The organism is Streptomyces sp. GS7, from assembly GCF_009834125.1.
Classification (GTDB): domain Bacteria; phylum Actinomycetota; class Actinomycetes; order Streptomycetales; family Streptomycetaceae; genus Streptomyces.
This window is the reverse complement of the sequence record NZ_CP047146.1, coordinates 8,518,596-8,575,075: the sequence shown is the minus strand read 5'-3', so window position 1 is coordinate 8,575,075 and position 56,480 is coordinate 8,518,596. Positions and strand designations below refer to the sequence as shown.

Sequence of the window (56,480 nt, the reverse complement as noted above, 5' to 3'; positions counted from 1 at the left end):
GCGGCCGGTCAGCTGGCAGTGGGCGGACATGGAGCGGTCCTTTCGGTGGTCGGGCCCTCCAGGGGCTTATTGAAAATGGAAACCATTTGCGTATACTACCTGGCATGGCCCGCAACGAAACACGCCCGGTCGTCAAGCTCCGGTCCACCGCCGGCACCGGGTTCACCTACGTCACCCGCAAGAACCGCCGCAACGACCCCGACCGCCTGGAACTGCGCAAGTACGACCCGGTCGTCGGGCGGCACGTCACCTTCCGAGAGGAGCGCTGAGGTCCGATGAAGAACGGAATCCACCCCGCCTACGGGCCCGTCGTCTTCCGCGACCGGGCCGGGGACTTCGCCTTCCTGACCCGCTCGACGGCGACGAGCGACAAGACCATCGAGTGGGAGGACGGCCACACCTATCCCGTCATCGACGTCGAGATCTCCTCGGCGAGCCACCCCTTCTACACAGGCGCCGCCCGGGTGCTGGACACCGCCGGCCGGGTCGAGCGGTTCGAGCGCCGGTACGGCAAGCGCGGGGCCCGCTGATGGAGCGGCTGAGCGTCGCGCTGGTGGGCGGGCTGCACGCGGACGCCCGGCGGGCCGCCGTCGAGCGGCTGCTGCGCACCGTGCCCGGCAGCGTCGCCCTCCACCACGATCTGGCCTCGGCCGCCGACGGCACCGTGCGGCGCACCGTCCGCGACGCCGGCGGCACGCTGGACACCGGTGAGGCGCCGCTGGTCAACGACTGCGCCTGCTGTGCGCTGCGCGAGGACCTGGTGCCCGAGCTGGAGCGGCTGGCCGCCGGCCGGACCTGCCGGCTGGCGGTCGTGGAGCTGTGGGACTCGGTCGAGCCGAAGGCGATGGCCGAGGTGATCAACGCGTGCGGCAGCGAGAACCTGGCGCTGACCGGGGTGATCACCGCCGTCGATCCGGCGCTGCTGCTGCCGTATCTCGCCTGCGGCGACGATCTGTCGGAGGCGGGGCTGGCGGCCGCGGCCTCCGACCAGCGCACGGTCGCCGACACCTGGGCTCGGCAGCTGGAGTACGCGCCGGTGCTCGCGCTGGCCGCGGGGGAGGAGGCCGCGGACGAGGCCGATCTCGCACTGCTGGCGCAGCTGCACCCGACGGCGCGCCAAGTCGACGTGGCATCCGTCGAGTTGGCCGCCGCGGCGCTGGCCGGCTTCGACGTGGAGGCGGCTGCCGCCCGGCAGCATCCGGCGTGTGCGCTGCTGCCCCAGGAGGCCGACGCGGCCGGGGTCGGCACGCTCGTATGGCGGCGCACCCGGCCCTTCCACCCCGAGCGGCTCTACGCGGCCCTGGAGGACCTGACCTGTGCGGCGGCGCGCAGCCGGGGCCGGTTCTGGCTGGCCGACCGGCCGGACGCGCTGCTGTCCTGGGACGCGGCGGGCGGTGCGCTGTGCGTGGAGAGCGCCGGGCCGTGGCTGGCCTCGCTGCCGGACGCCGCCTGGGAGATGGTGCCGCCGATGCGCCGGGCCGCCGCCGCGCTGGACTGGCATCCGGAGCACGGCGACCGGGCCCAGCACCTGGTCTTCACCTCGCCCGGCCTGGACCGCGAGGGACTCCGGTCCCTGCTGGAGTCCTGTCTGCTCACCGACGCCGAGTACGCGGGCGGGCCGCCGGCCTGGAAGAGCCTTCCGCCCGCCTTCGACGCGCTCCTCGACCCGGTGTCGTGAGGCGCCGTTCCGTTCGGCGCCCATCTGTGAACTCCCGTTCCGCGAGGCGCCGTTCTGTGAGTCCCCGTCCCGCGAGTCCCCGTCCCGCGAGGCGGCGTTCTGTGGGCTCCCGTTCCGTGAGGCAGCTTTCTGTGGGCTCCCGTTCCGTGAGCCCACGGGCCGCCCCTCGCCGAACCGGCCGTTCTCCGCTGGGGAACCGGCCGCATCCGCACGCACGAGAAAGCCGTGACCATGCCCCGTAGGCCCGACCCGCGCCGTAAGCCCGCGCCCCGTCCCAACCCGCTGGACGCGGCCGGGATCACGTACATCGACTACAAGGACACCGACCTGCTGCGGAAGTTCCTCTCGGACCGCGGCAAGATACGCAGCCGCCGGGTCACCCGGGTCACCGCCCGGCAGCAGCGGCAGCTGGCCCGCGCGATCAAGAACGCCCGGGAGATGGCGTTGCTGCCGTACGCCTCGCGGTGATGCACAGGAGGATACGTAGGAGATTCCCTACGTTTGACGCGTAGGGAATCTCCTACATATTGTCGGGGGTGTGAACGCCACACCCGCACCGCTGCGCGCCGTCCTGTCCGAACCGGATCGGGACCGCGTCTTCGCGGCGCTCGCCAACGGCACCCGGCGCGAGGTGCTCCGCCTGCTGCGCGACGGCGGGCCGCAGCCCGTCCAGCGGCTGGCCGAGCACTTCGCGATGAGCCGGCCGAGCCTGTCCGAGCATCTGAAGGTGCTGCGCCAGGCCGGGCTGGTGAGCGAGCAGCGGGCCGGCCGGCGGCGGATCTACCGCCTGGAGGCCGAGCCGCTCGGCGAGGTGCAGGACTGGCTCGGCCCCTACGAGCGGTTCTGGCGCGCGAAGCTCGCGGGCCTCGGCGAGCTGCTCGACCGCATTCCCGACGATCCCGACGCTCCCGATGCTTCTGGTGATCCCGACGCTCCCGACGGCGAGGCGCAATGACCACACACCCTTTCGCGGTTCCCGACGACGATCCGACCACGATCCGTGTCGCGCACTTCCTGGCGCATCCTCCCGGCAAGGTCTGGCGGGCGCTGACCGAGCCGGAGCTGATCGCCCAGTGGCTGATGCCCGGTGACTTCCGGCTGGAGGTCGGCCACTGCTACGAGATGCGAACGCCGCCCCGGCCGAACAGCAACTTCTCCGGCACCGTCATCGCCGAGGTCGAGGCGTTCGAGCCGGAGAAGATGCTGCGGCTGCGCTGGCGGGACGCGGACGAGGGGCAGGGCAACCTCGCCGACTGGACGATCACCTGGACCCTGGAACCCGAAGGGCGCGGTACGCGTCTCTTCCTCGTCCACGAGGGCTTCGACCCGGACGACCCGTTCCAGGTGCAGGCGCACAGGGTCATGGGCGGCGGATGGCGGTCGATTGTGACGGAGGGTTTGGGGAAGGTGCTCCAGGGGCGGTGAGCGCGCCACGGACGGTGACTGCTCCACGGGCGGTGACGGTCTCGGCACCGGCTGTCGTGCACGTGCATCTGCGCATGCATCAGCATGTGAACGCAGCTATGATCCGGGGCAGTTGACACCGTTTATCACCGCGTTCACCACCGGGAGAGCCCTGTGCCCCACGCATACAACGGCATGGCCGCAACGGATCTCCGTGATGTGTCATGGCAGAAGAGCCGGCACAGCAACTCCCAGGGATCCTGCGTGGAGTTCGCCAAGCTGCCCGGCGGTGACATCGCGGTCCGCAACTCCCGCTTCCCGGACGGCCCGGCGCTGGTCTACACGCCGGCCGAGGTCGAGGCGATGCTGCTCGGCGTCAAGGACGGGGAGTTCGACCACCTGGTACGCGACTGACACGTCGTACGCGACCGGCACCGCGTACGCGACCGACCCGGCCCCGCGTGGCCGGGTGGCGCGGCGCGGACACGCGAACGGGCGCCCGTGGCATACGGGCGCCCGTTCGTCGTGTGCGCGGGCCGCGGGCGCTGTGGCGGCAGGCCCGCGGCGGCCGGCTCTCAGGGGAGCCGGAAGAGGGCCCACACGACCTTTCCGTGCTGGGCCCCGGACAGTCGGTGCCAGCCCCAGCTGTCGCTGAAGGAGTCGACCAGGTAGAGCCCGCGCCCCGACTCGGCGGCGGAGTCCGCCTCGCCGGCCTCGGGAGACGCGTCGCTGGGGTCCCGTACGGCGCAGACGAGCCGGGAGGACCAGCGCATCAGGTGGAGCCGGGCGGGCGGCACCGCGTCTGTGTACTCGGTGTATTCCGCGTATTCCGAGCCGAATTCGGGAGTCCGGTCGGGGGCGGCGAGCACCGCGTGGCGCAGGGCGTTGGTGACGAGCTCGGAGACCACCAGGGCGACCCCGTCGAAGAGGTCCTCCAGGCCCCAGCCGCAGAGCGTTTCGCGGGTGAACCTCCGTGCCCCGCCGACCGATTCGTAGCGCGGCGGGAGCGAGCAGGACGCGGATCCGGAGACGGCCAAGGGGTCGACGGGAGGAAAGCCCTGCCATAACGGCTCGAAATCGAGCATGGTCATAACCTTGGTCCCCATGCGAGGCACTCCTGGCGTTCGCGGACGTCATGACCCTGGCCGGTCAGCCGGATCTGGCGGATCTTTCACGAGCGTGCATGCGTGCGACGCCTATGGTTCCCAATGCGTAGGACAGATGCAAGGGCAGATGCACGTGCAGCTGACGTGATTGCGTAGGGCTGGCCGCATAAGCGCCGTATTCTTCCTGTGATTTCTTGTGGAGGGCTTGCGGGGGCCGCACATATCAGTAACCGGATGAGCACTCAACGAAGCCTGAACATGGCAGACTGCGGCCCACTGTTGGACGGGGTGGGGTCACAGGAGGGTCAGAGAGGTGTCCGCAAGTGAGTCGAGCGGGTCGGTGGTGCGGCGGATCCTGCTCGGGTCGCAGCTCCGTCGGCTGCGTGAATCGCGCGGGATAACCCGCGAAGCGGCCGGCTACTCGATCCGTGCGTCCGAGTCGAAGATCAGCCGCATGGAGTTGGGCAGAGTGAGCTTCAAAGCACGCGATGTCGCCGATCTCCTCACGCTGTACGGCGTGGGCGACGAGCAGGAGCGCGAGGCGCTGCTCGCACTGGCCCGCGAGGCCAACGTCGCGGGCTGGTGGCACAGTTACGGCGACGTGCTGCCCGGGTGGTTCCAGACGTACGTGGGGCTGGAAGGGGCGGCCTCGCTGATCCGCGTCTACGAAGTCCAGTTCGTCCACGGGCTGTTGCAGACCGAGGAGTATGCGCACGCGGTCGTCTCGCGGGGCATGCCGGGTGCGCCGGCGGCCGACATCCAGCGCCGGGTGGCGCTGCGCCAGGAGCGGCAGAAGCTGCTGATATCCGAGCGGGCGCCGCAGCTGCACTGCGTGCTGGACGAGGCGGCGCTGAGACGTCCGTACGGCGGACGGGCGGTGATGCGGGGCCAGTTGAAGCATCTGATCGACATCTCCGAGCGGCCCAACGTGCGGTTGCAGGTCATGCCGTTCAACTTCGGCGGGCACGCCGGCGAGAGCGGCGCGTTCACCATGCTGCGGTTCCCGGAGTCCGATCTGTCCGACGTGATCTATCTCGAACAGCTCACCAGCGCCCTCTACTTGGACAAGGCGGAGGAGGTCGCCCAGTACGAGCGGGCGATGGCGCGGCTCCAGGAGGACAGTCCGGATCCCTCCCAGACCAGGGATCTCCTGCGTGGTCTACTCCAACTCACTTGACGCGGCAGTAGGATGACGCCGGATCAGCCCCCCGCAGAGCAGAGCCGCACAGAGTAGGGATGCCATGTCCTTCTTCGCAGACCTGGCCTACCAGTTCATCGACGGTGAATGGCGGGCCGGCAGCGGCTCGTGGGACATCATCGATTTCAACCCCTACGACCAGGAGAAGCTGGCGTCGATCACGGTCGCCGGAGTGGACCAGGTCGACGAGGCGTACCGCGCCGCCGAACGGGCGCAGCGCGCCTGGGCCCGGTCGAATCCCTACGAGCGGCGAGAGGTCACCGAGCGGCTGCTGCGGCTGATCGAGGAGCGCGAAGAGGAGATCATCGAGGCACTCGTCCTCGAACTGGGCGGCACCCGCAGCAAGGCCGCCTACGAGGTCCGGCTCGCCAAGGAGTTCGTGCGCGAGGCGATACAACTCGCGCTGCGGCCCCAGGGACGGATACTGCCCTCGCCGGTGGACGGCAAGGAGAACCGCGTCTACGGCCTGCCGGTCGGGGTGATCGGCGTGATCAGCCCGTTCAACTTCCCGTTCCTGATCTCCATGAAGTCGGTGGCCCCGGCGCTGGCGCTCGGCAACGCCGTGGTGATCAAGCCCAACCAGAACACCCCGATCACCGGTGGCGGGCTGATCGCCAAGCTCTTCCAGGACGCCGGGCTGCCGGACGGGCTGCTCAACGTACTGATCACGGACATCGCGGAGATCGGTGACGCGCTGATCGAGCACCCGGTGCCCCGGGTGATCTCGTTCGCCGGGTCGGACAAGGTCGGCCGGCATGTGGCGGCGGTCAGCGCCGGGCACTTCAAGCGGGTGATCCTCGAACTCAGCGGCAACAGCGCGCTGATCGTCATGGACGACGCAGACATCGACTACGCCGTGGACGCCGCCGTCTTCAGCCGGTTCGTCTACCAGGGGCAGGTCTGCATGGCGGCCAACAGGGTGCTGGTGGACCGCGCCGTGGAGGCGGAGTTCACCAAGAAGTTCGTCGCCAGGGTGGCGTCACTGCGGACCGGCGATCCCCGCGATCCGCAGACCCAGATAGGCCCGCTGATCAACGGGTTCCAGGCGGAGGCGCTGACCTCGCTGGTGGACCGGGCGGTCGCCGAGGGCGCCACGGCGCTGCTGCGCGGCCGTACGGACGGCAACCTCGTCGAGCCGAGCGTGCTGGCCGGGCTGCCCGCGGACTCCGGGCTGCACGGCCAGGAGATCTTCGGGCCGGTCGTCCTGCTGGTGTCGTTCGACGGGGAGGACGAGGCGGTGCGGATCGCCAACGACTCGCCCTACGGGCTCAGCGGGGCGGTGCACACCGCCAACGTGGAGCGCGGGGTGCGGATCGCCCAGCGGATCGAGACCGGGATGGTCCACGTCAACGACGGGACGGTCAACGACGAGCCGCAGGTGGCGTTCGGCGGGGAGAAGTTCTCCGGGGTCGGGCGGCTGAACGGGGAGTCCACGATCGAGGCGTTCACGACGCAGAAGTGGGTGTCCATCCAGCACGGGCGGTCCCACTTTCCGATCTGAGGCCGCCGGACCGCGATCCGGTACGCGCGCGGCCAGTTGAGGTCACGGGCTGACCGCAAGGGGCCGTAGCGTGCGGGGTGTCGGAAGACGGCCGGCCGGCTCCCGCCGGCCGCCGGTACCTGTCGTGAAAGGCGGCTGTCATGCCCACTCTTGTCCCTGCCGAGGCCCACGGTGACGAGCGCGGTGCGCTGCTGGCCTTCCTGGAGGCGCAGCGCGGCGGGCTGCGGCGGGCGGTCCTCGGGCTGACCGACGAGCAGGCGCGGCGGCGGCCGAGCGCCAGCGAGCTGTCGCCGGCCGGGCTGGTCAAGCATGCCGCGGAGGTCGAGCAGCGCTGGCTGGAGACCGCGCAGCAGCGGGAGCACTCCATCGCGCGGGACCGGGACAACTGGCATCTGTCCTTCCAGCTGGAGGACGGCCAGACGGTGGCCGGGATGCTGGCGTTCTGGGACGACGTCGCGGAGAAGACCGAGAAGTTCATCCGCTCCGTGCCGAGCCTGGACGACACCTTCCCACTGCCGAAGGCGCCCTGGTTCCCGGACGGGGGCCGGCACTCGATGCGCTGGCTGGTGCTGCATCTGATCGAGGAGACCGCGCGGCACGCGGGCCATGCCGACATCATCCGGGAGTCCCTGGACGGCAGGACCGCGTTCGAGCTGGTGGCCGAGGAGCGGGCGGCCCGAGAGGGGTGACCGCCGGTCCCGGTGCGCGGCGGCCTAGGCTGACGGCAGGGACGCGCGCGAGGGATTGAGGAGACGATGTCGGCGATCCGGCTGCTGGTGCTGGGGGCCGTGCGGCAGCACGGCCGGGCGCACGGCTATCAGGTGCGCAACGACCTGGAGTACTGGGGCGCCCACGAGTGGTCCAACGCCAAGCCGGGGTCGATCTACCACGCGCTGAAGCAGATGGCGAAGCAGGGGATGCTGCACGCCCACGACATCGCGCCCAGCACCGCCGGCGGCCCGCCGCGTACCGAGTACGAGCTGACCGCGGCGGGTGAGGCGGAGTACTTCACGCTGCTGCGGGCGGCGCTGGCGCAGCGGGATCCGAAGACCGACGTGCTGAGCGCCGGTCTCGGCTTCATGGTGGACCTGCCGCGGGAGGAGGCGGTGGCGCTGCTCGGGGAGCGGGTGCGGGCGCTCACCGAATGGCGGTCCACGGTCACCTCGTACTACACGCCCGAGGGCGGGACCGGACAGCTCGGCCACATCGGCGAGATCATGAACATGTGGGTGCACTCGGCGGACGGCGGTGCGGAGTGGACCCGGGAGCTGATCGCGCGGATCGAGGGCGGCGCCTATGTCTTCGCGGGCGAGGGGGAGCCCTTCAGGGGGGTGCTCGCGGAGGGGCGGGAGAACCCGTACGCGAGCGGGGGTGACGAGGGCGACGGGGACGACGACGCCGCCGACGGTCCGGGGCCGGGCGCACCCTGACCCGCCGGACGGGACCTAGTGGTGGAACGCGGTGGCGACGTTCTCCGGGCGGCTCAACGGGCGTGGCTGGATGCGGAGTTCGGGCAGCAGGCTCTCCAGGTCCGTGAGGAAGAGGTCGGCGAGGTCCTGGGAGAAGCCGTTGCGGCAGACGATCCGGAGGACGGAGAGGTCCTCGCGGTGCGGCGGGAAGGTGTAGGCGGGGAGGAGCCAGCCGCGCTCCTTCATCCGGCGGGACACGTCGAAGACGTCGAAGGCGGTGACGCCGTCCGCGGTCGTGAAGGCGAAGACCGGCAGCTGGTCGCCCCGGGTGAGCAGCCGGAAGTCGCCCAGCGCGGCGATCCGTTCGGCCAGTGAGCGGGCCACGTCGCGGGTGGCCTGCTGTACCGCGCGGTAGCCCTCCCTGCCCAGCCGCAGGAAGGTGTAGTACTGGGCGACCACCTGGGCGCCGGGCCGGGAGAAGTTCAGGGCGAAGGTCGGCATGTCGCCGCCCAGGTAGTTGACGCGGAAGACCAGCTCCTCGGGGAGCGCCTCCTCGTCGCGCCACAGTGCCCAGCCGACACCCGGGTAGACCAGGCCGTACTTGTGGCCGGAGGTGTTGATGGAGGCGACCCGGGGGAGCCGGAAGTCCCAGACCAGGTCGGGGTCGAGGAACGGGGCGATCATGGCGCCGGACGCGCCGTCGACATGGACCGGGACGTCCAGGCCGGTGCGCTCCTGGAGGGCGTCGAGGGCCGCGCAGATCTCCGCCACCGGCTCGTACGACCCGTCGAAGGTCGAGCCGAGGACGGCCACCACGCCGATGGTGTTCTCGTCGCAGAGCGCGGCCGCGGAGGCCGCGTCGAGGTGGAAGCGGTCGCCCTCCATGGGGACCTGGCGGGCCTCGACCTCCCAGAAGGTGCAGAACTTCTCCCAGCAGACCTGGACGTTGGCGCCCATGACGAGGTTGGGGCGGGCGGTGGCGGGATAGCGGTCCGTGTTGCGCCGGGACCAGCGCCGTTTGAGGGCCATCCCGGCGAGCATGCAGGCTTCGCTGGAGCCGGTGGTCGAGCAGCCGATGGTGGCGGACGGGTCGGGCGCGTGCCAGAGGTCGGCGAGCATCGCCACGCAGCGCCGCTCCAGTTCGGCGGTGCGCGGGTACTCGTCCTTGTCGATCATGTTCTTGTCCTGGCACTCCGACATCAGGGCGCCGGCCTGCGGTTCCATCCACGTGGTGACGAAGGTGGCCAGGTTCAGCCGGGAGTTGCCGTCCAGCATCAGCTCGTCGTGCACGAACTGGTAGGCGGTGTGCGGGGAGACCGGGCCCTCGGGCAGGGTGTGCCGCGGGGGAGAGGTTTCCATGCCGGCGACCGGGTCGGCCTCGCCGTAGAAGGGGTTGACCGGTCGCGGCCGGCGCGAGCGGTCGCGGTCGGATGCGCCTTTGTGGAGAGTCATCTGAGGGGGATACCCGTCAACTCGCAGCGGAAAGACCGGCTTTGATGGCTTTGGTGAATTTCACGACACGTTCCGCCTGGATCCGGGCGGCGGTGCGGGCGTTCGCGTCGAGCGGGGTTTCGGGGCCGCCGACGTGCGAGGTGCCGTAGGGGTTGCCGTCGGCGAACTTCGCCGGGTCCGTGTAGCCGGGGGCGATGAGGATGCCGCCGAAGTGGTGGACGGAGTGGTAGAGCGCGAGGAGGGTGGACTCCTGGCCGCCGTGCGCGGTGGCGGAGCCGGTGAAGCCGCTGTAGACCTTGTCGGCCAGCCTGCCCTGCCGCCAGAGGCCGCCGAGGGTGTCGAGGAACTGCTTGAGCTGGGACGTGACGTTGCCGAAGCGGGTGGGGGTCCCGAAGATCACCGCGTCCGCCCAGATCATGTCCTCGTGGCTCGCCTCCAGGATGTCGGCGGTGGCGGTGACGTTCGCGGCCCAGGCCGGGTTGGCGTCGATGGCGGCCTGCGGGGCGAGTTCGGCGGCCCGGCGCAGGCGTACGTCGGCGCCGGCGTGCTCGGCGGCGTCCGCGATCAGGCGGGCCAGCTCGGCGATGGTGCCGGTCGAGGAGTAGTAGATGACCGCGACGTTCACGTCGTGCGTGGGCATGGGTGCACCTCCTGGAACCCGACAATAGGGGCATAGGGGGTGCATGGCCTCCAGGGTTCGGCCAGTGGAAGCGCCGGGGGCCGTACGGGGCCGCGCGGCCCCGTACGGCGGTGCTGCCGGGCGGTGGCTCAGCTCGCGCTGGCCAGCGACAGTTTCGCCGCGAAACCGAGGAAGGCGGCGCCGGCGCCCGCGGACAGCCCGGCCGTCAGCCGCTTGCGGCGCCGGAAGGTCGCCGCCAGGAACGTCCCGCTGAAGATCAGGACCGAGAGGTAGCTGAGGCTGAACAGCTGCGCCCAGGCGCCGAGGGCCAGGAACGACAGCACCGGGTGCGCATAGGACGGGTCCACGAACTGCACGAAGAAGGAGATGAAGAACAAGATCGCCTTCGGGTTGAGCAGGCTCACCACCAGCGCCCGGCGGAACGGCCGTTCGGCGGCCTGCTTGGGGGCCGGGGACGGGGCCGGGGCCGCCGGGGCGCCCCCTGGCACGGCCGCGCCGTCCCGGGCCGCCACGGCCGCGCCCTGGGCCGCCGCCTCCCCCGCGGCGCCGGCGTGCCGTACGGACCTGCGGTCCCGGCCGCCGCGCCACAGGGACCAGGCGCCGCGCAGCATCCCGACGGCCAGCCACGTGAGGTAGCCCGCGCCGGCGAACTTCACGATGCCGAAGAGCAGCGGGCTGGTCTTCAGCAGCGAGGCCACCCCGCCCGCCGACAGCGTCATCAGCACCGTGTCGCCGCACAGCACGCCCGCCGCGGCGCGGTACGCCACCCGCCGGCCGCGCCGGGCGGCCACGGAGACGACATAGAGCGAATTCGGGCCCGGCAGCAGAATGATCAGTGCCAGGCCCGCCAGATACGTGGACAGATCCGTTATTCCGAGCATGGCCGGAAGGATGCCACCGGGCGGCCGGTGCCTCACCGGCCGTTCAGAATCCGGACCACCGCGGCCGGCCGCCCGCCCGTATCCGCATGCGCAGGCGTATCGGTACGGCCGGGCTTGCACCTCACGCGGCGTGAGGACCCATCGTGAAGCGCGTACCGATGACCGACGAGGGAGCGGAAGTGAGCTATTCGGTAGGGCAGGTCGCCGGTTTCGCCGGGATCACGGTGCGCACCCTGCACCACTACGACGAGATCGGGCTGCTGGTGCCCAGCGAGCGCAGCCACGCAGGTCACCGCCGGTACGGCGACCACGACCTGGACCGGCTCCAGCAGATCCTGTTCTACCGCGAGCTCGGCTTTCCGCTCGACGAGGTGGCGGCCCTCCTGGACGACCCGGACGCGGACCCGCAGGAGCACCTGCGGCGCCAGCACGACCTGCTGACCGCGCGGATCGGGAAGCTCCGGGAGATGGCCGCCGCCGTCGAGAACGCGATGGAGGCACGCAGAATGAACGTACGGCTCACCCCGGAGGAGAAGTTCGAGGTCTTCGGGGACTTCGACCCCGACCGGTACGCCGCCGAGGCGGAGCGGCGCTGGGGCGGCACCGACGCCTACAAGGAGTCGGCGCGGCGGACGGCCGCGTACACCAAGGAGGACTGGAAGCGGCTGGGGGCGGAGTTCGACGCCATCCACCGCAGGATGGCCGACCTGCTGGCGCAGGGCGTGCCGGCGGACTCCGAGGCGGCGATGGACGTCGCGGAGGAGCACCGCCGGTTCATCGGGGGCTCCTCTTACGACTGCACCTACGAGATCCACACCGGGCTGGGGGAGATGTACGTCGCGGACGAGCGGTTCACCGCCACGTACGAGGCGATCCGGCCCGGTCTGGCGGTGTACATGCGGGACGCGATGCTGGCGAACGCGGTCCGGCACCTGTGAAACGCGGTCCGGCGCCTGTGAGGTGAGTGCCGGGCGTCGCTCCGCGGAAGCGTGCGGGCCGGAGCGCGCCGCTCTCCGGCCCGTACGGTCGCGGGCGGCTCCCGGTCAGCTCGCGGGGGACAGGACCACGGCCGTGCCGTAGGCGCACACCTCGGTGCCGACGTCGGCGGCCTCGGTGACGTCGAAGCGGAACATGAGCACCGCGTTCGCACCCCGGGAGCGGGCCTGTTCCACCAGCCGCTCCATGGCCTGGTTGCGGGTCTCGACGAGGGTCTTGGTCAGGCCGCGCAGCTCGCCGCCGATCATCGACTTCAGGCCGGCGCCGATCTGGCTGCCGAGATGCCGCGAGCGGACGGTCAGGCCGAAGACCTCGCCGATCACCCGCGTCACGTGGAATCCGGGGACGTCGTTCGTGGTGACCACCAGGACGTCCGATGCCTGCTGTCCCCCGCCGTACTCCTCGATGCCCATGATCCGCACCTCCTTGCGGCCAGCATCACCCGGTACGGCAGGGGCGGCCAGCGGCCGGGGCGCGGTCGGGTGGCAGGGTCGGATCCGGGGGGCCCGGGGCGCCGGAGGGCCGGGTTCCCAAGGCTCCCGGTCCTTCGGCTGGAACCACGAGGCGGCACAGTCCGTTGATAGCTTTGGGCCGCACACTGCGCCTGCACCCCCGCTTTGGCTCGTCGCATCGCGCGACCCGGCGCCCTCGACCCAGGAGCCCTCACCCCGTGAATACCCTCGCGCTCGGCCCCCAGTGGCTGGACCCGGACTATCTCCTCCAGACCTTCGGTCTGGTCGGCCTCCTGTTCATCGTCTTCGCCGAGTCCGGCCTGCTGATCGGTTTCTTCCTGCCGGGTGACTCGCTGCTGTTCACGACCGGGCTGCTGGTGACGACGAACAAGCTGAACACCCCGCTGTGGGCGGTGTGCCTGCTGGTGGTGCTGGCCGCCGTCCTGGGCGACCAGGCCGGCTACCTCTTCGGGCGCAAGGTCGGCCCGTCGCTCTTCAGGCGTCCCGACTCGCGGCTCTTCAAGCAGGAGAACGTCGAGAAGGCGCACCTCTTCTTCGAGAAGCACGGCCCGAAGTCGCTGATCCTGGCCCGCTTCGTGCCGATCGTGCGGACGTTCACGCCGATCATCGCCGGCGTGAGCCGGATGAACTACCGCTCCTTCATCACCTTCAACCTCATCGGCGGTTCGCTGTGGGGCGCCGGGGTGACGCTGCTGGGCGCAGCGCTGGGCAACGTCGCGTTCGTGCACACGCACATCGAGCTGATCCTCGTGGGGATCGTGCTGGTCTCCGTGGTCCCGATCGTCATCGAGTACCTCCGGGCGCGCGGCAAGGCGGCGAAGGAGCCGGCGGGTGCGGCCGTCCGCCCGGCGGGGAGCCCGGACCGGCCCCTGGGCGCACCGGGCGACGGCCGCCGCGGGCGGCACGCCAAGCGCTGACGCCCCGGCCCGGACACCGCGCCCCGCTCCCGCGCCGCCGCGTCCGACTCCACGCGGTCCGGAAAAGGTGGTACCCGGGCAAGCGCCACGCCCCGGCATACGGCATCGTGTGCATGACCGGTCGGCAGGAGGCGTAAGAGGAGCGGAGAGACGTGGTGTCGGACCCACCGCGCGGGCAGCGCGGCAGCAGCGGCAACAGCACCGGCGCGGGCAGGGGCGGCGGTACCGGTGACCCTGGGACCTCGGAGCCGGCCGGCCTTCCCGAGGAGCGCAAACCGCAGTCGGACGAGGCGCACAGCGCCTTCACGCCACCGCTGGGCGTGCCGCTGCCGCCGACGCCCGAAGAGGAGCACCCCACCTCCGAGTTCGCGCTGCCCGAGGGCCTGCGCCCGGAGGCGCCGGCCGAGCAGGAGGGGTCGGCGTTCGCGCCGCCCGGGAGCACCACCGGGCAGACCCCGCTGCCGGGCACCGTGGCCGGCGGTCTGGCGTTCACCCCGCCGCACGGCATCCCGGTCCTCAGCCTCACCAAGGAGGCGCCGTGGCAGGACCGGATGCGCACGATGCTCCGGATGCCGATCCACGAGCGGCCGGTGCCCGAGCGGGTGGAGCGCGCCGAAGACGAGACCGGCGGCCCCGCCGTTCCCCGCGTGCTCGACCTGACGCTGCGTATCGGCGAGATCCTGCTGGCGGGCGGCGAGGGCGCGGAGGACGTCGAGGCGGCCATGTTCGGCGTGGCGCACGCGTACGGCCTGGAGCGGGTCGAGCCGACCGTCACGTTCACGCTGCTGTCGATCTCGTACCAGCCGTCGCTGGTCGACGACCCGGTCACCGCCAGCCGGACGGTGCGGCGGCGCGGGGTCGACTACAACCGGCTGTCCGCGGTGTTCCGGCTGGTCGACGAGATCACCTCCGAGGGCATCACCCTGGAGGAGGCGTACCGCGGTCTGGCCGAGATCCGGCGGAACCGCCACCCGTACCCGAGCTGGGCGCTGACGCTGGCCTCCGGGCTGCTCTCCGGCGCGGCGAGCATGCTGGTCGGCGGCGGGGCGCTGGTGTTCGCGGCGGCGGCGGTGGGCTCGATGCTCGGCGACCGGCTGGCGTGGCTGGCGTCCGGGCGCGGGCTCCCGGAGTTCTACCAGTTCGTGTGTGCGGCGATGCCGCCGGCGGCGATAGGGCTCGCGTTCGGCCTGGCGCACTCCAACGTGCAGGCGTCCGCGGTGATCACCGGTGGGCTGTTCGCGCTGATCCCGGGGCGGGCGCTGGTCGCCGGTGTGCAGGACGGGCTGACGGGTTACTACATCACCGCCGCCGCCCGGCTGTTGGAGGTCGGCTACCTGATCGTCGGCATCGTCGTCGGCGTGCTGTCGGTGCTCTACATCGGGCTCCAGATCGACCCCGGCCTCAAGCGGCTCAACCCCGAGCAGGCGCTGGGGCTGTTCAACGATCCGCTGGTGCAGACCGTCGCGTCCATGCTGCTGGCGCTGGCGTTCTGTGTGCTGCTCCAACAGGAGCGGCACACCGTCGCGTTCGCGACGATAAACGGCGGGGTCGCCTGGGTCGTGTACGGGGCGCTGAACGTGACCGCCGGCTTCAACGCCGTACCGTCCACAGCCATCGCCGCCGGGCTCGTCGGCCTCTTCGGCCAGCTGCTCTCCCGGTACCGCTACGCCTCGGCGCTGCCGTACGTCACCGCGGCGATCGGCCCGCTGCTCCCCGGTAGCGCGACGTACTTCGGGCTGCTCAACTTCGCCCAGGGCAATCTGCTGGAGGGCATCTCGTCGCTGATCCGGGCCGCCTCGCTGGCGCTGGCGATCGCCGTCGGGGTCAACCTGGGAAGCGAGGTCGCGCGGCTGTTCCTGCGGGCGCCGGGCATCACGGAGGCGGGCGCGGGCCGCCGGGCGGCCAAGCGGACCCGCGGTTTCTAGGGCAACACCCGGCGGCCGTCGACGAATTCCCCATCCATTCCGGTAAAGCCACGGGGGATATGGTCCGTGGATATGGGCTGTGTTCCGCCTATGGCGGTCCGGGGAATGCGAGGGGCCGCCGGCAATTCCTATCCGGGTTTTCCGCACCGCGTCGGAACGGTCTTGTCAGCCGATGCGGTGGGCGCTACCTTCATGGCGTTCGGCGCCCGGCGGCGCCACGGCCGCCCTTCCCGGGCTCCCCCCCGGGACCTGCGCCAAGTAAAGAAGAGACGAGTTAACTGACGCGGCCCCAGCCGCCCGCCAGTGATCGGCGGGGCCGTCTTCCGGTGCCTCAACTAACCCATAACTTGACGCCGGACGGCGTGTTAGCTTCGAACATCTTGACGACGACAGTCCCTGATAAGACAGGGCTGTTCTCCTGGTCGCGCACGCGCCGTGACCGTCGTCAATACGGGGGGAGCACTCATGGCGAGTCATGCCGGCCACGCAAGCCTGAGTAGCAGGACCGGACACGGCGCCGGATCGGTCTCTAGCGTCGTCAGACAACACACCAGACTGCTCGTCACGGGTGTGCTGCTGGGCCTGCTGGGCGTGGGCGCCTCGCTCACCCAACCGTGGTCCATCGGAAAACTGATCGAGGCGGCGGGCAAGGGCGAATCGCTGGCCTTCCCGATCGTCCGGCTCGTCACCCTCTTCTGCGTGGGCGCGGTCTTCTCCTCGCTCCAGGCGTACGTCATCGGGCGGGCCGGGGAGAACATCGTCTACGACGTCCGCCAGCTGCTGACCGGACGGCTGCTCCGCGCCGACCTCACGGAATTCGGGAAGCGGCCCCAGGGCGACATCCTCACCCGCACGGTCACCGACACCTCACTGGTGAAGATCGCCCTCTCGCAGAGCCTCGCCCAGCTGATCATCAGCGGTGCCACCGTGATCGGCGGCGTGGTGCTGATGTTCCTCATCGACGTGCGGCTGATGCTCATCACCATCGGCTGCCTCGGCGCCGCCAGCCTCATCTCGCTCTCCATCGCGCGCAAGCTGCGCAGGGTGGCCCTCCAAAACCGGGACGACACCGGCCAGTTCGGCACCGCCGTACAGCGCGTGCTCGCCGCGCTGCCCACCGTCAAGGCGTCGCGCGCCGAGACGCGGGAGACCGCCCGCATCGGCAAGCTGGCCGAGCGGGCGCGGCGTTCGGGTATCCGGGTCAACGCCTACAACGCCCTGTTCACACCGTCCATGAACGTCGGTACGCAGGGCGCGCTGGCCGTCGTCGTCGGTGCCGGAATGGCCTGGGTGGCCCGCGGCGAGATGAAGATGGCCGACCTGACCACGTTCATCATGTACCTCTTCCAGCTGGTGTCGCCGCTGGTGACGTTCTTCATGGGGATAGGCCAGTTCATCCAGGGCCGGGCCGCCATCCAGCGGGTCGACGAGCTGGCCCGCATGCCCCAGGAGGGCAACGGGGCGGAGGAGGCGTCCGGCGGCGCGCCCGTCGGGCCGCTGGCCCTGCACGTGCCGGCGGTCGAGTTCCACGACGTGCGGTTCGGCTACCGGCGGGGCGAGGAGGGGGAGCGGACGCAGGTCCTCCACGGCATCTCGCTCACCGTGCCGGCGCGCGGGCTGACGGCGGTGGTCGGGCCCTCGGGCGCGGGCAAGACCAGCATGTTCCAGCTCATCGAGCGCTTCTACGCGCTCGACGGCGGCGTCATCCTGATCGGCGGGAAGAACATCGAGACGCTGCCGCTCGACACCGTCCGCGGGCTGGTCGGCTACGTCCAGCAGGACAGCGCGACCATGCGCGGCACGGTCCGGGAGAACCTGACCTACGCCCATCCGCACGCCGCCGAGGACGACATCTGGGAGGCGGTGGAGATGGCCGGCCTCACCTCGGTGGTCGCCGGTCTCCCGAAGGGACTCGACACCGAACTCGGCGACCAGGGCAGCGGACTGTCCGGCGGGCAGCGCCAACGCCTGTGCATCGCCCGTACGTTGCTCCAGAAGCCCGCGGTCATGCTGCTGGACGAGGCGACCTCCAACCTGGACTCCGACTCGGAGCGGGACTTCCGCGACGTGCTGCGCCGGGTGTCCCAGCAGTGCGCGGTCATCGCCATCGCCCACCGCATCTCCACGGTGGTCGACGCCGAGAAGATCGTGGTGCTGGAAGGCGGCCGGGTCCGCGCCACCGGCGTGCACCAGGACCTGATGGAGCACGACGAGCTGTACCGGCGGCTGGCGGGCTCCCAACTGCACGCCGGGTCCGCGCCCGTCGCCACGGCGACCGACTGGGTGCGCGGGGAGCCGGGGGCGGGTCCGCTGGCGTCCGCGCTCGGCTGGCCCCAATGGGGCGGCCTCAACGAGCAGACGGTGCGGCTTCGGCCCATCAGGATCGAGGAGCAGTGGTGAGCAGCACGGACGTGGCCATCGTCGGCACCGGCCCCAACGGCCTGGCGGCCGGTGTGGTCCTGGCCCGAGCCGGCCTGAAGGTCGAACTCCACGAGGCAGCCGAGACCATCGGCGGCGGGCTGCGCACCGCGCCGCTCTTCGACAGCGGCGTGGTCCACGACATCTGCTCCGCCGTCCATCCCATGGCCGCCGCCTCCCCGTTCTTCCGCGCGTTCGACCTGGCGGCCCGCGGGGTCGAGCTGCTGCACCCCGAGATCAGCTACGCCCACCCGCTGGACGGGGGCCGGGCCGCCCTGGCCTACCGCTCGCTGGCGGACACCTGCGCGCACCTGGGCCCCGACGGCCCGCGCTGGCGGCGGCTGATGCGCCCGCTTCTGGAGCACAGCGAAGCCGTCGTCGAGCTGATCCTCGGCGGGCAGCGCAGCCTGCCGCGGGATCCCGCCGCCGCCCTGCTCCTGGCCGGCAGGGTGGCCGTCCACGGCACCGGGCTCGGCGCGGCACGCTTCCAGGGCGAGGAGGCGGCGGCCCTGCTCACCGGCGTCGCCGCGCACGCGGTCGGCAGGCTGCCGAGTCTCGCGGCCGGCGCGGTGGCCATGCTGCTCGGCCACCTGGCGCACGGGACGGGGTGGCCGCTGCCGCGCGGCGGCAGCGCCCGTATCGCGGAGGCGATGGCCCAGGACATCACCGCGCACGGCGGCGTCTTCCACACCGGGCACGCGGTGACGGACCTGGCGCAACTGGGCGGCGCGCGGGCGGTGTTGCTGGACACCAGCCCCAAGGGCTTCCTGGCCCTCGCGGGCGAACGGCTGCCCCGCTCCTACGCGCGCGCCCTCGCGCGGTTCCGCTACGGTCCCGGCGCCGCCAAGGTCGACTTCCTGGTCTCCGAGCCGATCCCCTGGGCCGATCCCGCGGTGGGCCGCGCCGGGACGGTGCATCTGGGCGGCACGCATGCCGAGATGGTGCGCCAGGAGACGAGGAACGCACGCGGGGTACGGACCAGGGAGCCGTTCGTCCTGCTCGTGGACCCCGCGGTGACCGATCCGGGACGTGCGCTGCCCGGGAAGCGCCCCGTGTGGGCCTACGCCCATGTGCCGAACGGCGATCCCACCGACCCCTACGACCTGGTGCGCGCCCGCATCGAGCGCTACGCCCCGGGGTTCGGGGACACGGTCGTCGCCCACCGCTCCGTGCCCGCCGCCGCGTACGAGACCTACAACCCCAACTACGTGGGCGGGGACATCGGTTCGGGTGCGATGACGCTGTACCAGAGCATCGCGCGGCCCGTGCCCCACGTCGACCCCTACCGCACACCGCTGCCCGGAGTGTTCCTGTGCTCCTCGGCCACCCCGCCGGGGCCCAGCGTGCACGGCATGTCCGGCTATCTGGCCGCGATTTCCGCACTACGGCACCGTTTCGATATACGTAACGTACCCGTGCTGTCACCGAAGGCTGCCGTTATTTAAATGCGGGCTGCCGCGCCAAAGCGCCGGTTCCATTCTTTGTCGTCGTCGGTTCGAGCCGGTGCGGGTGGGGGCGGCTTCTCGGTCGGCGCGCCGGTAATCCGGCCGCTAAGAATAGGCAAAGGTCTAGGCAACGCCGGAGGGTTGGGTGCGGGTCGCGGTCCGGGTCAGGTAAAGGAAACGCGACCCGGAAAGCCGATGCGGCCCGCGAGCGCTGGGCACAAAGGGGCCGCAGTCAACCAATTTCGGACACCTGTCGGCCGTCCGGCCCCGGGCGGCGACAGCTGGGCGCCTTCGTGTCGCTGTGTACTATTCACTGGTATCCGTGCCGGCGTATATGATGGACTGACACGGCATAAACGTGAAGTTCCCCACACTCCGTTGAGGCGATACCACTGGATCGATAGGACCTGCTGGTCTGACCCACCAGGCAGGCGGCTGTGATTCTTCTGCGCAGCTGTATTGGCGTATGGCGTCGTTTCTGGTAACGGCGTCTTGCCTCGTTCCGGCTCTTCTGCTTCACGGCGTTCCCGTCGGGTTCGACAGTGGGGACAAAACGAGGGAGCACGTGTGGAAAACGGGGGAGAAGACATTGGCTGTGGGTGGAAGTTCGAAGGCCGGCGCGACCGCCAGTTTCCTGGCGGCAGACGTACCACGGAGACCGTGAAGGGTCTGCCGGCCGCCCATTCCGCGCCCGGGGCGAGAACCATTGCATTCGTCCTCGGGGGCATACGTAACCACACCTCGGAATCCCGCTGCGGGCTGACGTCCCGCGCCGGCGCGACCTCGTCGTTCCGGCATGTTCCCGAGGAACGACCAACAGGCCGACCGGTGAGTGGCCGGCTTCCCGCCCCCGGCGGCAGCCTGGTCACCGAGCTGCGCAACAAGCAGCCGATCCTGGAACGTTGACCACCGGCACCATCCGGGTGGGAACCGCATTCACCCGGCCGACCACCCCGGATGATGCCCACGATCATGCCCGCGCGGCCGGACTGGAGTGCGAGGCCCACGGGCCGGGACGGCACTCGCCACAGCGAAAAACGGTCGCCCTGTTCATCTGTTGCTACGTCACACCCTGAGTACGGCACACCGGAACGCGGATCGTAGAAGGGGGTTCCACGTGGGACGTCCACCGATTTTGCCCGCAGACAAGAAACTCGGTCTCCTGGTCAGAGTCATGAGTGGCCAACTGACCGCGGCAGAGGCCGCGCGTGAAGCTGGAGTCTCCGAACAGTCAGTATCAAACTGGCGCCGACAGTTTATTGAGGGGGCTCGCAACGGCCTGGCCGGCGAGAGTGGAAGGGACTCCGAGGAGGCATCCCGGATAGCTGAGTTGACCCAGGAAAACGCCATGTTGAAGGCCACGATAGGCGAGCTGTACATGGAACTCCGGAAGTTTGGGCGGGGTATCCCCAGTCGCGTGCCCATGCCGCGCGGAAAGATTCGTCCGGAGCGAAGAGTCAACTAACTCATTATTTTAACGGGGCGGCGGGTGTTAGTGTTCTGGACATCAGCCACTGGAAATCACGGGGGAGGGAATGTGGCGTCTCTGGAGCGCCAGTTCGCCGTGGGAATCGCTGGGATCGCCGGCGTAAGCCTTCTGGCCGGTGCGGTAACGCGATTCACAGGTAAACGCGAACGCGCGCGTCGCTATATGATGCACGAGAGGCCGGATGGCAGCCTCGTAGAGGTTGACGTCAATATTCCTCCGCACGCCCGGCGCATGGTCCTGCTGGAAAACGGACTGGGCATGCCCCATGAATACTGGGACTGGGTCTGCGACGCACTCCCCGAAGACATGGGGTATGTGCGGTACAACCGGCCCGGATACGGGCTCAGCACGCCGTCACCTCGCTACGGTCTGGAGCATCATTTCGCGCTGGTGCAGGAGCTGCGTGAAACGTATGTCGCCGACCTTCCGCTGGTGCTGGCCGGGCACTCCCTCGGCGGATACCTGATCGCCGCCTACGCGTCGCGCCACCCAGGGGCGACGGAGGGCGTGACCGCGGTGGTCATGATCGACGCCACCGAGGTGAACCACCTGCGCAGCAGCCGCCGCTCCGACATGGACCGCTGGTCCCACCAGTCGATGCTCATGGAGCAGGTGTGGGCGGTGACGGGCCTCTCGGTCTTCAGCCCCGCCCTGAACCAGCACAAGACCTACCGCCCCGAAATCAACCGTCTCTACACGTCGTTCCTGGCGCACCCCCGCACCTGGGCGCTGACGTTCCGGGACTACCGGGACGCGATGACCTATCCGGAACTGACCGAACTGGACGTTCCGCTGACCGTGGTCACCGCGGAGAACAACCAGGGCGACAACGCCGCGCACCACATCGTCCAGACCCGGCTGGCCGCCCTGTCGACGAGGTCCCGGCACCACTTCGTCGACGGTGCCGACCACGAGTCGCTGCTCTCCATCAAGCCGCACGCCGAGCAGGTGGCGGAGGTGATCGCCGGCGAACCGCCGACCGAACGGACCGGCTCGGAACAGCAGCAGTCCGCCAAGAACGGCCCGGTCGCCGGGAATGCCGAGGAACGTGAAAAGGAGCTGACGTGATCGTGCGCGTGAACACGGAGCGCGTGAAGACAGCCGCCGTCACGGTTTCACTCGCCGCCTGGCTCGTCGCGACGGCTGTGGCACAGGTGCCCGAGCAGCGCTTCGACAAGCTCCTCAAGAAGGGGAGGTTGGGAATACCGACCCCGAACTGGCGCTTCTTCGGGCCGAATCCGGGAGTCAAGGACAACCATCTGCTCTACCGGGACATCGTCGACGGCAAGCCCGGCGAGTGGCAGGACGTCCCGATCACCCGTGACCGGCCCTGGTACGCGCTGGCCTGGAACGCCCGCAACCGTTCCCCCAAGGCCCTGTTCGACGCGGTCTCGGAGGTCCGGATCCGCTCGGCGGCCTACGGGGCGGCGATGGACCCCGTGGTGCGGTCGCCCGGATACGGGTTGCTCTCCAGTTTCGTCCGGGACCACCTGCCGCACGCCGAAGGCGCCACGCACAGTCAGTTCCTGCTGATGTTCTCGTACCTCCTCGCCCCGGAGGAGCGACAGATCGAGCCCACCTTCGTCTCCAGGGAATTCCCGTTGGAGGACACGGGCGTGGCGAAGACGGAGTTTGCCCCCGCTGCCGCCTAGCGGGCTTGGTAATCCTCTCGGCCGGAAGCTGCGAACTCACTCGGCAATCCCCTCTGCCACGTGAGTTCGTGCCCTCCTGCCGAATGGCCGGAGAACTTGCTCTGAATACCAAAAGAAAGAGGACAGCACATGTCTATGCTGGCTGAGTTCGCCAACGCCGAGCTGGTCGACGTCAAGCCGGGCCGCATCGGCTCCGACGCCACCCCGACCATGACCACCCCGCTCGCCACCGTGGCGACCCCGGAGGCCACCCCGGTCGGTTTCGCGGCCACCGCGGCGACCGCTGACGCGCTCAACATGCTGACGCACAACATCGCTCACTGATGAATGAGGGCGGGGGCACGGTACGTGTATCGGACGCACCGTGCCCCCGCCTTCGCATACCCACCGAACATTATCAACGCACAGGGGGCACTCACCTTGTTTCTCAACGATGCGCCCGAGGTCACGGCACGCCGAGTGGCCTCGTTGGGGACGCTGGTCTCGTCACTGGAAATGCTGAGCCAGCACCGCAAGCTCGATGACGGCGAACTGCTGAGTGCCCAACTGGAGAGCACGCGCCCCAAGTTCGCCAAGCGCTTTCCCAAGCTGACCCGCGCCCTCAGCTCCAAGAAGGCCGCGGTCGCCCTGTACGGAGTGCAGGCGGGAGCCTCCGCCGCCACGATGATCTGGGGCCACAAGCGCGGAGTGCGCGCGGCGGGCAGCGCCGTACTGGCGGTGACGGGCGCCGCCTCACGCCTGCGCACCCCCTACGGCGGAGACGGCGCCGACCAGCTCCAGCAGGTGATCAACGTCGTCCTCGCCTCGACCGGCACCTTCAAGGACGGCGAGAAGGGCCGCGACGTGGCCATGCGCGCGCTCGCCCTGGAGACGACCATCTCCTACGTCGCGTCCGGTGTCGTCAAGCTGGTGTCCCCGGTGTGGCTGAGCGGAGAGGCGTTCAGCGGCGTCATCCGCACGCACAACTACGGGGACCCGAACATCTACAAGCTCGTGCACAAGTACCCGATGCTGGGCAAGCTCATCACCTGGACGACGGTCGCCGCGGAGGTCGGCTTCCCGCTGGTCTTCGTCCTGCCGAAGCCGGCGGCGAAGGCGTACCTCGGCTCGATGACGCTCTTCCACCTGGGAATCGGGCAGTTCATGGGGCTCAACCGCTTCGTGCTGGCCTTCGCCGCCACGCACCCGGCGCTCCTCTATGTCTTCGCGCAGAGCGACAAGAGCCCGGCGCTCGCCGGCAAGGCCCCGGCGGCGGCCCTCGCGCCCGCCGCTGCGTAACACCCGTAACACCGCGGCCCGCGCCCCGCGGCCGGGAGGCCCCGGCCCCCGACGTCCGCCCCGCGGACCCACGACACGAACGACGGGCGGCACCCCGACTGGGTGCCGCCCGTTCGCGTACGAAAATCAGAGCGCGCCCAAGGGCGCGGCGGGGCCGGAGAGCCCCGCCCCGCGCCGGGTCCGCTCGTCAGGTCAGTGCGCGCCGCCCTGCGCCTCAAGGCGCTTGTAGGACGCCTCGATCTCGGCCTCGGCCTCGGCGCGGCCGACCCAGTTGGCGCCCTCGACGGACTTGCCGGGCTCCAGGTCCTTGTAGACCTCGAAGAAGTGCTGGATCTCCAGGCGGTCGAACTCCGAGACGTGGTGGATGTCGCGGAGGTGCTCCACCCGCGGGTCGGACGCGGGCACGCACAGCAGCTTGTCGTCGCCGCCGGCCTCGTCCGTCATCCGGAACATGCCGATGGCGCGGCACTTGATGAGGCAGCCGGGGAAGGTCGGCTCGTCCAGGATGACCAGCGCGTCCAGCGGGTCGCCGTCCTCGCCCAGGGTGTTCTCGACAAAGCCGTAGTCGGCCGGGTAGCTGGTCGAGGTGAAGAGTCGACGGTCCAGGCGGATCCGACCGGTCTCGTGGTCCACCTCGTACTTGTTCCGCGAACCCTTCGGGATCTCGATGGTGACGTCGAACTCCACGGGTGGCTCCTCCATGATCAACACATACGTCTGGTGATTAAGTGTCCCCCACGCAGGTGTGTGGTGGCGAAAGGGGCTGGTCCGAGGTGCCCGAGACCCGAACATGGCAGGTCAGGTGGCAGTCGGCGCAGCGCTCCGCGCGGGTGGCGGCGCGTCGCGCACAGCGTTCCGCCCGCACCGCGGGACGGACCGCGCACCGTGCTGCGTACGCGGCGTCGTTCGCCGCCCGGCAGACGTGGCGGGCCACACCGCGGCATACGCGGCAGACCTGGCGGCTGACGGCACTGTCCGCCGCTACCGGACTGGCGGTCGCGGTCGCCGCGGTCGCGGCGGCCGGGCCGTGGGACTCCGGTCAGCGTACGGCCGAGCGGGCCGCCGCGGCCGGCGTACCGGACACAGGTGGCGAGCATCACGATGACGGCCGGGCGCCCCGCCCGTCGCCGAGCGCGCCGCCCGTGCTCGCGGCGCTCAGCGGACCCGCGCACGGCGCCGTGGGGCCCGGCACCGCACCCGTACCGACCGACGCGGGGCTGGCCGACGCGCTCGCGGCGCTGCTGGCGGATCCGGCACTCGGCCCGCTGCGTACCGCGTCCGTCCTGGACGTCGCGTCCGGCCGGCAGGTGTTCGGCGCCAAACAGGACGAGGCCGCCACCCCCGCCTCCACGGTGAAGCTCGCCACCGCCGTCGCCGCGCTCTCCAAGCTCGGCGCCGACCACCGCATCGACACCTCCGTCGTCATGGGCGGCAAGGACCGCATCGTGCTGGTCGGCGGCGGCGATCCGACCCTCACCACCCGGGCGCCCGCACCGGGCGGCGGGGAACGGCCCGCCAGCCTGCGTACCCTCGCCGACGACACGGCCCGCGTCCTCAAGCGGCGCGGGATCACCAAGGTCGGCCTCGGCTACGACACCTCCGCCTACACGGGACCCGTCGAGCACCCCATCGGCCCCAACGAGAACCTCGCCCCCGTCACCGCCCTGATGACCGACGAGGCCCGCCTCGACGGAAGCGACCACGGCCCCGCACCGCGCGCCACCGACCCGGCGGGCGACGCGGCCGGCGCCTTCGCGGGGCTGCTCCGGCAGCGCGGTATCACCGTCGACGGCGACCCCGGCGAGGCCGCCGCCCCGCAACGCCCCGACCGGATCGCCGCCGTCCACTCCCTCCCCCTCTCCGCCCTCGTGGAACGGATGCTGACCAACAGCGACAACGACATCGCCGAGGCGCTGGCCCGCCAGACCGCCCGCGGTTCCGGGCGGCCCGCCGACTTCGCCGGCGCCGCCACGGCCGTACGCGACGCCCTGGCAGCCCAGCACCTCCCGCTGGCCGGCGCCGTCTTCGAGGACGGCAGCGGCCTGGACCGCGACGACAAGGTCTCCGCGAACCTGCTCTCGCACCTCCTGCTGGCCGCCGCCGCCCCCGACAAGCCGGACCTGCGCCCGGTCGTCACCGGCCTCCCGGTGGCCGCGTTCACCGGCACCCTGAGCGGGCGCTACGTGGGCGACACCGCGGGCGCCGGCGCCGTACGTGCCAAGACCGGCACCCTCACCGGCGTCAACACCCTGGCCGGCACCGTCGTGGACGCGGACGGCCGGCTGCTCGCCTTCGCCTTCATGACCACCGGCACCACCGACGCCCAGGCCGCACAACAGGCCCTCGACCGCATGGCCTCCACAGTGGCCAACTGCGGCTGCCGCTGACCGGTTCGGCCCGCCCCCACCCACCGTTTCTCCCCACCACGCACGGGAGGGGACGGGCCGGAGGGGGCGGTGTGCAGGACGTAAAGCGAAGCAGTCCTGCACACCGCCCCCGGAGGCCCGTCACCGCACCCCGACAGCCCCGCGCAGCGGATCAACTCCCCCCACGGCGGGAAAGCCGCCAACGCAAGAAGCGAGCCCCGCGCCGCAGGCAGAACACAGCGAAACCACCACGGCGGGAAAGCCGAAAACGTGGGAAGCGTGCCCAGCGCAGCGGTACGGCGGGACAGCCGACAACGTGGGAACGAGGCCAAGCGCAGCGGATCGGCTACCAGCAAGCCCAGCGCCCCCGTACCGTGAAGCCATGACGAGCATCGGTGGTGCGGAGATGGTCGACTGGAATCTCGCGGTTGCGACCGCGACGCGATTCGTCCGGCCCGGTCCGGAGGTGAGCCGGGACGAGGCGCGGGAGATCGTCGCGGAGTTGCGGAGGCATGCCAAGTCCTCCGAGGAGCACGTCCGGGCGTTCACCCGGATGGCGCAGCCGGGTGCGGAGGGCCCGGCGGTGCCGCATGACACGCCGGTGCTGGTCGTGGACCGGCCCGGCTGGATCCGGGCCAACGTGGCCGGCTTCCGGGCTGTCCTGCGGCCGCTTCTGGCCAAGATGGAGGACCGGCGCTCGAACGTGCCCGGTGGTGCGGTGCTCGGCGCGGTCGGCGGCAAGGTGACCGGCGTGGAGCTGGGGATGCTGCTGTCGTTCCTGGCGTCGCGGGTCCTGGGCCAGTACGAGACGTTCGCGCCGCCCACGCGTGATCTGCCGGCCGCGGCACAGGGCGGCCGGCTGCTGCTCGTGGCGCCGAACATCGTCCACGTGGAGCGCGAGCTGGACGTCGCGCCGCACGACTTCCGGCTGTGGGTGTGCCTCCATGAGGAGACGCACCGGACCCAGTTCACCGCCGTGCCCTGGCTGCGGGACCACATCGAGGGCGAGATCCAGTCGTTCCTGGGGGAGACCGACATCGACCCGGGGACGCTGCTGGAGCGGCTGCGGGAGGCGGCCCAGTCGCTGGCCGGCGCCAAGCCGGAGGGCGAGGAGGGCGACGACGGCACCCGGTCGATCGTCGATCTCGTGCAGACGCCCGCCCAGCGGGAGATCCTCGGGCGGTTGACGGCGGTGATGTCGCTGCTGGAGGGGCACGCCGACTTCGTCATGGACGGGGTGGGGCCCGAGGTGGTGCCGTCGGTCGCGGAGATCAGGGAGAAGTTCCAGCAGCGCCGGGCCAGCGGCGCGGGCCGGCTGGATCTGGCGCTGCGCAAGCTGCTGGGGCTGGACGCGAAGCTGCGGCAGTACCGTGACGGGGAGCGGTTCGTGCGGTCCGTCGTCAAGGAGGTCGGCACGGACGGCTTCAACCGGATCTGGACGTCGCCGAACACCCTCCCCACGAAACAAGAGATCGCCAAACCGGCGGACTGGGTCGCGCGGGTGCATCGGAAGGCCGACGGAGCACCATAAGCGCACGGCGTGAGCTGGGCACGCCGTGCGGCAGTAGCGCGCCCCTCCAATCACCCGTCTGAGGGACCGTGACCGGTGGATAGGCGTGCAATGCTCGGGGAACTGCTCGTCTCTGTCACCATCTAGGCACTCTGTGTGACGAAGTGCCGTCCACGGCCCGAAGCTCGTCCCCCAGCTGAACGATTGGAAACGGACATGGGTCCCCATCCAGCGGTCGCCGCGATACGCCTGGCGGTCCGCCGCGTGCTCCACGACGTACTCAACCACCACTGCGCGCAGGACCAGCACGAGGCCCCGCTCGTGCTCGTCGCCTGCTCCGGCGGCGCCGACTCGATGGCGCTCGCCTCCGCCCTCGCCTTCGAGGCTCCCAAGCTGGGGGTCCGCGCCGGGGGTGTGACCATCGACCACGGCCTCCAGGAGGGCTCCGACCTCCGCGCCGCCGAGGTCGCCGTACGCCTGCGGGCCCTGCGGCTCGACCCCGTCGACGTCGTCAGCGTCCACGTCGGGCGCGGGGGCGGCCCGGAAGCCGCCGCCCGCGACGCCCGCTACGCCGCCCTGGACGCCACCGCCGACCGCCACGGCGCCAGCGCGATCCTCCTCGGCCACACCCGCGACGACCAGGCGGAGACCGTGCTCCTCGGTCTCGCCCGCGGGTCCGGCATCCGCTCGCTGTCCGGGATGGCAGCGACCACCGGGACGGACGGCCGCTACCGCCGCCCCTTCCTGGACCTCGACCGGCAGACCGCCCGCAAGGCGTGCCTCATCCAGGCGCTGCCCGTCTGGGACGACCCCCACAACACCGACCCCGCCTACACCCGCTCACGACTGCGGCACGAGGGGCTGCCCGCCCTGGAGAAGTGCCTCGGCAAGGGCGTCGTCGAGGCGCTGGCGCGCACCGCCCAGCTCTCGCGGGACGACGCCGACGCACTGGACGCCTGGGCCGCCGAGGCCGAGGGCACGGTGCTGGACGATTCCGGCACCCTCGACGTCGCCGCCCTCTTCGCGCTGCCGCCCGCGGTACGCCGCCGGGTGCTGCGCAGGGCCGTCATCGCGGCCGGTTCACCTGCCGGTTCGCTGTTCGCCCGGCACATCGAAGAAGTGGACCGGTTGATCACCGCCTGGCGTGGGCAGGGCGCCATCAACCTCCCCGGGCGGGTGGGTGTGCGACGGCAGGGTGGCAGACTGGTCATTCGGCAGGGCTGAGCCGCAGAAGACCACCCTGCTCCGTGATCTTGCGACCGGGTCCCGCTTCGTGAGGTTCACGGCTGATCTGCACACCGAAGCGAGCGAGAGTGGCACGGGTGGACGACAAGGACATGGGCGCCGAACTTCAGTCGGTGCTCATCAGCAAAGAAGAGATCGAAGCGAAGCTGGCCGAGCTGGCCGCGAAGATCGACGCGGAGTACGCGGGCAAGGACCTGCTCATCGTCGGTGTCCTCAAGGGCGCGGTGATGGTGATGGCGGACCTGGCGCGCGCGCTGTCCACCCCCGTCACGATGGACTGGATGGCCGTGTCCTCCTACGGCGCGGGCACCCAGTCCTCCGGCGTGGTCCGCATCCTCAAGGACCTGGACACCGACATCAAGGGCAAGCACGTCCTGATCGTCGAGGACATCATCGACTCCGGCCTGACGCTGTCGTGGCTGCTGTCGAACCTCGGCTCGCGGGAGCCCGCCTCGCTGGAGGTGTGCACGCTGCTGCGCAAGCCGGAGGCGGCGAAGGTCGCGATCGACGTGAAGTGGATCGGCTTCGACATCCCCAACGAATTCGTCGTCGGCTACGGCCTGGACTTCGCGGAGAAGTACCGCAATCTGCCGTTCGTCGGTACCCTCTCGCCCCACGTCTACGGGGGCTGAGAGCGCACCATCCGCTCGCCGGCCGCCGTGGCCGGCGAGGTCCCGGACCCGCCTGCGCCGCCCGGCGGGAACCGTTCGCGGTTTCCCGCCGTTGGAGCAGGAAGAGGGGATTCCTCGGCTTCATTGTTCACTGTCGGCGCAGGCGCCGGGTGACAATGCTGGGGTACCGTCCGAAGGCAGTCTGTTTTCGGGCCAGTAAAACACCGTACGCACGACCAGCCCTCCCGAGGGCGTTGTGCCTCACTGTGGCAGGAGGGACGGGGCCTCACACGGGCTCCGTATGGATGGACGTGAAGCGATACTTCCGTGGGCCGGTCATGTGGATCGTGCTGGCCGTCCTCGCCGTGGTCGTGTTGATGCAGGTCGTCGGCTCGTCCGGCGGTTTTAAGACGGTGGACACCGGTCAGGTCGTCAAGGCGATCGCTGACAACAAGGTGAAATCCGCCGAGCTGACCACCGGCGACGAGAACAAGATCAAGATCGAGCTGTCGGGCAACAACAAGATCGACGGCTCCAACAAGATCCAGGCGAGCTACATCGGCGACCAGGGCGTCGACATCGCCAAGAATTTGCAGGCCAAGTACCAGACCGGCGAGATCAAGGACGGGTACACCGTCTCCCCGTCGAAGCAGAACCCGTTCGTCGGCGTGCTGATCTCGCTGCTGCCCTTCATCCTCCTGCCCATCGGCATCCTGGTCGTGATGAACCAGGTGCAGGGCGGCGGCTCCCGGGTGATGAACTTCGGCAAGTCGAAGGCGAAGCTGATCACCAAGGACACCCCCAAGACGACCTTCGCGGACGTCGCGGGATCCGACGAGGCCGTCGAGGAACTCCACGAGATCAAGGAGTTCCTCCAGGACCCGGCGAAGTTCCAGGCCGTCGGCGCCAAGATCCCCAAGGGCGTGCTGCTGTACGGCCCGCCCGGTACGGGCAAGACGCTGCTCGCGCGCGCCGTCGCGGGCGAGGCCGGCGTCCCGTTCTACTCGATCTCCGGCTCCGACTTCGTCGAGATGTTCGTCGGTGTCGGTGCCTCCCGGGTCCGCGACCTCTTCGAGCAGGCCAAGGCGAACGCCCCGGCGATCGTCTTCGTCGACGAGATCGACGCCGTCGGCCGGCACCGCGGTGCGGGCCTCGGCGGCGGCCACGACGAGCGCGAGCAGACCCTGAACCAGCTCCTTGTCGAGATGGACGGCTTCGACGTGAAGGGCGGCGTGATCCTGATCGCCGCCACGAACCGTCCGGACATCCTCGACCCGGCGCTGCTGCGCCCCGGCCGTTTCGACCGGCAGATCGCCGTCGACCGCCCGGACCTGCAGGGCCGTCTGGAGATCCTCAAGGTCCACCAGAAGGGCAAGCCGGTCGCGCCGGACGTCGACCTCTCGGCCGTCGCCAAGCGCACCCCGGGCTTCACCGGTGCCGATCTGTCCAACGTCCTCAACGAGGCCGCGCTGCTGACGGCCCGGAGCGACGAGAAGCTGATCAACAACCACTTCCTGGACGAGGCGATCGACCGCGTCGTGGCCGGACCGCAGAAGCGGACCCGGATCATGTCCGAGAAGGAGAAGAAGATCACCGCGTACCACGAGGGCGGACACGCCCTGGTCGCGGCGGCTTCGCCGAACTCCGACCCGGTCCACAAGATCACGATCCTGTCCCGCGGCCGGGCCCTGGGCTACACCATGGTCCTGCCCGACGAGGACAAGTACTCCACCACCCGCAACGAGATGCTCGACCAGCTGGCGTACATGCTGGGCGGCCGCGCGGCGGAGGAGCTGGTCTTCCACGACCCGACCACGGGCGCCGCGAACGACATCGAGAAGGCGACCGCGACGGCCCGCGCGATGGTCACGCAGTACGGCATGACCGAGCGGCTCGGCGCGATCAAGTTCGGCACGGACAACTCCGAGCCGTTCCTGGGCCGTGAGATGGGTCACCAGCGAGACTACTCGGAAGAGGTCGCCGCGCTGGTCGACGAGGAAGTCAAGAAGCTGATCGAGACCGCGCACAACGAGGCGTGGGAGATCCTGGTCGAGAACCGCGATGTGCTCGACAACCTCGTGCTGACGCTCCTGGAGAAGGAGACGCTCAACAAGGAGGAGATCGCCGAGCTCTTCAAGCACGTCGTCAAGCGCCCGGCCCGCCCGGCGTGGACCGGCTCCTCGCGCCGTACGCCCTCGACCCGCCCGCCGGTGCTGTCGCCGAAGGAGCTGGCCCCGGCCAACGGCTCCGTGACGGCGGCGTCCGGCACCGTCTCCACGGAGAAGGCGGAGGCTCCCGAGGACCGGCGTCCCGAGAGCTGAGCCCGGCGCCCGCCCGGGCGCCCCGGAATACGTGCCGCGCCCCCCAGGTTTAGCCTGGGGGGCGCGGCACTCCGCGTTTTCGAGCGGGCGCAGAAGGAACGAGGCACCAATGACGGACCCTGTGACGCTGGACGTCGACAGCAAGATCGGCACGTTTGACGAGAAGCGCGCCGAGAACGCCGTCCGCGAGCTGCTCATCGCGGTGGGCGAGGACCCGGACCGCGAGGGCCTGCTGGAGACGCCGGCGCGGGTGGCACGGGCGTACAAGGAGCTGTTCGCCGGTCTCTGGCAGAAGCCCGAGGACGTGCTGACCACCACCTTCGACATCGGTCATGACGAGATGGTGCTGGTCAAGGACATCGAGGTGGTCTCGAACTGCGAGCACCACCTCGTCCCGTTCGTCGGAGTGGCCCACGTCGGCTACATCCCGTCCACCGACGGCAAGATCACCGGGCTGTCCAAGCTGGCCCGGCTGGTCGACGTGTTCGCCCGGCGCCCGCAGGTCCAGGAGCGGCTGACCACGCAGATCGCGGACTCGCTGATGGAGATCCTGGAGCCGCGCGGGGTGATCGTGGTCATCGAGTGCGAGCACATGTGCATGACGATGCGCGGGGTGCGCAAGCCGGGTGCCAAGACGACCACCTCCGCGGTGCGCGGGCAGCTCCGCGACCCGGCGACCCGAGCCGAGGCGATGAGCCTGATACTGGCGCGCTGACCCGGCCCACCCGTAGCCCCTCGCCGGCGCGCGCCCCTGGCCCGCCGCGGTGCCCGTACGGCGAACGAGAAGCGGCCCGGCGCCCGCAGCGTGTGCTGCGGGCACCGGGCCGCTTTCGGCTGTGGGGGCCGGGCGCCGTGGCGTCAGACCGAGAGGCGGTTGCCCATCCACTGGAGGGCGGCGGGGATCTCCCGGCGCCAGGTGTTGAAGTTGTGGCCGCCGCTGTCGAGGATGATCGACGCGACGCGGGACGGCGACTTGGTGCCCTCGATGAACTTGAGCGTGTTCTTGTAGTTGCCCTCGCCGTGCCTGCTGCTGGTGACCAGCAGGTTCACCGGGGGACCGGGCAGGTGCTTCTGCCGCCACAGGAGGTCGTTCTCCCGCTTGAGCTGGGCGCTGCCGCCGAAGAGGTCGCCGGTGGTGGTGTCGATGGGCGCCTTGTAGTCACCGGAGAGGGAGACGGCCGTGGAGAACGAGTTGGGGTGGCGCATGGTCATCTTCAGGGCGCAGTAGCCGCCGGTGGAGTCGCCCATGATGCCCCAGCTCTTGGCGTCCTTGCCGATGCGGTACTCGCTGGAGAGGCTGTGGCGCAGGTCCTGGGTGAAGAACGTCTCGGTCTGCGGACCGCGCGGTATGTCCACGCACTCGGTGTCCCGGGGCGGGGCGACGGTGGGCCGCATCATCACGAGGACGGTCGGCTGCATGCTCTGTTCCCGGAGCATGTCGAACTGGGTCTGCGGGTAGTGCAGCTTCTTGTAGAGCGCCTCGGCGGTGCCCGGGTAGCCGGTGAGGATCACGGCCGCGGGGAACTTCTTGTTCGCGTACCGCTGCTGAAAGTACTGCGGCGGCAGGTAGACGTACGCCGGGCTGTTGATCTTGGACTTCTGGCCGTGGACGAGCACCTTGTCGAGCCGGCCGGCGGTGGTCGGCATGGAGGCGCCCTGGATGCTCAGGCGCTCGTTGCCCAGCATCTTCAGGTTGGTGCCGTTCGGTCCGGACTTGTAGTTGGTGACGATGCCGGGCTGCTGCTCCTGGCCGAAGAGGTCGGCCCAGGAGGCGTAGAAACCGAACATGTTGTTCGCGAACAGGCCGATCGCCGCGAAGAGCGAGATCTGCGTGGCGAAGAGCAGCCCGATGCGGCCGAGCACCGCGCGCCAGTTCCCCTTGGACAGCCGCGGCCACAGCCATACCGTGAGGGCGAACAGTGCCACCGCGAACAGGATGGCAAGAAGCAGCACTTTCTTGCTGGTGAGACCCATGTGGTGCTTTCTTCCGGGCGGCCGGGCCATCCGTACCGCAAGTGGAACCCCGAGCCCTATGACGCCGTCATACAGGGCGCAAAAGTCCAGATGCTGCGACTAGGCTCGCACGTTCTCTCGACCGGGGCGACGGGAAAGTGATGTCTGACAGGCTAGATGGCGAAAAGTCGGAGACGGTTGCGTGGCGTGCGCCACGCTGGCTCCGCGGCCCTCGGTCCGAGACGGTACCGGGCCTCGTCGGGACGGCCGGAGTGGTGGTCGGACTGCTGAATCTGGTCGCCGGTATCTTCCCGCGTTTCCGGTACAGCCGGGTGCACGCGGTGGCCGAGGTGCTGCCGGGCGCGGTGAGCCCGCTGGCGGCCTCCGCCTCCCTTGTCGTCGGCATTCTCCTGCTCCTTCTGGCTCACGGGCTCAAGCGTCGCAAGCGGCGGGCGTGGGGTGCGGCGGTGGCACTGCTCCCCTTCGGGATCGCCGCTCAGCTCGTGTACCGCCACTCCGTTTTCGGAGCGGTGCTCTCGCTGGCGCTGCTGGTGTTCCTGCTGTGGCATCGCCGGGAATTCGCGGCCCTGCCCGACCCGCGCAGCCGCTGGAAGGCGGTGGCCAACCTCGTCGCCCTCGGCGGTGTCAGTTTCGGCATCGGCATGGTGATCGTCAGCTCCCACCCGCACAAGATCGTCGGCTCGCCCTCCTTCTGGGAGCGCGCCGAACACGTTCTCTGGGGCCTCGTCGGCTTCGAGGGACCCGTCAGCTATACCAACGGCGTTGACTACACCGTCGGTTACTCCCTGGGCGCACTCGGTCTGCTGACCGCCGCCACCACCGCGTACCTCGCCTTCCGCCCCGAGCACCCCGCGGCCCGGCTGACCGACGAGGACGAGCAGCGGCTGCGGGAGCTGCTGACCAGGCACGGCGGCCGGGACTCGCTCGGCTACTTCGCGCTGCGCCGGGACAAGGGCGCGGTCTTCTCCCCGTCCGGCAAGGCCGCGGTCTGCTACCGGGTGATCTCCGGGGTGATGCTCGCCAGCGGCGACCCGATCGGGGACGTCGAGGCGTGGCCGGGCGCCATCGAGCGGTTCATGGAGGAGGCGCGGGCGCACTCCTGGACCCCGGCGGTCACCGGGTGCAGCGAGACCGGCGGCCAGGTGTGGACCCGGGAGACCGGGATGGACGCCCTGGAACTCGGCGACGAGGCGATCGTGGACGTCGCCGACTTCACCCTCTCCGGGCGCGCGATGCGCAACGTCCGGCAGATGGTCAAGCGTATCGAGCGCAACGGCTACCAGACCCGGGTGCGGCGGGTGCGCGATCTGGAGCCCGAGGAGCTGGAGCGCATCCAGAAGGCCGCCGACGCCTGGCGGGACACCGACACCGAGCGCGGGTTCTCCATGGCGCTGGGCCGGATCGACGCGGCGGCCGACGGCGACGCGGTGATCGCCACCGCGCACCTGGCACCCGCCGAAGGCGAGGAGGCCGGGCCGTACGGGGATCTGAAGGCGATGCAGCACTTCGTGCCGTGGGGCCGGGACGGGATCTCCCTGGAGCTGATGCGGCGGGACCGCGGCGCGGACCCCGGGATGAACGAGCTGCTGATCGTCGCCGCCCTGCAGGCGGCGCCGGACCTCAGGGTCAAGCAGGTGTCGCTGAACTTCGCGGTCTTCCGCTCCTCCCTGGAGCGCGGCGAGAAGCTGGGCGCGGGGCCGGTCATCCGGCTCTGGCGGGCGATGCTGATCTTCCTGTCCCGCTGGTACCAGATCGAGTCGCTCTACAAGTTCAACGACAAGTTCCAGCCACGCTGGGAGCCGCGTTTCGTGGTCTTCCGCAACAGCCGGGACATTCCGCGGATCGGCCTCGCGGCGCTCCAGGCCGAGGGCTATCTGGAGCTGGGGCTGCCGCGCGCGCTGCGCCGCCGCAACGCGCCCGAGCCGCGGCCGTGCGCCCATGAGGAGCACAGTGTGCTGGCGGCCGGCGCGCTGGAGAAGGTCGCGTAGCGGCATCCCGTACGGCGCACCGGGCGGACCGGGCGACGGGCCTGCCCCACGGGGGATACGGCCAGTGGGCGGCGGCAATCCGGCCGGTCGGCACACGGCCTACGCTGGTGCCATGAGTACCTTGCGTGGCCGGGTGGCCGGACTGCCGGACTGGGACCGCTGCGCGGTGATGGGCGTCGTGAATGTGACGCCCGATTCGTTCTCCGACGGCGGCCTGTGGTTCGACACCGAACTCGCCGTCAAACACGGTCTGGACCTCGTGGCGCAGGGCGCCGACATGGTGGACGTCGGCGGCGAGTCGACCCGCCCCGGCGCTGCCCGGGTGGACGAGGGCGAGGAGCTGCGCCGGGTCGTCCCGGTGGTCCGGGAGCTGGCCGCGGCCGGTGTCGTGGTCTCCGTCGACACGATGCGCGCCTCGGTCGCCGAGGAGGCGGTGGAGGCCGGGGCGTGCCTGGTCAACGACGTGAGCGCGGGCGCCGCGGATCCGGACATGGTGCCGGTGGTCGCCTCCCACCACGTCCCGTTCGTGGTGATGCACTGGCGCGGCCAGTCCATCGACATGAACAACCGCGCGGTATACGGGGACGTCGTCGGCGAGGTCGTCGACGAGCTGGCGCGGAGCATGGAGCGCGCGGTCGCCGGCGGCATCGACCCGGAGCGGATCGTCATAGACCCGGGCCTGGGCTTCGCCAAGGACGCCGGGCACGACCTGGCGCTGGTGGCCCATCTGCCGCGGCTGCGGGCGCTTGGCCGGCCGCTGCTGGTGGCCGCATCGAGAAAACGGTTCCTGGGCAGGGTGCTGGCAGGCGGCGAGGGTGCCGCTCCACCGCCGGCCCGGGAGCGCGATGCCGCGACCGCGGCGGTGTCGGCGATCGTGGCGCGAGAGGGGGCCTGGGCGGTGCGGGTGCACGAGGTCAGGGCGAGCGCGGACGCGGTGCGGGTGGCCCGTGCTGTCGAGGACGCGGCAGAAGTGGCAGGAACGGCGGAGGCGACCCGGGGCACCGGTGTGTCCGGTGCGGACGTGGCGAGCGGTACGACGACGGTGAACACGACGGGGACGAAGTGAGCGGGTTGGGCCCACGGACGGACATCGAGCTGGTCGAGCAGGCGAACACCACGCTGTACGAGACCATCGAGCGCGGGGATCACGAGGCGCTGTCCGAGCTGTGGCTGGACGGTCAGGTGAGCGTGGTCCACCCGGGGTGGCCGGTGCTGCGCGGGCGCGGGGAGGTGCTCCGCTCGTACGCGCTGATCATGGCGAACACCGAGTACATCCAGTTCTTCCTGACGGATGTGGAGATCGACGTCATCGGCGACACCGCCCTGGTGACGTGCACGGAGAACATCCTCAGCGGCGGCCCGGCCGAGGACGACGGCTCGGTGGGGCCGCTGATCGGCCAGCTGGTCGTGGCGACCAACGTCTTCAAGCGCACGGAGGACGGCTGGCGGGTCTGGTCGCACCACGGGTCGCCGGTGCTGGCGGACCGCGAGGACGACGAGGACGAGGACGACGACGAGAGCGAGGAGAACGGCCCCGCGGGCGCCATGTGAGCGGATGCACAAGCGCAGCCTCCGGGCCCGGCCGGCCGCCGGCGTCGCGGTGTCAGCGCGCCGGTCTGGGCGCACCCGTTCGAGCCAAGTGCCGTACGGGTAGGGGTGGGGCGGGAGATCGCGGGTAAGAGGCGCGCGGACGATCTCCCGCTCTCCCTGCCGGGCTGCCTGCGCGACACGGCTTAGCAGCAGAACGGGGCCTTGTCCATAGCCCCCATGGGCGAGCAATGTCGGTGCTCGCAGGTAGATTCGAACAGGGCAGCGCTGCCGGACGCGTCTGGTGGCTGCCCGGAATCCGACGAACAGTGGCGCCAGAGGTGCCGGACCAGTGGGAGTGATTCGCGTGGATCGTGTCGCGCTGCGTGGGCTGAAGGCCAGGGGGCACCACGGGGTGTTCCCCCGGGAGCGCGAGGAAGGCCAGACCTTCATCGTGGACCTGGTGCTCGGCCTGGACACCCGCCCGGCGGCGGCCTCCGACGATCTCGGGAAGACCGTCCACTACGGCGTCGTCGCCGAGGAGGTGGTGGCCGTCGTCGAAGGCGAGCCCGTCGACCTCATCGAGACCCTGGCGGAGCGCATCGCCGACCAGTGCCTGAAGCACGAGGGGGTGCACGAGGTGGAGGTGGTGGTCCACAAGCCGGACGCACCGATCACCGTCCCCTTCGATGACGTGACCATCACCATCACTCGGAGTCGAGCATGAAACCCACCCGCCACCCCACCCCCATGCCCGGCGGCGCCGGCGCGTCCCGCCCCGCCCCCGCCGACCACTTCGGTGACCCGACCGTCCAGCCGGTGCCCGCCTCCGTGGTGGAGCAGGTGGACGCCGCCGATGTGACGCTCTCCAACCCCAAGCGCGCCGTGATCTCGCTGGGCAGCAATCTCGGCAACCGCCTGGAGACCCTCCAGGGCGCCGTGGACGCGCTGGAGGACACCCCCGGACTGCGGGTCAAGGCCGTCTCGCCGGTGTACGAGACCGAGCCGTGGGGCGTCGACCCCGGTTCGCAGCCGTCGTATTTCAACGCCGTGGTGCTGATCAAGACGACGCTGCCGCCGGAGTCCCTGCTGGAGCGCGGGCACGCCATCGAGGAAGCCTTCGAGCGGGTGCGGGACGAGCGCTGGGGGCCGCGCACGATCGACGTGGACATCCTCGCCTACCAGGACGTGGTCTCCCAGGACCCCCGGCTGACGCTGCCGCATCCGCGGGCCCATGAGCGGGCGTTCGTCCTGGTGCCGTGGCACGACGTCGACCCGGCGGCGGAGGTCCCCGGGCGCGGTGCGGTGGCCGCGCTGCTGTCGGCCGTCGGCAGCGCGGGCGTGATCCGTCGCCCGGACCTGGAACTGCGGCTGCCGGAGTAGTCGTTAGGGTTGCGGGTCGGTCGCGTACGGCGACGACGCGGCGGGATGCCGGGGTGCGCTGATCTACTGAGGCGTGCGCCCGGCGCGGTGCCGATACGCGCGTACGGGACGGACTCGCGGCCATGCCGGCAGGTGTGGCCCAAGACGGCAGACGGGGCCATCGCGGCAGGCATGGCCGGAACGGTACGAGGGGCGATCGCTCGGTGAAGCAGCTACGGATCAAGGTGCTGGTCGGGCTGTTCGTGGTGGCCGGGGTCCTGGCCTGGGCGGGCGCCCGGCTGTGGGACTCCTACGGGACGCTGCCCGGTGTGCCGGTGGCGGCGCCGATCGTGCTGGCGCTGATCGCCGTGGTGCTGGCCGCCATGGCGGTCTCGATCCGTTCGGGGCTGCGGGCCCAGCGGGAGCGGCGGCCGGACGCGAAGGGCATCGAACCGCTGATGGCCGCCCGCGCGGTGATCTGCGGCCAGGCGAGCGCGCTGGTGGCGTCCCTGGTCGCCGGGCTGTACGGCGGGGTCGGGGTCTTCCTGCTGACCTCCGGGCTGGACGTCGGTCCGCGCCGCACCCAGGCGATCTACGCCGGGCTGTCGGTGCTGGCCGGCGCCGCGGTGATCGCCGCGGCGATGTTCCTGGAGCGGGTCTGCAAGCTGCCGGAGGGCGGCGAGGGTGACGACGACGGCCCGGGGGCGGCGCGGGCGTAGCGCCGGTCCGGCCCCGACCCGTCGGACGGTCCCCGGCCGCGGGCGCGTCGGGGCGGATCGCCCCGGCGCCGCGCCGGAGCCCCGGATCAGGCTCCCAAGGACGCGTCGGCTTCCGGGACCGTGTCGAGGGCGACCTCGCCGCGCGGGGTGCCGGCGGCGTCCGCGGTGGTGGCGCGGCGCAGTGCGGAGTGCAGACGGGCGGGGGTGAGGACGCCCAGGTGACGGTCGCCGTCGCGGACCGCTATCCACCCGGCGTCGTGCTGGAGCATCGTGCTGAGCGCCTGCCGCAGCGGCGCTCCGAGCGGCAGCCAGGCGTCCATCCGGCGGGCGTGCGCGCGAACGGTGGCGTCCTGCGGGGCGGGCTCGCCCGCGGTGCCGGTGAGGGCGGTGGCCGGGACCCAGCCGTACGGGGATCCGTCGCCGTCCAGGACGACCGCCCAGGGGGCGCCGGCGGCGGCGAGCCGTTCGGCGGCCCGCTCGGCGGGGTCGTCCGCGCGGACCACCGGCGGCTCTTCGAGGTCGGCGGCCTCGACGGGGGTGACCGAGAGGCGCTTGAGACCGCGGTCGGCGCCGACGAACTCCGCGGTGTACGGGGTGGCCGGGGCGCCCAGGACGGTCGCGGGGGTGTCCAGCTGCTCGATGCGCCCGGCACCGTAGACGGCGATGCGGTCGCCGAGGCGGACCGCCTCCTCGATGTCGTGGGTGACGAACAGGACCGTCTTGCGGAGCGTCGACTGGAGCCGCAGGAACTCGTTCTGGAGGTGCTCGCGGACGACCGGGTCGACCGCGCCGAACGGCTCGTCCATCAGCAGGACGGGCGGGTCGGCGGCGAGCGCGCGGGCAACGCCGACGCGCTGGCGCTGGCCGCCGGAGAGCTGGTCGGGGTAGCGGTCGCCGTACACCGACGGGTCCAGGCCGACCAGGTCGAGGAGTTCGGCGGCGCGGGCGCGGGCCTGCTTGCGGGGCCGGCCGAGGAGGTGCGGGACGGTGGCGGTGTTGTCGAGGACGGTCTTGTGGGGGAAGAGGCCGACCTGCTGGATGACATAGCCGATGCGGCGGCGCAGTTCGACGGGGTCGGCGGCGGCGATGTCCTCGCCGTCGAGGAGGATGCGTCCGCCGGTGGGCTCGATGAGCCGGTTCACCATCTTCATGGTCGTGGTCTTGCCGCAGCCCGACGGGCCTACGAGGGTGATGAGTTCGCCCTCGGCGACCTCGAAGGAGAGGTCGTCGACGGCCGTGGTGCCGTCGGCGTAGCGCTTGGTGACGTGCTCGAAGCGGATCAAGGTTCCCCCCTGTGTCGACGGCCCATTGTGTACAGATCGCGCGGGGCCGGTCGTGAACGGGGTGTTGCGAGTGGATACCGGGCCGGGCCGATTGTCAGTGCCGGGGGTTAGGGTCGCAGACAGTCACCGGAAATGTGAGCGAGCGGGGCGGGGGAGGTGACGACGGGTGGACGTAGCGGCGAGTGCGGCGGCCGCGGCGGGCGCACTGACGGGTGCTCGGAGCCTGGCGTCGGGCGGCGGGCCGAGCTGCCTGGAGGCGAACGACTGGATCTGCGGTGAGTATCTGCGCACCCGGAGCCAGGAGTTGGTGGACGCCACGGTCCAGCATGTCGGCATCACGGTCGTGTCCGTGCTCATCGGGCTGCTGGTCGCCTTTCCGCTGGCGCTGCTGGCCCGGCGCCGGCGGGGCGCCGCGGCCCCGGTGCTGGGCCTGACGACGGTGCTGTACACGGTCCCGTCGCTGGCGATGTTCGCGCTGCTGACGCCGGTGTTCGGCGTCTCGCCCGCGGTGGTCGTCACGGGTCTGGTGATGTATTCGCTGACGATCCTGGTGCGCAACATCCTCGCCGGCCTGGAGGCGGTCCCCGCCGAGGTGCGGGAGGCGGCGCGCGGGATGGGCTACGGCTCCGCGCGGCTGCTGTTCGAGGTGGAACTCCCGCTCGCGCTGCCCGCATTGGTGGCCGGACTGCGGATCGCCACGGTCTCGACGGTGGCGATGACGACCATCGGCTCGGTCGTCGGGTACGGCGGGCTGGGCAATCTCATAGCCAGCGGCATGGAGGGCTTCTTCAAGGCCGAGGTGCTGACGGCGTCGGTGCTGTGCGTGCTGCTCGCGCTCGTGGCCGATCTGCTGCTGATGGGCCTTCAGCGGCTGCTGACGCCGTGGACGCGGGGGCGGGCGCGGGCGCGGGCCGGGGGCCGGTTCCGGCGCACGGCGGCTGCGGCGAAGGCGGTGGGGTGAGCGATGGACGCGATCACGGGCGCCTGGCAGTGGCTGACGACGGCCGCCAACTGGGCCGGGGGGAAAGGGGTGTGGCACCGCCTCGGCGAGCACCTCTACCTCAGCGGGCTGTGCCTGCTGATCTCCTGTCTGATAGCCCTGCCGGTGGCGCTCTGGCTGGGGCACCTCGGCAAGGGCGGCGCGCTGGCGGTCAACCTCTCCAACGTGGGGCGCGCGGTGCCGACGTTCGCGGTCCTGGTGCTGCTGACGCTGAGTCCGCTGGGGACCCACGGAGACTGGCCGACGATCATCGCGCTGGTGCTGTTCGCGGTGCCGCCGCTGCTGACCAACGCCTATCTGGGCATGCGGGAGGCGGACCGCGATGTGGTCGAGGCGGCGCGCGGGATGGGTATGTCGGGCCCGCAGCTCCTGCTGCGGGTCGAGATACCGCTCGCCTACCCGCTGATCATGACGGGGCTGCGCTCGGCCGCGGTCCAGGTGGTCGCCACGGCGACCCTGGCCGCCCTGGCCGGCGGCGGCGGGCTGGGCCGCATCATCACCGCGGGATTCGGCAACTACGACACCGCGCAGGTGGTCGCCGGCGCGGTGCTGGTGGCGGTGCTCGCGCTGGTGGTGGAGGGGACGCTGGTGCTGGTGGACCGGGGCTGCGATCCGATGCGGGGACGGCGGCGCCGGGCGAAGGGCCCGCGCGCCGGGGAGGAGGGCCCAACGGGCCGCGATGCGGGGCGTATTGCCGGTGCCGGTGCCGGCGTAAGCGTGGAGCGGCAGGCCGACGACGGCGAGGTGGCCGCGATGCGGAAACCCGCCTGACGGGGAGCGGCGGGCCTGCCGTGCGCGGTCGCGGCCCGCGCGGCACCCGTACCGCACCCATGGCGCCCCGTACGGCGGCCACCGTAGGCCCCGTGCCCGCCCGGCGCGGCGAACCGGCAGGACCCGGCAGCCGGCCCGGCACCGACCCGACATGTATCGACCGACTGGATGCAAACAAACGGAATGGTGAATTCCATGAGCAGCACATCGCGCACGGCGCGTACCGCGGTTGTCGCGGGAACGGTGATGGCGCTGGCCGCCGGCCTGGCCGCATGCGGCAAGAGCCTGGAGGAGCAGGGCGGCGGCACGGGCAAGGGCGGCGGGAAGGGGGAGATCGTCGTCGGCTCGGCCGGTTTCACCGAGTCAAAGGTGCTCGCCGAGATCTATTCCAGACTCCTCGACGATGCCGGTTACCACGCACGCGTGCAGACGCTGACCAATCGCGAGCTGTATGAGCCGGCCCTGGAGAAGGGCCAGATCGATGTCGTTCCGGAATATGCCTCCACCCTCGCGGAATTCCTCAACGCCAAGAAGAACGGCCCCAAGGCGAAGCCCGTCGCCTCCAGCGACATCGGCAAGACGGTGGCGGCGCTCACGGCACTCGCCGGGCCGCGCGGTCTGAAGGTGCTGCCGGTGGGCAAGGCCACGGATCAGAACGCGTTCGCGGTCACCAGGGAATTCGCCGCCAAGTACCACCTGAAGACCCTCTCCGACCTGGGCGGATCCCAGCAGAAGGTCAAGCTCGCGTCGGGTGAGGAGTGCGAGACGCGGGTGTTCTGCAAGCCGGGCCTGGAGAAGACCTACGGCATCGACATCGCGGCCCTCGATCCCAAGGGCGTGGGGACCACGCAGGCCAAGCAGGCGGTCAAGGACGGTACCGACCAGCTGGTGCTCACCACGACCACGGACGCCACTCTCGACAACTTCGGGCTGGTGCTTCTGGAGGACGACAAGAAGCTCCAGAACGCCGACAATGTGTTGCCGGTGGTGAATGCCAAGAGAGCCGGTGACAAGGAGATCGAGTCCGCTCTCGGCAAGCTCACGAGTGTGCTGACGACCGAGGACTTGATCAACTTGAACCGCAAGGTCGATGCCGAGCGTCTCAAGCCCGCGGATGTAGCGCAGGCATATTTGGAGTCCAAGGGGCTGGTCAAGAAGTAACCAGCGGGAAACGGATTGGCATGCGGGGCCCCATAGGTCCCGCACGCACGGTAAGTTTCTGGCCATGTCACGAGGACGCCACCGCCATTCACCACCCCTCCACCGGCTGCTTCCTCCATCGACGGTCGCCGGTGCGTCCATTGCCTGCGCCGCGGGCGCGTGGTTCGTCGGCGACGACCTCGTGCAACGGGCGCTCGCCGCCGGCGCCGCGGCTGCCGCGGTCACCGGGGCCGTACTCCTGCGGACCTGGGACCGCAAGGCCGGCAAGCGGGTCGCCGATCTCACGCGTGCCCGGGCGCGCGACGAGTGGCGCACCGAGGAGCGGATAGCCGAGCTCGAAACGGACGTCGAGGAATCGCGTGAGATCCGCGCCGCCCTGGACACCAAACTCCGCGCCAAGCGCGCCGAGTTGGCCCGGCTGCGCAGCGAACACGCCGAGCTGCTGCGCCGTTACGCCACCGCCGAGACCGAGCGCGCCAGCGCCCTGGAGGGCCGCCGGCTGCTCGCCATCGAGGCCGGCACCCCGGACGCCCCGGATGCTCCGGACACCGCGAAGACCGTGAACGCCGCGAACGCCGCGGACACCGCCAAGGGCGCGGACCGGGCCGAGACCGCGGACGCGGCCGAGGCGGCGGCGTCCGGCGGCGGTCTGGTCCTGGCCCGGCGCGCGTCCGTGAACGGTGCGGACCGGGCTCCGGCCCGGAGGACCGCCACGTTCGCGGAGGCGGACCGCGCACTGTGCCGGCTGGCCACCAACGCCGCCCGGCAGCGCGAGGCAGCCGGGAACCGGCGGTCGCAGTCCCGGCCGAAGGGCCGGGCCGAGGCCCCGGTTCCGGCGCAGGCCAAGGCGGCGGGCGGCCGTCACGCCAAGGAGCGCCAGGACGGCGGGAACGGCCAGGGGAAGCCCGAGGCCGCCGGCCAGGGGAAGCCCGGGGCGGCGGTCGCGCAGCGTACGGGCGGTGACGCGCAGGCCACCCGTACGGGCACTCCCGGCGGACTGGCGCTCCGCCCGGTACCGGCCGCCGCCGCTGCCATCGCCCCGACCCGCCCGACCGTGACCCGCACGCTGGGCGGCTTCGACTTCTTCGGGAACGCGAGCGTCTCGCCCCGGCAGCTGACCGCGCCGCTGGAGGACGATCTGGCGGACGTCGTCGGCGACGAGGCGGTCGCGGAGCAGTCGGCGCGGGCCGAGGCCCGTACGGCCCGTACGGAGGCCGTCGAGGGGGCGCGTACCACCGAGGCGGCCGATGAGGCCGACGCGGCCGACGCGGTTCGTCCGGAGGACGGCGCCGACGAGGCCGCCGGGGCCGCGGCGGACAGCGCAGCGGCGGACGCCCCGTCTGCCGACGGTGCAGCAACTGTCGCCCCGTCTGCCGACGGTGCAGCAACTGTCGCCCCGTCTGCCGACGGTGCGACGACTCACGGCGCCGGCGAGGTCATCGACCTGACCGCACACGACGAGACCGAGCAGCTCGATCTCGCCGAACTGCGCAGCGCGATCTCCTGACGGCGGGCACGAGCACACCGTCACACGCTTCGGGGCCGTCCACAGGCTGTGGACGGCCCCGAAGCGTTCGTCTGCTCGCGCCTGCCGTGTCTCGCCGCGCCTGACGCGTTCCCCGAAGCCGCCCGCGAGCCGTCGACGACCCGCCGCACGGGCCGACGGCGCCAACCGCGCCGGCCCGCCGCCTACTTGTCGATGTCCCCGACCACGAAGAACAGCGACCCCAGGATGGCGACCATGTCGGCGACCAGGGTGCCCGGCAGCAGCTCCGTCAGCGCCTGGATGTTGTTGTACGACGCGGAGCGGAGCTTGAGGCGGTACGGGGTCTTCTCGCCCTTGGAGACCAGGTAGTAGCCGTTGATGCCGAGCGGGTTCTCGGTCCAGGCGTAGGTCGTGCCCTCCGGGGCCTTGAGGACCTTGGGGAGCCGCTGGTTGATCGGGCCGGGCGGCAGCTCCGCGATGCGGTCCAGGCAGGCGTCGGCGAGGGCGAGGGAGTTGTGGGTCTGCTCCAGCAGGCACTCGAAGCGGGCCAGGCAGTCGCCCTCCTCCCTGGTGACCACCTTGAGCGTGGACCGGAGATCGCCGTAGGCGAGATACGGCTCGTCGCGCCGCAGGTCGAAGTCGACGCCGGACGCGCGGGCGATCGGCCCGGAGACGCCGTAAGCGTGCACCGTCTCGCGGGCGAGCACGCCGATGCCGCGGGTACGGCCGCGGAAGATCTCGTTGCCCAGAACCAGGTCGTCGAAGACGCCCATACGGGAGCGGACGTCGGCGACGGCCTGCCGGGCGCGGCCGAGCCAGCCGGCCGGCAGGTCCTCCTTGAGGCCGCCGACGCGGTTGAACATGTAGTGCATCCGGCCGCCGGAGATCTCCTCCATGACGGTCTGCAGCTCCTCGCGCTCCCGGAAGGCGTAGAACACGGGCGTGATGCCGCCCAGCTCCAGGGGATACGAGCCGAGGAACATCAGGTGGTTCAGGACGCGGTTCAGCTCGGCGAGCAGCGTACGCGTCCAGACGGCGCGCTCGGGCACCTCCATGCCGAGCATCCGCTCGACCCCGAGGACCACGCCCAGCTCGTTGGAGAACGCCGACAGCCAGTCGTGGCGGTTGGCGAGCATGATGATCTGGCGGTAGTCGCGCGCCTCGAAGAGCTTCTCGGCGCCGCGGTGCATATAGCCGATCACCGGCTCGGCATGCTGGATGCGCTCGCCGTCCAGGACGAGGCGCAGCCGCAGCACACCGTGCGTGGAGGGGTGCTGCGGGCCGATGTTCAGCACCATGTCGGTGCTCTCCGCCGCGCCGCCGATGCCGACCGTCGTCTCCGTCATGGGGACAGTGTCGCAGGGCGCGGGCGCGGTGCGGCGGCTGAGGGGGGCCGGGACCGGCCGCCCACGAAGGCGCGCAACCTCAGGCAACGCCCCTGGTGAGCAGCCCCGCACAGGACGAGCCGACCGGCTCCAGCAGCCAGCCGAAGCCGCCCAGCCCCGCCGGATCGGTCAGCTCCGCGGCCGCGCCCGCCGAGCCGAGGGCCCGCACGTACCCCGCGGGATCGGTGGTGGCCAGGGACAGCGGCGGACGCCGGCCGGACACACCCAGGGCGTGCAGCGCGGCCCGCTGGGTCAGCTGCTCGGCCCCCGGTCCGGCGCAGGCGTCCAGGGCGACATGCGCGGTGATGTCGCAGCTGCCGTCCGGGACGGGACGCACCTCGCGGCCCGCGCGGAAGCCGGCGAGGGTGCCGAAGAGCGGCCGGTCGGCTCGCCGGTGCGCATAGTCCACGGCGACCGCGAGCCCGGCCCGGAGCGTACGGACGGCGCGCGCCCACGCGGCGTCCCGGGGCCGGCCGATCTCGGCGCGCAGGCCGGGGGAGGGACCGGTCACGGCGGCTTCCGGCGCCGCTTCCGGCCACCAGCGGGCAAGCCATTCCGCGTCCGGGCCGGCGACCGGTCCGCCCAGCCGCTCCGAACCGTCCGCCCGTACGAGGACCCGGCGCGGGACGCCGTCCGCATCGGTCTCGACGACGTCCACCGGCACGTTGTCGAGCCATTCGTTGGCGAACAGCAGACCCGTGAGCGAGCCCGGCGCCGGCAGCTCGGCACACCACTCGATCCGCGCATCCAGGCCCTCGGGGCGGGCGGCGCGCTCGACGGCGTACGGGCGCAGCCGCGCGCCCACCTCCTCGGGCAGCGCGCCCAGCACCCCGCTCAGCAACTCGCCGCGGCCCGCACCCATATCGATCAGCGCCAGCTCTTCCGGCCGCCCGAGCGCGGCGTCGACGCGGCCGAGGAGCGAGGCGACGGCGCCGGCGTACAGCGGGGAGGCATGGACCGAGGTACGGAAATGGCCGGCCGGACCGGGGCCACCGGGCCGGGTGTAGAAGCCGCCGGGGCCGTAGAGCGCCTGCTCGGTCGCCTCCCGCCAGCCGCGCCAGCCACCGGACTCCGGCCGGGCACCGGGGCCGTCGTCGCCGATCGCCCCGCCCGGCCGGCCGCGCCGTTCCACTTTCGCCACGTCCCCACGTTCCTCGTTCCGCACGCTCCGCGTGCGCCGACTGCACAACGGTACGGGCTGTCAACCCACGGTATGGGGAGTCCCCACCCGGCCGACGCGGAGCGGGTACGGAAATGCCCGGTCACGGGCTTGCCGGAAGGCCCTGAGCGGCGTCCGGCTCCACGGTGCCCCCACACACCGACCCCCGGGCCGACACAATGGCGCATACCGCCTCCACCTTGGGGAGTAGGGCCCACGCAACAGGATCGCCCCTCCGGTTGACTCCTGTACCTGTCAGCGCTCCCTACGCTGGGTTACGTGCAGCGCTTCTATGACTTCTTCCGCAGGCACCCGACGGGAGTGGACACCTTCTGGTCCGTCCTCCTCTTCGGGTTCACCAGCATGTGGGTCGTAAGTCAGCGCGGCCCCCGGGAGCAGATCCCCGCCGCGGCCTTCACCATCGGCCTCTCCCTGGTCATCGCGCTGCGCCGCAAGTACCCGGTCAAGATGCTGCTGCTGACGACCGCCATAGGCGTCGGCCAGCTCATCCTGCACGTCACGCCCAACCCGGGCGACTTCGCGATGCTCGTGATCATCTACACCGTCGCCTCCGAGACGTCGGCCCGCCGCTGGGCCTCCCGCCTCGCACTCGCCGGCGCCTTCATCGGCCCCGTCCTCTCCCAGCTGCGCTTCCGGGACAGCCCCGGCCCGCTGCCGCTGTGGGCGACGCTGTTCCTCATGGTGCTGCTCACCGTGCCCTTCGTCCTGGCGTGGGTGCTCGGCGACTCCGTACGCACCCGCCGCGCCTACTGGGCACAACTGGAAGAGAAGGCCACCCGATTGGAAAAGGAACGCGAGGCCCAGTCCCGGATCGCGGTCGCCGCCGAGCGCGCCCGGATCGCCCGCGAGCTGCACGACGTCGTCGCGCACAACGTCTCGGTGATGGTCGTCCAGGCCGACGGCGCCGCCTACGTCCTCGACGCCGCGCCCGACCAGGCCCGGCAGGCACTGGAGACGATCTCCGGCACCGGGCGCCAGGCGCTGGCCGAGATGCGCCGGCTGCTGGGCGTGCTCCGCACCGGCGAGCAGGCCGAGGGCGGCGAGTACGTACCCCAGCCCGGAGTGGAGCAGCTCGCCGACCTCATCGACCAGGTCCGGGGCGCGGGACTGCCCGTCGACTTCCGCGTGGTCGGCGAACCGCGCTCGCTGCCCAGCAGCGTCGAGCTGACCGCCTACCGCATCGTCCAGGAAGCGCTCACCAACGCGCGCAAGCACGGCGGCCCCGGCGTCAGCGCCACCGTCCGCCTCGCCTACCAGGACGGCGACGTGGATGTGCTCGTCGAGGACGACGGCCGGGGCGCGCAGCACGAGCTCTACGAGGACGGCGGCGCGGACGGCCTCGGGCACGGGCTCATCGGCATGCGCGAGCGGGTCGGTATGGTCGGCGGCATCCTCGACGCGGGCCCGCGACCGGGCGGCGGCTTCCGGGTCAGCGCCCTACTGCCCCTCAAAGCGGGGCGGTGATCGCCTCCACCTCCGCCCACCGCAGCTCCCCCACGCCACAGTCCCCCGCCACAGTTCCCGCCAACCCACACACCCCCACGCACCGCCCCACATCGCTCTCCGCCCCCCCCGCCATCCCCTACACCCTCTCTACGCCTCAGCCGACCGACCCGTGAAGGGATCTCCCTGCCATGACCATCCGCGTGATGCTCGTCGACGACCAGGTGCTGCTGCGCACCGGCTTCCGGATGGTGCTGGCCGCGCAGCCCGACATGGAGGTCGTCGCCGAGGCGGGGAACGGGGCGCAGGCGCTGGAGGTGCTGCGTGGAACCGAGGTCGACGTGATCCTCATGGACGTCCGGATGCCGCAGCTCGACGGGGTGGAGGCCACCCGCCGGATCTGCGCGGGCGGGCAGCAGGAAGGCGCCCCGAAGGTGCTCATCCTGACCACCTTCGACCTGGACGAGTACGCCTTCTCCGCGCTGAAGGCCGGGGCCAGCGGCTTCATGCTCAAGGACGTGCCGCCCAGCGAGCTGCTCGCCGCGATCCGCGCGGTGCACAGCGGCGACGCCGTCGTCGCGCCGTCCACCACCCGCCGCCTCCTCGACCGCTTCACACCGATGCTGCCCGCCACCGCCGCCGAGCCGGTGCGCCCCGAACTGGAGCGGCTGACGGACCGTGAGCGCGAGGTGCTGCTGCTGGTCGCGCAGGGGCTGTCGAACGGTGAGATCGCGGCGCGGCTGGTGCTGTCCGAGGCGACGGTCAAGACCCATGTGGGCCGGATCCTCACGAAGTTGAGCCTGCGGGACCGGGTCCAGGCCGTGGTGCTGGCCTACGAGACGGGGCTGGTGCGGGCCGGGGGCGCGGGAGCGTAGGGCGTAGCAGGGCGTGCGGCGGGGTGGGGAGGTATGACGGGGTAGGCATGACCGGGGAGAGCTGAGGGGGGCGGCAGCTGCCCACAACTGCCGCCAGCTGCCGTCAACTGCCATCCCCGGCACGCCGTTGACGCAGTACGTGCCTCGATGGACTACGTGTCTTGGTGCGCTGCGCGTCAATGAGCCATGGCTTCAGCGCAGCACACCCTCAAGGAAATCGCTGCCCAGTCGGGCCACCACCTGGAGGTCCAGCTGGTGCAGCACATAACGCCCGCGCCGCCGCGTCTGGAGCAGCCCGGCCTTCTTCAGCACCGCGACATGCCGCGACACCTCGGGCGCCGTGATACCGAACGCGGTCGCCAGCTCCCCCGTCGTATGCGGCCCCCGCGACAGCGACCGGCACAGCCGCATCCGCATCGGGTGGCTGAGCGCCTCCAGCCGCTGCTGAACGAGTTCCAGTGTGGCGGTGGCGGGCAACTCCTGGCCGGCGACCGGGTATTGGAGCACCGGACGCCAGCCTGGGGCGTGGCTGAACAGCAGATGCGGCCAGCCGAACGACGTCGGCAGGAAGGTGATCCCGGGATCCCCGGGGCTGGCGAACGCCGTCGTCCGCCCGACGGCGAGCTTGTCGACCAGGATCCGGGCGCCGCCGCTGCCGTCCTGCGCCTCGTCCAGCGAAAGCGCTCGCGAGGTCGCCCGGAGCGTCTCGGCCAGCCCCTTGTGCCGCAGCAACTCGGTCTTGTGCCGGGCGTCCGCAGCCAGCTGGATGCCCACCCGCCGCCAGATGTCCCCGAAGAACGCGTCCTCGCAGTCCTCGAACAGGCGCCGCAACCACGCCCGCAGCCGGTCCGGGTCGGTCAGCATCCGATCCGTGAACCCCGCCTGCCGCGGGCCGCGCGCCGCCGCCATCTCCCGTACGCGGGCCCGCTCACCCTCGTCGACCAGGGGCGACGGCGTGAGGCGGGTGTATGCCGGCGAACACGTGATCTCGAAGACAGCGGCTACGAACCGCTCGTCGTCGATCTTGTCGAGTTCGTCGAGATCCTCGGCCAGCGTGGCCCCCGGGTGGGAGGGCAGCAGGATGTCCGAACGGGCGGACCGCCACAGGAAGTCCGCCTCGCACAACCGGTCGGCGAGGTCGGTCTTCAGCCCCGCGTTGGTCGCGGTGACCCAGCCGTGCAGCCCGGGGTGGTGCGCCGGCTCGGACAGTGCGTGCAGCGCCGCGCCCAGTTCCGCCAACGGGGAGGGCGCGAAGACGACGCGCTCCGGCGGCAGCCCGGTGATGTCGATGACGTTGGCCATGTACCCATCATGCGCGAGGCCGCGACCTGCGACGTCGTCGATTGACGGCTCCCGTCAATCGACGCGCGGCGGCCGTCGGCCCGCCCCACAGTGAGAAACATGAACGCCACACAGCAGCACCTCCTCGACACCTACCGCGCAGCTCAGCAGGGCCAGGCCGCCCCGCCCGCACCCGGCGCGGCCACCGTCCGCGTCGTCCGTGAGATCCAGCAGTGGCGCCGTTTTCAGGCCATCGTCACGGATCCGGCGGACCGGTGGCGGGCACGGGCGGGGCGGTCGAGGTGGGTGGGGTGGTTGCGGCGGGTGGGTGGGGTGGGTCGGGCGGGGGGTACGGGGTGAATGGGGGGTGGCGGGGTCGGTGTCCCGCTCCCTTCCCCGGGGGCCCCTCCCCCCGCCCCACCCCACCCCCGCCCCTCTCGCGAAAGACTCCGGCGCAGCGCCGACCGCCCCGCCCGCCCCGGGCCGGTCCGCGCGGACGGCGAACTAGCGCGGCCACCTCGGGGCATCCGTGCCCGCTGCGGCCTCGGCTCGCGCACAAGGCAAGGCGTCGGCGGTCACGACGGGCTCAGTGGTGCCCACCGCGTGGCTATCCGCACCCGTGTGGGCTCGGCTGCGACCTCGTTGAACCCGCCCGCAGCGGGCGCCGCCACTGCCCTGGGGGTAGGGGGCCGGGTCCGGGGCGGGGCCGGGCTATCCGTGCCGCCGTTGAGCCCACCCCCATCCGCGTCGAGCCGGCCCCGACACCAGCGGCCCTGGCTCCACCTCGGCAGGGCCCAGCCCCGCCCGCGTCCAACTCGGCCCAACTCGGCCCAAGTTAGCCCAACCCCCTTCCCCCGGCCTCAGCCGTCGATGCGTGACACGAAGTCGGCCACGGCCGTGCGTATCTCCTCCGGAGTCCAGTCCATCGCGGACGACGTCACCGTCACCTCCGTCTGCGCTATTCCCGGCGGTCCTGCCGGGCCGGGCTCGAACCAGGTGCGGAACAGCGTCGTCCGGGTCTCCTCCGCGAGCCGGATGCCCGCCTCGTTCAGTACATCCGGCGGGTGCGGGAGCCATACCTGGAACTGATGGGTGTGCGGTATCTCCGGGTGCACCCTGAACCACGGCACGCCCGACTCCGCCATACCCTCCCGCAGCGCCTGCGCGACGACCTTCGCGTGTGCCACGTAGTCCGGAAGCCGGGGTAGCTCGCGGTCCAGTCCGGCCAGGGCGGTCAGCGCCGTCGGCCACTGCTGGAACAGCTGCCCGCCGTACCGGTGCCGCCAGGCCCGCGCTTCCTCCACGAAGTCCTCGGTGCCGGCGAGAGCAGCGCCTGATATGCCGCCCAGGGACTTGTAGTAGGAGACATAGACGCTGTCCGCGAGGGCGGCGATCTCCGGGAGAGTGCGCCCGAAGTGCGGGGCGCACTCCCACAACCGGGCGCCGTCGAAGTGCACCACCGCGTCCCGGTCGCGGGCCGCCGCCACCGTCGCCGTCAGTTCCTCCCACGTCGGGAGGAGGAATCCGGCGTCCCGCAGCGGGAGTTCGAGGGCCAGGGTCCCGAACGGCTCCTGGATGTCGTAGATCTCGGCGGCGGTCGGCAGCCGCGGGGCGTTCGTCGGATGCACCATGCGCAGCCCGCTGACCACGGCATAGGCGTCGCGCTCATGCACCTCCATATGGGACAGGGGATGGCCGGCGACCGTCGAGCCGCCCGTCCGCCCCGCCCAGCAGCGCAGGGCCACCTGCTGCGCCATCGTGCCGGTGGGGAAGAACGCGGCGGCCTCGGTGCCCAGCGCCTCGGCCGTGCGGCGCTCCAGCTCGCCGACGATGCTGTCGTCGATGCCGTAGATATCCGTCCAGTCATCGAGGTTGTACACATCGGGAGCGTCGGCCGCCAGGCGCGCCAGCCGCTCCCGGATCGTCTCGACGGCCGGGCCGCTCAGCTGGCGTGCGGAGCCGCGGTGTGCGGTGATCCGTCGTTTCCGCGCGAGTGCGGCGTCGCCCTCCATGGTGGTCGGCGCCCCGTCCCCGGGTGTCTCGTTCTGCGCTTTCCCGTGCCGGGGCGTCTCGTGCCGGGGTGCCCCATGCTGGTCTGCCACGTTCCAGTCCGCCGCTCCGTTCTGGTCTGTCCCATGGTGATCTGTTTCGTTGTGATCTGTTCCGTTCTGTGTCATGTCCCCCGCCTCCCCTGCGTTTCGCGCTGTGTGCGCGGCGATGCGTCGATCATGGCGTAGGCGGGCGGGAGGCGGCGAGCCCTGTGGATAACTTTCGGAGGGAGGCTGAGGCGTGTGCCGGGCAGCCCTCTGGCGCGGCGGAAAACGGCTGGTGGGCGGCCATGGGGAGGCCAGGGGGGAGGGCGCGAGGGAGAGGGGGGCGGGGGAGAGGGCGCGGTCGCCGACGTCCGAAGTCCGCGCGACCTGCCCGCCCGCTCGCCGCCCCCTGCCCGCCCGTTCGCCGGTCGGACCGGCGACAGCGCCGGCCCCGCCACCGGCCGCCCCGCGGCGCCCCGCCCGGGAAGTCGATCGGCTTCGCCGCGTGGTGGGGCGGTTCTCCTCGGAGACCTCCGTCTCACCCGCCGTACAGCTCTCCGGGCCGTCGGAGGCACTCGCGTAGCATGGCGACGAATCGTCCGGTACCCCCCGCGGACTGGAACGGAAGGCCGTCGCCGCGTGAATGCTCACCCACCCATCGAGGCCCAGGACCGGCCCGCCCGGCTCACCGTCGGAGTCGTCGGCGCAGGCCGTGTCGGGCCCGCGCTCGCCGCGTCCCTGCAGCTTGCCGGGCATCGTCCGGTCGCCGTTTCGGGGGTCTCCGACGCCTCGGTGCGGCGGGCCGCCGAGCTGCTGCCCGACGTTCCGCTGGTCACCCCGGCCGAGGTGCTGGCCCGTGCCGATCTCGTGCTGCTGACCGTCCCCGACGACGCGCTGGCCGGCCTGGTGAGCGGGCTCGCCGAGACCGGCGCCGTGCGGCCGGGCCAGCTGCTGGTGCACACGTCCGGGCGCTACGGAACGGCGGTGCTGGATCCGGCCACGCGGGCCGGTGCGCTGCCGCTGGCGCTGCATCCGGCGATGACGTTCACGGGCACGTCGGTGGACGTCCAGCGGCTCGCCGGCTGCTCGTTCGGGGTGACCGCGCCGGAGGAGCTGCGGATGGCGGCCGAGGCGCTGGTCATCGAGATGGGCGGGGAGCCGGAGTGGATCGCGGAGTCCGCCCGTCCGCTGTATCACGCGGCGCTGGCCATCGGTGCGAACTACCTGGTCACGCTGGTCGCGCAGTCGATGGAGCTGCTGCGGAAGGCAGGTGTCCAGGCCCCGGACCGGATGCTCGGCCCGCTGCTCGGAGCGGCCCTGGACAATGCGCTGCGGTCCGGTGACGCGGCCCTGACGGGGCCGGTCGCACGGGGCGACGCGGGCACCGTCGCGGCCCATGTGGCGGAGTTGCGCCGCCATGCGCCGCAGGCCGTCGCCGGGTATCTGGCGATGGCCCGTACGACCGCGGACCGGGCGCTGGCCCGCGGTCTGCTCAAGCCGGAACTGGCCGAGGAGCTGCTGGACGTGCTCGCGGGTCCGGCATCCGAGGGGGCCGTGGCGCCGGCGGGCGGTGCGCTCCCGGAGGGCGGCGCGCGCTCCGGAGCCTCCGGGCCCCCCGGCGCCGAGTCCCCGGAAACCCCAGAGACCCCAGACACCCCCGAGTCCCCAGAATCCCCCGACCCCGGCCCCTCCGGAGGCGACGCATGACCTCCTCGCCCGTCAGCCCGTCCCTGGATGCCGGTCGGCAGCCGGCGCCGCGGCCCCGGCTCGTGCACACCGCCGCGGCGCTGCGGGAGCTGTCCCGCGGTAGTGGCGCGAGGGCCGTTGTCATGACCATGGGCGCACTGCACGACGGGCACGCGGCCCTGGTCCGGGCGGCCCGTGACCACGTCGGGCCGAAGGGCCAGGTCGTGGTCACGGTGTTCGTCAATCCGCTGCAGTTCGGTGCGGGCGAGGACCTCGACCGCTACCCGCGCACCCTGGACGCGGATGTCGTCCTGGCCGGCGAGGCGGGTGCCGACGCCGTGTTCGCACCGTCCGTCGACGAGGTCTACCCGGGCGGCGAACCGCAGGTCCGGATCAGCGCGGGCCCCATGGGGACCGTCCTCGAAGGGGCCAGCCGCCCCGGGCACTTCGACGGCGTCCTCACCGTCGTCGCCAAGCTCCTCCATCTGACCGCGCCGGACGTCGCGTTCTTCGGGGAGAAGGACGCCCAGCAGCTCGCGGTCATCCGGCGGATGGCCGCCGACCTCAATTTCCCCGTCGAGATCGTCGGTGTCCCCACGGTCCGGGAGAGCGACGGGCTGGCCCGCTCCAGCCGCAACCGCTACCTCTCCGGCCCGGAGCGGCGCACCGCGCTCGCGCTCTCCGCGGCGCTCTTCGCGGCCCGCGACCGGCTCACCGCCGAGGAGGCGCTGCGGGCCCGCGCGGCGTCCAGCGGGCACCCGACGCAGGACCGTTCCGCGGCGCTGGCCGCCCTGGGCGAGGACCGGGCCGCCGCCGACGCGCACGCCGTCGCCTACGCCGCGTCCGGGCCGCCGCACGGCCCGTCCGTGGCCCGCGCCGCGGCCCGCGCGGTGCTGACGGACGCCGCCCACCTCGAACCGCCGCTGCGCCTCGATTACGTGGCCCTGGTCGACCCGGGGGACTTCACCGAGGTCGCGGACGGCTACGAGGGCGAGGCGATCCTGGCGGTCGCCGCCAAGGTGGGCACCACGCGGCTGATCGACAACGTCCGGCTGGTGTTCGCCGGGGGCGCGGCGCCGGCCGACGCCCCCGAGGCCGCGCAGCACCCGGACCGTCCGGGGGCCGGCCCGCAGACGGCCCCGGCATCCCCGGCATCCCCCGTATCGTCCCCGAAACCCACCCCACCCCAAGGCCCCCTCGGAGCGACCCGATGACCGCTAGCGGAACCGGCAACGGCCCCACCGGCATACGCCTCACCGCCCCCGCCCCCGGGTGGTCCATCACGGCGGACGTCGTCGTGGTGGGCTCCGGGGTGGCCGGACTGACCGCGGCGCTGCGCTGCGCCGCCGCCGGCCGCCGGACCGTCGTCGTCACCAAGGCCCGGCTCGACGACGGCTCCACCCGTTGGGCG

At 71.4% G+C, this 56,480-nt stretch carries 56 protein-coding genes (2 of these 56 cut by a window edge); 43 read left to right on the top strand and 13 right to left on the bottom strand.

Annotation, left to right across the window (positions count from 1 at the left end; translation table 11 throughout):
• Positions 1–30, bottom strand: partial view of a 50S ribosomal protein L28 gene (gene rpmB, locus GR130_RS37295; RefSeq protein WP_159508828.1) — the 5' end (the start) only. It extends 207 nt beyond the left edge of the window; only the first 30 of its 237 coding nucleotides appear in the window; the start codon lies at positions 28–30; its stop codon lies off the left edge, out of view.
• 74 nt (positions 31–104) lie between these two features.
• On the opposite strand from rpmB, the gene rpmG reads away from it, so the two are divergent.
• The 7 genes from rpmG (at position 105) to GR130_RS37260 (ending at position 3,496) form a co-directional block, all read left to right on the top strand.
• Complete coding sequence (gene rpmG, locus GR130_RS37290) at positions 105–269, top strand: 50S ribosomal protein L33 (protein WP_159508826.1); 165 nt, start codon at positions 105–107, stop codon at positions 267–269.
• A 6-nt stretch (positions 270–275) separates the two neighbouring features.
• Positions 276–530: a type B 50S ribosomal protein L31 gene (locus GR130_RS37285; RefSeq protein WP_159508824.1), complete on the top strand. Its 255-nt coding sequence runs from the start codon at positions 276–278 to the stop codon at positions 528–530.
• A complete protein-coding gene (locus tag GR130_RS37280; RefSeq protein WP_159508822.1) occupies positions 530–1,678 on the top strand; it encodes a CobW family GTP-binding protein in 1,149 nt (382 codons plus the stop codon). Before GR130_RS37285 ends, GR130_RS37280 begins: the two co-directional genes overlap by 1 nt.
• Positions 1,679–1,909: 231 nt before the next feature.
• Positions 1,910–2,146: a 30S ribosomal protein S18 gene (gene rpsR, locus GR130_RS37275; RefSeq protein ID WP_159508820.1), complete on the top strand. Its 237-nt coding sequence runs from the start codon at positions 1,910–1,912 to the stop codon at positions 2,144–2,146.
• 70 nt (positions 2,147–2,216) lie between these two features.
• Positions 2,217–2,633 (top strand): ArsR/SmtB family transcription factor, encoded by a 417-nt coding sequence (locus GR130_RS37270; protein WP_236573836.1) that lies wholly within the window; start codon positions 2,217–2,219, stop codon positions 2,631–2,633.
• Positions 2,630–3,103: an SRPBCC family protein gene (locus tag GR130_RS37265; RefSeq protein WP_159508818.1), complete on the top strand. Its 474-nt coding sequence runs from the start codon at positions 2,630–2,632 to the stop codon at positions 3,101–3,103. Before GR130_RS37270 ends, GR130_RS37265 begins: the two co-directional genes overlap by 4 nt.
• A gap of 153 nt (positions 3,104–3,256) precedes the next feature.
• Positions 3,257–3,496, top strand: a complete 240-nt coding sequence (locus GR130_RS37260; protein WP_043265468.1) for a DUF397 domain-containing protein — start codon at positions 3,257–3,259, stop codon at positions 3,494–3,496.
• Positions 3,497–3,657: 161 nt separating this feature from the next.
• Here the strand turns inward: GR130_RS37260 and GR130_RS37255 are convergent, their stop codons facing one another.
• On the bottom strand, positions 3,658–4,188 hold the full coding sequence (locus GR130_RS37255; RefSeq protein ID WP_159508816.1) for an ATP-binding protein: 531 nt from the start codon (positions 4,186–4,188) through the stop codon (positions 3,658–3,660).
• A gap of 313 nt (positions 4,189–4,501) precedes the next feature.
• Between GR130_RS37255 and GR130_RS37250 the strand changes: the two genes are divergently transcribed.
• From GR130_RS37250 to GR130_RS37235, 4 genes are all read left to right on the top strand, one after another.
• On the top strand, positions 4,502–5,365 hold the full coding sequence (locus GR130_RS37250; protein WP_043265470.1) for a helix-turn-helix domain-containing protein: 864 nt from the start codon (positions 4,502–4,504) through the stop codon (positions 5,363–5,365).
• Positions 5,366–5,429: 64 nt separating this feature from the next.
• Positions 5,430–6,887, top strand: a complete 1,458-nt coding sequence (locus GR130_RS37245) for an aldehyde dehydrogenase family protein (protein ID WP_159508814.1) — start codon at positions 5,430–5,432, stop codon at positions 6,885–6,887.
• Positions 6,888–7,027: 140 nt separating this feature from the next.
• Complete coding sequence (locus GR130_RS37240; protein WP_159508812.1) at positions 7,028–7,576, top strand: DinB family protein; 549 nt, start codon at positions 7,028–7,030, stop codon at positions 7,574–7,576.
• A 66-nt stretch (positions 7,577–7,642) separates the two neighbouring features.
• Positions 7,643–8,317 (top strand): PadR family transcriptional regulator, encoded by a 675-nt coding sequence (locus tag GR130_RS37235; protein WP_159508810.1) that lies wholly within the window; start codon positions 7,643–7,645, stop codon positions 8,315–8,317.
• Positions 8,318–8,332: 15 nt separating this feature from the next.
• On the opposite strand, the gene GR130_RS37230 is transcribed toward GR130_RS37235, so the two are convergent.
• The 3 genes from GR130_RS37230 to leuE form a co-directional block, all read right to left on the bottom strand.
• Entirely contained in the window at positions 8,333–9,748 is a 1,416-nt protein-coding gene (locus tag GR130_RS37230; protein WP_159508808.1) for a glutamate decarboxylase, read from the bottom strand.
• Between the two features lie 16 nt (positions 9,749–9,764).
• The gene (gene wrbA, locus GR130_RS37225; RefSeq protein ID WP_159508806.1) at positions 9,765–10,388 is read right to left on the bottom strand and encodes an NAD(P)H:quinone oxidoreductase; all 624 of its coding nucleotides are present in this window, start codon (positions 10,386–10,388) and stop codon (positions 9,765–9,767) included.
• A 128-nt stretch (positions 10,389–10,516) separates the two neighbouring features.
• Positions 10,517–11,269 carry a leucine efflux protein LeuE gene (gene leuE, locus GR130_RS37220; RefSeq protein ID WP_159508804.1) on the bottom strand — a complete coding sequence of 251 codons (753 nt, stop codon included), beginning with the start codon at positions 11,267–11,269 and terminating at the stop codon, positions 10,517–10,519.
• A gap of 179 nt (positions 11,270–11,448) precedes the next feature.
• On the opposite strand from leuE, the gene GR130_RS37215 reads away from it, so the two are divergent.
• Positions 11,449–12,207 carry a MerR family transcriptional regulator gene (locus tag GR130_RS37215; protein WP_159510477.1) on the top strand — a complete coding sequence of 253 codons (759 nt, stop codon included), beginning with the start codon at positions 11,449–11,451 and terminating at the stop codon, positions 12,205–12,207.
• Positions 12,208–12,312: 105 nt separating this feature from the next.
• Here GR130_RS37215 and GR130_RS37210 read toward each other — a convergent pair whose 3' ends face one another.
• Positions 12,313–12,678 carry a YbjQ family protein gene (locus GR130_RS37210; RefSeq protein WP_159508802.1) on the bottom strand — a complete coding sequence of 122 codons (366 nt, stop codon included), beginning with the start codon at positions 12,676–12,678 and terminating at the stop codon, positions 12,313–12,315.
• Positions 12,679–12,935: 257 nt separating this feature from the next.
• Here GR130_RS37210 and GR130_RS37205 point away from each other — a divergent pair, with 257 nt between their 5' ends.
• The 9 genes from GR130_RS37205 to GR130_RS37165 all read left to right on the top strand — a co-directional run bounded on the left by GR130_RS37205 (position 12,936) and on the right by GR130_RS37165 (position 23,862).
• Positions 12,936–13,655, top strand: coding sequence for a DedA family protein (locus GR130_RS37205; protein WP_159508800.1), 720 nt, complete (start codon positions 12,936–12,938; stop codon positions 13,653–13,655).
• A 152-nt stretch (positions 13,656–13,807) separates the two neighbouring features.
• Complete coding sequence (locus tag GR130_RS37200) at positions 13,808–15,580, top strand: threonine/serine ThrE exporter family protein (protein ID WP_159508798.1); 1,773 nt, start codon at positions 13,808–13,810, stop codon at positions 15,578–15,580.
• A gap of 465 nt (positions 15,581–16,045) precedes the next feature.
• Complete coding sequence (locus tag GR130_RS37195; RefSeq protein ID WP_159508796.1) at positions 16,046–17,980, top strand: ABC transporter ATP-binding protein; 1,935 nt, start codon at positions 16,046–16,048, stop codon at positions 17,978–17,980.
• Positions 17,977–19,443, top strand: a complete 1,467-nt coding sequence (locus GR130_RS37190; RefSeq protein ID WP_236573835.1) for a phytoene desaturase family protein — start codon at positions 17,977–17,979, stop codon at positions 19,441–19,443. The genes GR130_RS37195 and GR130_RS37190 overlap by 4 nt, the downstream gene beginning before the upstream one ends.
• A gap of 994 nt (positions 19,444–20,437) precedes the next feature.
• A complete protein-coding gene (locus tag GR130_RS37185) occupies positions 20,438–20,908 on the top strand; it encodes a transposase (RefSeq protein ID WP_328707584.1) in 471 nt (156 codons plus the stop codon).
• A 255-nt stretch (positions 20,909–21,163) separates the two neighbouring features.
• Complete coding sequence (locus tag GR130_RS37180) at positions 21,164–22,000, top strand: alpha/beta fold hydrolase (RefSeq protein ID WP_236573834.1); 837 nt, start codon at positions 21,164–21,166, stop codon at positions 21,998–22,000.
• A complete protein-coding gene (locus GR130_RS37175) occupies positions 21,997–22,584 on the top strand; it encodes a hypothetical protein (protein ID WP_236573833.1) in 588 nt (195 codons plus the stop codon). The genes GR130_RS37180 and GR130_RS37175 overlap by 4 nt, the downstream gene beginning before the upstream one ends.
• Before the next feature lie 129 nt (positions 22,585–22,713).
• Entirely contained in the window at positions 22,714–22,908 is a 195-nt protein-coding gene (locus tag GR130_RS37170; RefSeq protein ID WP_159508789.1) for a linaridin family RiPP, read from the top strand.
• A gap of 96 nt (positions 22,909–23,004) precedes the next feature.
• Positions 23,005–23,862: a hypothetical protein gene (locus tag GR130_RS37165; protein ID WP_159508788.1), complete on the top strand. Its 858-nt coding sequence runs from the start codon at positions 23,005–23,007 to the stop codon at positions 23,860–23,862.
• Between the two features lie 192 nt (positions 23,863–24,054).
• On the opposite strand, the gene GR130_RS37160 is transcribed toward GR130_RS37165, so the two are convergent.
• Positions 24,055–24,549 carry an inorganic diphosphatase gene (locus GR130_RS37160; RefSeq protein ID WP_019888410.1) on the bottom strand — a complete coding sequence of 165 codons (495 nt, stop codon included), beginning with the start codon at positions 24,547–24,549 and terminating at the stop codon, positions 24,055–24,057.
• 86 nt (positions 24,550–24,635) lie between these two features.
• Between GR130_RS37160 and dacB the strand changes: the two genes are divergently transcribed.
• From dacB to folE, 6 genes are all read left to right on the top strand, one after another.
• Positions 24,636–26,249, top strand: a complete 1,614-nt coding sequence (dacB, locus tag GR130_RS37155) for a D-alanyl-D-alanine carboxypeptidase/D-alanyl-D-alanine endopeptidase (RefSeq protein ID WP_159508786.1) — start codon at positions 24,636–24,638, stop codon at positions 26,247–26,249.
• Positions 26,250–26,610: 361 nt separating this feature from the next.
• The gene (locus tag GR130_RS37150) at positions 26,611–27,759 is read left to right on the top strand and encodes a zinc-dependent metalloprotease (RefSeq protein ID WP_159508784.1); all 1,149 of its coding nucleotides are present in this window, start codon (positions 26,611–26,613) and stop codon (positions 27,757–27,759) included.
• A gap of 195 nt (positions 27,760–27,954) precedes the next feature.
• Positions 27,955–28,962 carry a tRNA lysidine(34) synthetase TilS gene (gene tilS, locus GR130_RS37145; protein ID WP_159508782.1) on the top strand — a complete coding sequence of 336 codons (1,008 nt, stop codon included), beginning with the start codon at positions 27,955–27,957 and terminating at the stop codon, positions 28,960–28,962.
• Positions 28,963–29,075: 113 nt separating this feature from the next.
• Positions 29,076–29,615 (top strand): hypoxanthine phosphoribosyltransferase, encoded by a 540-nt coding sequence (gene hpt, locus GR130_RS37140; protein WP_159510475.1) that lies wholly within the window; start codon positions 29,076–29,078, stop codon positions 29,613–29,615.
• A gap of 284 nt (positions 29,616–29,899) precedes the next feature.
• Positions 29,900–31,915 carry an ATP-dependent zinc metalloprotease FtsH gene (gene ftsH / locus GR130_RS37135; RefSeq protein WP_159508780.1) on the top strand — a complete coding sequence of 672 codons (2,016 nt, stop codon included), beginning with the start codon at positions 29,900–29,902 and terminating at the stop codon, positions 31,913–31,915.
• Positions 31,916–32,024: 109 nt separating this feature from the next.
• Positions 32,025–32,630 carry a GTP cyclohydrolase I FolE gene (folE, locus tag GR130_RS37130; RefSeq protein ID WP_159508778.1) on the top strand — a complete coding sequence of 202 codons (606 nt, stop codon included), beginning with the start codon at positions 32,025–32,027 and terminating at the stop codon, positions 32,628–32,630.
• Between the two features lie 143 nt (positions 32,631–32,773).
• Here the strand turns inward: folE and GR130_RS37125 are convergent, their stop codons facing one another.
• A complete protein-coding gene (locus tag GR130_RS37125; protein ID WP_159508777.1) occupies positions 32,774–33,889 on the bottom strand; it encodes an alpha/beta hydrolase in 1,116 nt (371 codons plus the stop codon).
• Between the two features lie 140 nt (positions 33,890–34,029).
• On the opposite strand from GR130_RS37125, the gene GR130_RS37120 reads away from it, so the two are divergent.
• The 6 genes from GR130_RS37120 (at position 34,030) to GR130_RS37095 (ending at position 39,485) form a co-directional block, all read left to right on the top strand.
• The gene (locus GR130_RS37120) at positions 34,030–35,877 is read left to right on the top strand and encodes a phosphatidylglycerol lysyltransferase domain-containing protein (RefSeq protein WP_159508775.1); all 1,848 of its coding nucleotides are present in this window, start codon (positions 34,030–34,032) and stop codon (positions 35,875–35,877) included.
• Positions 35,878–35,989: 112 nt separating this feature from the next.
• Complete coding sequence (gene folP, locus GR130_RS37115; RefSeq protein WP_236573832.1) at positions 35,990–36,943, top strand: dihydropteroate synthase; 954 nt, start codon at positions 35,990–35,992, stop codon at positions 36,941–36,943.
• A 5-nt stretch (positions 36,944–36,948) separates the two neighbouring features.
• The gene (locus tag GR130_RS37110) at positions 36,949–37,428 is read left to right on the top strand and encodes a nuclear transport factor 2 family protein (RefSeq protein ID WP_043265491.1); all 480 of its coding nucleotides are present in this window, start codon (positions 36,949–36,951) and stop codon (positions 37,426–37,428) included.
• 343 nt (positions 37,429–37,771) lie between these two features.
• The gene (gene folB, locus GR130_RS37105; protein WP_159508773.1) at positions 37,772–38,131 is read left to right on the top strand and encodes a dihydroneopterin aldolase; all 360 of its coding nucleotides are present in this window, start codon (positions 37,772–37,774) and stop codon (positions 38,129–38,131) included.
• A 23-nt stretch (positions 38,132–38,154) separates the two neighbouring features.
• Complete coding sequence (gene folK / locus GR130_RS37100) at positions 38,155–38,787, top strand: 2-amino-4-hydroxy-6-hydroxymethyldihydropteridine diphosphokinase (RefSeq protein WP_159510473.1); 633 nt, start codon at positions 38,155–38,157, stop codon at positions 38,785–38,787.
• Positions 38,788–38,990: 203 nt separating this feature from the next.
• On the top strand, positions 38,991–39,485 hold the full coding sequence (locus GR130_RS37095) for a DUF3180 domain-containing protein (protein ID WP_159508771.1): 495 nt from the start codon (positions 38,991–38,993) through the stop codon (positions 39,483–39,485).
• A gap of 86 nt (positions 39,486–39,571) precedes the next feature.
• Here the strand turns inward: GR130_RS37095 and GR130_RS37090 are convergent, their stop codons facing one another.
• Complete coding sequence (locus tag GR130_RS37090) at positions 39,572–40,768, bottom strand: ABC transporter ATP-binding protein (protein ID WP_159508769.1); 1,197 nt, start codon at positions 40,766–40,768, stop codon at positions 39,572–39,574.
• A 223-nt stretch (positions 40,769–40,991) separates the two neighbouring features.
• Between GR130_RS37090 and GR130_RS37085 the strand changes: the two genes are divergently transcribed.
• From GR130_RS37085 to GR130_RS37070, 4 genes are all read left to right on the top strand, one after another.
• A complete protein-coding gene (locus GR130_RS37085) occupies positions 40,992–41,729 on the top strand; it encodes an ABC transporter permease (RefSeq protein ID WP_159510472.1) in 738 nt (245 codons plus the stop codon).
• 3 nt (positions 41,730–41,732) lie between these two features.
• Positions 41,733–42,539: an ABC transporter permease gene (locus GR130_RS37080; RefSeq protein WP_236573831.1), complete on the top strand. Its 807-nt coding sequence runs from the start codon at positions 41,733–41,735 to the stop codon at positions 42,537–42,539.
• A 195-nt stretch (positions 42,540–42,734) separates the two neighbouring features.
• Positions 42,735–43,700: an ABC transporter substrate-binding protein gene (locus GR130_RS37075; RefSeq protein WP_159508767.1), complete on the top strand. Its 966-nt coding sequence runs from the start codon at positions 42,735–42,737 to the stop codon at positions 43,698–43,700.
• A 64-nt stretch (positions 43,701–43,764) separates the two neighbouring features.
• Entirely contained in the window at positions 43,765–45,207 is a 1,443-nt protein-coding gene (locus GR130_RS37070; protein WP_236573830.1) for a hypothetical protein, read from the top strand.
• A 182-nt stretch (positions 45,208–45,389) separates the two neighbouring features.
• Here GR130_RS37070 and GR130_RS37065 read toward each other — a convergent pair whose 3' ends face one another.
• Entirely contained in the window at positions 45,390–46,532 is a 1,143-nt protein-coding gene (locus tag GR130_RS37065; RefSeq protein WP_159508766.1) for an NADH-quinone oxidoreductase subunit D, read from the bottom strand.
• A gap of 79 nt (positions 46,533–46,611) precedes the next feature.
• Positions 46,612–47,673: an SAM-dependent methyltransferase gene (locus tag GR130_RS37060; RefSeq protein WP_201305256.1), complete on the bottom strand. Its 1,062-nt coding sequence runs from the start codon at positions 47,671–47,673 to the stop codon at positions 46,612–46,614.
• A 336-nt stretch (positions 47,674–48,009) separates the two neighbouring features.
• On the opposite strand from GR130_RS37060, the gene GR130_RS37055 reads away from it, so the two are divergent.
• Together GR130_RS37055 and GR130_RS37050 are read left to right on the top strand one after the other, a co-directional pair.
• Positions 48,010–49,215, top strand: coding sequence for a sensor histidine kinase (locus GR130_RS37055; RefSeq protein WP_159508762.1), 1,206 nt, complete (start codon positions 48,010–48,012; stop codon positions 49,213–49,215).
• Positions 49,216–49,385: 170 nt separating this feature from the next.
• Positions 49,386–50,069 (top strand): response regulator, encoded by a 684-nt coding sequence (locus tag GR130_RS37050; protein ID WP_159508761.1) that lies wholly within the window; start codon positions 49,386–49,388, stop codon positions 50,067–50,069.
• Between the two features lie 192 nt (positions 50,070–50,261).
• On the opposite strand, the gene GR130_RS37045 is transcribed toward GR130_RS37050, so the two are convergent.
• The gene (locus GR130_RS37045) at positions 50,262–51,371 is read right to left on the bottom strand and encodes a DUF5937 family protein (RefSeq protein WP_159508759.1); all 1,110 of its coding nucleotides are present in this window, start codon (positions 51,369–51,371) and stop codon (positions 50,262–50,264) included.
• A gap of 99 nt (positions 51,372–51,470) precedes the next feature.
• On the opposite strand from GR130_RS37045, the gene GR130_RS37040 reads away from it, so the two are divergent.
• Positions 51,471–51,710, top strand: coding sequence for a hypothetical protein (locus GR130_RS37040; RefSeq protein WP_159508757.1), 240 nt, complete (start codon positions 51,471–51,473; stop codon positions 51,708–51,710).
• Positions 51,711–52,210: 500 nt separating this feature from the next.
• On the opposite strand, the gene GR130_RS37035 is transcribed toward GR130_RS37040, so the two are convergent.
• A complete protein-coding gene (locus GR130_RS37035) occupies positions 52,211–53,362 on the bottom strand; it encodes a threonine aldolase family protein (protein ID WP_159510470.1) in 1,152 nt (383 codons plus the stop codon).
• Positions 53,363–54,022: 660 nt separating this feature from the next.
• Here GR130_RS37035 and GR130_RS37030 point away from each other — a divergent pair.
• The 3 genes in view from GR130_RS37030 to GR130_RS37020 are tightly spaced (each overlapping or abutting the next) and all read left to right on the top strand, a layout consistent with a single transcriptional unit that may run on beyond the window.
• Entirely contained in the window at positions 54,023–55,090 is a 1,068-nt protein-coding gene (locus GR130_RS37030; RefSeq protein ID WP_159508755.1) for a Rossmann-like and DUF2520 domain-containing protein, read from the top strand.
• The gene (gene panC / locus GR130_RS37025) at positions 55,087–56,283 is read left to right on the top strand and encodes a pantoate--beta-alanine ligase (protein WP_159508754.1); all 1,197 of its coding nucleotides are present in this window, start codon (positions 55,087–55,089) and stop codon (positions 56,281–56,283) included. Before GR130_RS37030 ends, panC begins: the two co-directional genes overlap by 4 nt.
• Positions 56,280–56,480: the 5' end (the start) of an L-aspartate oxidase gene (locus GR130_RS37020; RefSeq protein WP_159508753.1), read on the top strand. Its footprint extends 1,617 nt past the window's final position; 201 of the gene's 1,818 nt are visible here — the first part of the coding sequence; it begins with the start codon at positions 56,280–56,282; its stop codon lies beyond the right edge, outside the window. Before panC ends, GR130_RS37020 begins: the two co-directional genes overlap by 4 nt.

Bases quoted from the DNA above. Each gene is read 5' to 3' on its own strand.
- ftsH (WP_159508780.1), top strand. From the start codon at position 29,900: ATGGACGTGAAGCGATACTTCCGTGGGCCGGTCATGTGGATCGTGCTG.
- GR130_RS37235 (WP_159508810.1), top strand. From the start codon at position 7,643: ATGTCGGCGATCCGGCTGCTGGTGCTGGGGGCCGTGCGGCAGCACGGC.
- tilS (WP_159508782.1), top strand. From the start codon at position 27,955: ATGGGTCCCCATCCAGCGGTCGCCGCGATACGCCTGGCGGTCCGCCGC.
- panC (WP_159508754.1), top strand. From the start codon at position 55,087: ATGACCTCCTCGCCCGTCAGCCCGTCCCTGGATGCCGGTCGGCAGCCG.
- GR130_RS37285 (WP_159508824.1), top strand. From the start codon at position 276: ATGAAGAACGGAATCCACCCCGCCTACGGGCCCGTCGTCTTCCGCGAC.
- GR130_RS37080 (WP_236573831.1), top strand. From the start codon at position 41,733: ATGGACGCGATCACGGGCGCCTGGCAGTGGCTGACGACGGCCGCCAAC.
- GR130_RS37230 (WP_159508808.1), bottom strand. From the start codon at position 9,748: ATGACTCTCCACAAAGGCGCATCCGACCGCGACCGCTCGCGCCGGCCG.
- GR130_RS37170 (WP_159508789.1), top strand. From the start codon at position 22,714: ATGTCTATGCTGGCTGAGTTCGCCAACGCCGAGCTGGTCGACGTCAAG.
- GR130_RS37040 (WP_159508757.1), top strand. From the start codon at position 51,471: ATGAACGCCACACAGCAGCACCTCCTCGACACCTACCGCGCAGCTCAG.
- GR130_RS37240 (WP_159508812.1), top strand. From the start codon at position 7,028: ATGCCCACTCTTGTCCCTGCCGAGGCCCACGGTGACGAGCGCGGTGCG.
- GR130_RS37050 (WP_159508761.1), top strand. From the start codon at position 49,386: ATGACCATCCGCGTGATGCTCGTCGACGACCAGGTGCTGCTGCGCACC.
- folK (WP_159510473.1), top strand. From the start codon at position 38,155: ATGCCCGGCGGCGCCGGCGCGTCCCGCCCCGCCCCCGCCGACCACTTC.
- GR130_RS37045 (WP_159508759.1), bottom strand. From the start codon at position 51,371: ATGGCCAACGTCATCGACATCACCGGGCTGCCGCCGGAGCGCGTCGTC.
- rpsR (WP_159508820.1), top strand. From the start codon at position 1,910: ATGCCCCGTAGGCCCGACCCGCGCCGTAAGCCCGCGCCCCGTCCCAAC.
- rpmG (WP_159508826.1), top strand. From the start codon at position 105: ATGGCCCGCAACGAAACACGCCCGGTCGTCAAGCTCCGGTCCACCGCC.
- GR130_RS37065 (WP_159508766.1), bottom strand. From the start codon at position 46,532: ATGACGGAGACGACGGTCGGCATCGGCGGCGCGGCGGAGAGCACCGAC.
- GR130_RS37245 (WP_159508814.1), top strand. From the start codon at position 5,430: ATGTCCTTCTTCGCAGACCTGGCCTACCAGTTCATCGACGGTGAATGG.
- folP (WP_236573832.1), top strand. From the start codon at position 35,990: ATGAGTACCTTGCGTGGCCGGGTGGCCGGACTGCCGGACTGGGACCGC.
- leuE (WP_159508804.1), bottom strand. From the start codon at position 11,269: ATGCTCGGAATAACGGATCTGTCCACGTATCTGGCGGGCCTGGCACTG.
- GR130_RS37150 (WP_159508784.1), top strand. From the start codon at position 26,611: ATGACGAGCATCGGTGGTGCGGAGATGGTCGACTGGAATCTCGCGGTT.
- GR130_RS37195 (WP_159508796.1), top strand. From the start codon at position 16,046: ATGGCGAGTCATGCCGGCCACGCAAGCCTGAGTAGCAGGACCGGACAC.
- GR130_RS37035 (WP_159510470.1), bottom strand. From the start codon at position 53,362: ATGGAGGGCGACGCCGCACTCGCGCGGAAACGACGGATCACCGCACAC.
- GR130_RS37120 (WP_159508775.1), top strand. From the start codon at position 34,030: ATGTCTGACAGGCTAGATGGCGAAAAGTCGGAGACGGTTGCGTGGCGT.
- GR130_RS37180 (WP_236573834.1), top strand. From the start codon at position 21,164: ATGGTCCTGCTGGAAAACGGACTGGGCATGCCCCATGAATACTGGGAC.
- folE (WP_159508778.1), top strand. From the start codon at position 32,025: ATGACGGACCCTGTGACGCTGGACGTCGACAGCAAGATCGGCACGTTT.
- GR130_RS37125 (WP_159508777.1), bottom strand. From the start codon at position 33,889: ATGGGTCTCACCAGCAAGAAAGTGCTGCTTCTTGCCATCCTGTTCGCG.
- GR130_RS37255 (WP_159508816.1), bottom strand. From the start codon at position 4,188: ATGGGGACCAAGGTTATGACCATGCTCGATTTCGAGCCGTTATGGCAG.
- GR130_RS37210 (WP_159508802.1), bottom strand. From the start codon at position 12,678: ATGGGCATCGAGGAGTACGGCGGGGGACAGCAGGCATCGGACGTCCTG.
- GR130_RS37265 (WP_159508818.1), top strand. From the start codon at position 2,630: ATGACCACACACCCTTTCGCGGTTCCCGACGACGATCCGACCACGATC.
- hpt (WP_159510475.1), top strand. From the start codon at position 29,076: ATGGGCGCCGAACTTCAGTCGGTGCTCATCAGCAAAGAAGAGATCGAA.
- wrbA (WP_159508806.1), bottom strand. From the start codon at position 10,388: ATGCCCACGCACGACGTGAACGTCGCGGTCATCTACTACTCCTCGACC.
- GR130_RS37280 (WP_159508822.1), top strand. From the start codon at position 530: ATGGAGCGGCTGAGCGTCGCGCTGGTGGGCGGGCTGCACGCGGACGCC.
- GR130_RS37075 (WP_159508767.1), top strand. From the start codon at position 42,735: ATGAGCAGCACATCGCGCACGGCGCGTACCGCGGTTGTCGCGGGAACG.
- GR130_RS37070 (WP_236573830.1), top strand. From the start codon at position 43,765: ATGTCACGAGGACGCCACCGCCATTCACCACCCCTCCACCGGCTGCTT.